A 56,961-nucleotide genomic window follows, 5' to 3' on the forward strand; every position below is an offset into this window, starting at 1 on the left:
TTGACTGTTCGACTGCGGCGCCCGGCGCGAACGCGCCGGGCAGCGGGTGGATTGGATGGCGGCGCGCGATGCGGGCGATGCACGCTACGCAGGCGCGCCGCCGCTTACATCGCGCACAGGCCGCCGTCGATCACCAGCTCGGCGCCGGTCACGTAGCGGCTCTCGTCCGAAGCCAGGTAGATCGCCGCGTAGGCGACGTCGTCGGGCTCGCCTAGGCGGCCCATCGGCACGCCGCGCACCAGCTTGCGGGTGGCCGCGCTCTCGCCGAGCTGCGCGAAGAAGGGCTCGACGATGCCGGTGCGGATGAACGAGGGATGCAGCGAATTGCAGCGCACGCCGGTCTGCCTGCGCGCGCAGTCGACCGCGATCGACTTGGTCAGCGAGGCCACCGCCGCCTTCGAGGCGTTGTAGGCGGTGTACTCGGGCTCGTGCTTGAAGGCTGCCACCGAGGACACGTTGATGATCGAGGCCGGCTGACTGTCGCGCAGGAACGGCAGCGCATGGCGCACGCCCAGCACGATACTCTCGACGTTGACGTCCATCACGCGGCGCCATTCCTTCTGCTCGATCTGCTCGACCGTGCCGAGCGAGCCGATCCCGGCATTGTTGACCAGCACCGACAGCGCGCCCATCGCGCCGTTGGCCTCGGCGGCCAGCGCCTGCCAGCGCGCGTCGTCGCGCACGTCCTGCTCGGCCGACCAGGCCACGCGCGCGCCGGCCGCCTCGTTGAGCTGCGCGGCCAGCGCCTCGAGCGCCTCACGCTGCGCGGCCACGTCGGTCAGGAACAGCTTCGCGCCGTGCTCGGCCATGCGCGTCGCAATCGCGCGTCCCAGCCCTCCCGTCGCGCCGGTGATCCAGGCGCACTTGCCCGCCAGCCGCGGGGTTCCGATCGTCGTCATGGGTTCTCTCCTCCTTGCTGTTGTCCGCATGCGGCGCCCTCGCGCCGCGCGTCGCCACTATACCGACAGATATCCGCCGTCCACGTTGAGCACCGCGCCGGTGGTGTAGCTCGACGCGCCCGAGGCCAGGAACAGGATCGCGCCGGCCATCTCGGAGGGCGCCGCGACGCGGCGCATCGGCACGTGGGCCAGCACCTGCTCGAGCACGGCCGGGTTCTTGGTCAGCGCCGAGGCGAACCTGGTGTCGGTCAGGCCCGGCAGCAGCGCGTTGCAGCGCACGCCGTCGGCCGCGCATTCGATCGCGAAGGCCTTGGTCATCGAGATCACCGCGGCCTTGGTGATCGAATAGATGCCCTGCTTGTCGCCGGGAATCACGCCGTTGACCGAGGCCACGTTGACGATCGCCCCGCCGCCATTTGCCGCCATCCGGCGCGCGCCGTGCGAGGACATGAAGAAGTAGCCGCGGATATTGACGTCGACGGTCTTCTGGAACGCATCGACGCCGGTGTCGACGATCGGGCCGTAATAGGGATTGGCGGCCGCGTTGTTGACCAGCACGTCGAGCCGGCCATGCTTCGCGTCGATCGCGGCGTAGAGCGCCTCGATCTGCTCGAGTTCGCCGATATGGCAGGCGGCGGCCTCGGCCGAGCCGCCGTCGGCGACGATCGCCTCGGCCACGCGCCGGCAGTCGTCGATACGGCGGCTGGCGACGATCACGTGCGCGCCGAAGGCGGCCAGCAGGCGCGCGGCCTCCTCGCCGATGCCGCGGCTCGCGCCGCTGACGACGGCGATCTTGCCGGACAGGTCGAACAGATTGGGTGCAGTCATCGTGGGATGTTCCGATGGAATTGACGGAAAAGGCGGCGGCACGCGCCGCGCGCACGAAGCGGCGGCGCGTTGCACGGCATGCAGCCGAGGGACGATCGCGTCGGCATCAGCGATGCGTCACCAGCGCGGCGTCGGCGGCGGTATCGAGATGCGGCCACGCGTTGTAGGTGACGAGCTGGGCGCCGCGCCGGCCGGTGCGGATCCGCGACACGCTGGTATTGACCAGCGGCCAGGCGAAATCGAAGCTCCGTTGCGGGTCGGCGCCGGCCAGCAGGGTGGCGATCACGGCGATCGGCCCGCCCGAGGACACCACCCAGACTTCCTCCGCGCTCTCCTTGGCGAGCGTGTCCCAGGCCGCCAGCACCGCGGCGCGGAAGGCCGGCCAGGCGAGCGTGTAGTCGCCGTCGGCCTGGCCCGAGGTCCAGCGCGCCACGGCCGCCGAGAACAGCGCCTGGAACGCGCGGCGCGGGTCGCCCGAGGCGGCCAGCTCGGCCAGCAGCGCCTCGCGCGAGGCCAGCTCGGGTCGCAGGCGCGCCACCAGTTCGTCGGAATCGAGCTCGTCGAGGCCGGGCAGCACGCGGATCGGCGGCTCGATGCCGGCCGCCCGCGCGGCCAGCGTCGCCGTCTGCGCGTGACGGCGCAGCGTGCCGGTGAAGATCGCGCCGGGCCGGCCGCCGCGCGCCGCCATCCAGGCGCCGAGCTTGCCGGCCTGGGCCTCGCCGCGCGAGGACAGGCAATCGTAGTCGGCCGCGTCGAAGCTGGCCTGCGCGTGGCGGATCAGGAAGATCTCGCTCATCGCCCGGCTCCCGCCGCCTCGATGCGCGCGCGGCAGCGCAGCGTCAGGTAGCGCACCGCGTCGCCGAAGCCCGCGAAGGCCGGGTTGGTGGTCTGGCCGAGCACGTAGCGGCGGTAGATCTGCTGGATGATGCCCATCAGCCGGAACAGGCCGAACACCTCGTAGAAGGCGAAACCGCCGATCTCGGTGCCGGTGCGCTCGCCGTAGTGCGCCACCAGCTCGGCGCGCGTCATCATGCCGGGCGCGTGGGTCGGCTGGCGGCGCATCGCGCGGAACGGCGCCTCGTCGTCGGCCTGCACCCAGTAGGCGAGCGAGCCGCCCAGGTCCATCAGCGGATCGCCGAGCGTGGCCATCTCCCAGTCGAGCACGCCGACGATGCGCAGCGGGTCCCGCGGATCGAGCACCACGTTGTCGAAGCGGTAGTCGTTGTGGATCACGCAGAGCCGCCCGTCGCGCGCCGGCCGGTTCGCCTCCAGCCAGCCCGTCACGTCCTCGGCGGGATCGGTGCCGTCGGTCAGCGCGCGCTGCCAGCGCTCGCGCCAGCCGCTCACCTGCCGCGCCACGTAGCCCTCGCCGCGGCCGAAGGCGGCGATCGCCGGCGCCGAGGCGTCCACCGCGTGCAGCTCCACCAGCCGCTCGACGAAGCTCTCGCAGAGACGCCGCGTGCCGACCGCGTCGAGCCCGAGCTCGGGCGGCAGGTCGCGCCGCAAAATCACCCCGGCCAGGCGCTCCATCACGTAGAACTCCGAACCGATCAGCGAGGCGTCGTCGCAACGCGCGACGATGCCGGGCACATGGGGATAGGCCGGCTTGAGCGCCGCCATCACGGCGGCCTCGCGCAGCATGTCGTGGGCCGAGCCGGCCTTCGCGCCGGCCGGCGGGCGACGCAGCACCAGCTCGCGATCGGGATAGCCGAGCAGGTAGGTCAGGTTCGAGGCGCCGCCATGGAACTGGCGGATCTCGGGCGTGCCCGCCAGGCCCGGCACCTGCGCCTTGAGGAATGCGTCGAGCCTTGCCGCGTCGAGCCGGTCCTCGTCGCGCACCTCGCGGGCGCCGTCGATCGGCGCGCTCATGCCGCGGCTCCCGCGCGACGGCTCGCCTGCTCGCCGGCCTGGCGCTTGAACTCGAGCTTGGCGACCACTCCGCGATGCACCTCGTCGGGCCCGTCGGCCAGACGCAGCACGCGCGCATAGGCATACAGGTGGGTCAGCGGCACGTCGTCGGACACGCCCGCGCCGCCGTGGATCTGGATCGCCGCGTCGGCGGCCTGCTGGGCCACCGCCGGCACCACCACCTTGATCTGCGAGATCAGGCTCAAGGCTGCCTTGACGCCCTGCGTGTCGATGGTCCAGGCGGCCTTCAGCGTCAGCAGGCGCGCCTGGTCGATCGCCATGCGCAGGTTCGCGACGATGTCGGCATTGCCGCCCAGCGCCGCCAGCGGCTTGCCGAACGCGGTGCGCGAGGCGGCCCGCTCGCAAAGCAGGCCCAGCGCGCGTTCGGCGGCGCCCAGCGCGCGCATGCAGTGATGGATGCGGCCAGGCCCGAGCCGGCCCTGGGCGATCTCGAAGCCGCGTCCGGGGCCGAGGATCACGTTCGCGGCCGGCACCCGCACCTGGTCGAACACCACCTCGCCGTGGCCCGAGGGCTCGTCGTAATGATGGAAGGCCGGCAGCATGCGCTCGATGCGCACGCCCTTCGCGTCGAGCGGGCAGATCACCATGGTGTGGCGGCGATGCGGCTCCGCCCCGGCATCGGTCAGGCCCATGAAGATCGCGACCCGCGCATGCGGATGGCCGATCCCGGTCGACCACCACTTGCGGCCGTTCAGCACGAACTCGTCGCCGTCGGGCGTCGCGGTGGCGCGCATGTTGGTGGCGTCCGACGAGGCCACCTCGGGCTCGGTCATGCAGAACGCCGAGCGGATCTCGCCGGCCAGCAGCGGCGCGAGCCAGCGCGCCTGCTGCCCGGGCGTGCCGTAGCGCGCCAGCACCTCCATGTTGCCGGTGTCGGGCGCGTTGCAGTTGAACACCTCGGGCGCGATGAAGGAGTGGCCCATGATCTCGGCGAGCGGCGCGTACTCGGCATTGGACAGCCCCGCGCCGCCGTGCTCGACCTCGGGCAGGAACAGGTTCCAGAGGCCCGCGGCGCGCGCCTTCTGCTTGAGCGCCTCCATCACGGGCGGCTGGCGCCATTGCCGCCAGTCGGCGCCGCCGGTCAGTTCGGCGGCATAGTGCGCCTCGGCGGGCGCGATCTCGTCGCGCATGAAGCGGCTCAGTCGATCGGCGAAATCCTGGCTGCGAGCGGTCGGCGTGAAGTCCATGGCATCGTTCCGGTTGAAGTGGCACTCAATCTACGCCGATCCCGCCGATCGATGAAATGAATGTTCTTCATGTCAGGTCATCAAAGGGATTAATATGCTGGCTTCCCTTTCACCCGCTGCGGCCCGTCGCCGGCCGCCCGCCCCGTGAGCTCCGACCTGCGCCTCGACCTCAACCTGTTCCGCGTGCTCGACGCGATCCATAGCCATGGCGGGATCAGCGCGGCCGCGCGCACCCTGCACCTGACCCAGCCCGCCGTCACGCATGCGCTGAACCGGCTGCGCGCGCATTTCGACGATCCGCTGTTCGTGCGCCAGGGCAATCGCATGACGCCCACCGAGCGCACCCGCGCCATGATCGGCGAGGTGCAGCGGCACCTGAAGGGCCTGCAGGCGGCCGCGCAGGCGCAGGCGAGGTTCGAGCCCGCCACGCTCGAGCAGCGCTTCGTGGTGGGCATCCGCGACGTGCTGGAGTCGATCGCGCTGCCGCAATTGGTGGAGCGGCTCGCGCGCGAGGCGCCGCGCATCACCGTGGTCAGCCGGCGCATCGTGCTGGCCGAGGTGGGCCGCGAAATCGCCGGCGGCCAGCTCGACCTGGCAATCGACCGGCGCGTGCCGACCGGGCCGCAGATCGTGCGCGAGCCGCTGGTCGACGACGCGCTCGCCGTGGTGCTGCGCCGCGATCATCCGCTCGCGCAGAGCCCGCTGCGCCGCGCCGAGTATTTCGCGGCGCGCCATGTGACGGTCTCGCCGCTCGGCGAGCCGAATTCGCTCGACGTCCTGCTGGCCGCCGACGGGCGCTTTCGCCGCATCCAGCTGGTCTGCCAGCACTATTTCGCGGCCTGCCAGATCGCGGCGGCGGGCGACCTGCTGCTGACCCTGCCGCGCTCCTACGCGCGGCGCATGGCGGCGTTGCTGCCGATCGTCGTCAGGCCGCTGCCGCTGCGCGTGAAGCCCTATGCGATCCAGGCCTACTGGCACGAGTCGCGCGACGGCGACGGCGCGCATCGCTGGTTTCGCGAGCGGGTGGCGCAGATCGTGCGCGAGGCGGCCACCGGCGAGGCCGGTGCCGTTGGCGAGGGCGAGGGCGAGGACGAAGGCGGCTGAGGCGGCTGAGGCGGCGGCAACTGGAACGGCCGCCGCCGCGCCATGGCCCGCGCCGACACGACAACTGGGCGGCAAGACGTTTATGCTTCGAGGGCGCGAGCACGCATCGCGGGCTGCGAATCCGGCCGACCGCGATGCGCCGCTCGCCGAAGCCAGCACCGAACCCATCGCCGCATCACCGCATCACGACGAACCGAGGAATGCCATGCCCCTGATCCACGCCGCAGCCGAGCTGGCTGCCGATGCCCCGAACTATCTCGTCGACATCCAGGCCGGCGCCCATCGTTTCCAGGGCGACGAGGCCGAGCGCGAAGGCGGCCGCGGCGCCGGCCCCGCGCCCTACGAGCTGCTGCTGGCGAGCCTCTGCCAATGCACCGTCGCGACGCTGCGCATGTACATGCAGCGCAAGGAATGGCCGGCCGTGAAGCTGCACGCGCATGCCGAGCTGCACGCGGACCGCGACGGCGCGCAATACGTGCGTCGCACCATCACGGTCGACGGCGAGCTGGAGGAGGCGCAGCGCGCGAGGCTCGGCGAGATCGCCGAGAAGACGCCGCTCACGCTGTTCATCAAGCGCGGCACGCGCATCGAAACCACCTTGCGCTGAAGCACCGGCATGAAAAAACCGCGCGACCAGGCATGCAAGCTGGTCGCGCGGTGTGTCCCTGGCACGGGGCGACGCCGCCCCGCCCGCCTCGTCAGATGCCGAGCGCCGACAGATCGGGCTTGCCGTCCTCACCCGCCGGCGGGCACCAGAAGAACGCGCCCGTGATCGGCTGGGTGAAGCGGAACAGCCCGTCGAGCACGCCGTCGGTGGCCCCCACCATGCGCCGCATCTGCACCTCGAAGGCCCGCAACGAGTGGCCGAAGGCGACGAAATAGAGGCCCGCGCGGCGCTCGTCGGCCCACGGCGCCGAGCGGCGCAGCACCTTGGCCTCGGGCGTGAAGCTCTCCTGCTCGGTGCGCTTGACGTGCGCATAGGCCGGCGCATCCTCCAGCTCCTCGTTGTCCGACTTGCGGCGGCCGACGATACGATCCATCTCCTCGCCGGGAATCGCCTCCATCGACGGGAAATCGTGCACCCATTGCTGCACGGCCACGAAGCTCGCGCCGTCCAGGCCCGGGCCCTTGCCGCTCACGAAGGCGGTTTCCACGGCTTCCTCGTCCTCGGGATTCTCGGTGCCGTCCTCGTAGCCGGACAGGTCTCGATCGTCGGCATAGCGGAACGCATTGGCGGCGCTGTCGAGCACGAAGGCCGGCGTCAGCAGCTTCTCGATCGTGCGCGAACGCAGCGTGATCTCGCCATGATCCTCGCCGCGCAGCCAGATCCACAGCGCCGCCTGGGTGGACGGCACCGGCGCGCCCGGCTTCGACATATCCGGGAACGGCTTGAGCCCATCGATCTTGCGGTCGAGCCCCTGCGCGAGCGAGGGGCCGAAGCCGACCACCGTGTGCGCCGTGTCGATCGCCTCGCGCAGCGCGCCGAGCGCGCGCACGACGTCCTCGGCGCGGGCGGTCTGGAACGAGAGATAGCGGTTGGCCGACGGAAGCGGCGCCAGGATGCCTTGCTGGAAGGTGCTCATCGTGATGTGGGTCTTTTCGGTGGATGCGGGGATGCGGGAATTCGAGGGCCGGATTGTCCCATACCTCGCACGCAGCGCCCAAGGCAGGCGAACGGCGGCGCGGCGACGCCGCGTGTCGCATCGGCAACACAAGCCCCAGCCGACGCTTGGCAGCGCCTCCCGCCTGTGTTTACAATCGCGGTCATGGGGCAAAATGTCGCCCCAAGGAAGTCGTAGTCCAGCGCGAGCGGCGCCTGCCCCGCGCGTTTTCCCATCCACGCTCCATCCATTCACGTTCAAGGGAGGTCAGAGATGATGCATCGCATGCCATCCACGAGTGGCTTCCCGAACGCCGTCCGACAAGGCACCTGCTAGGTCCCTTGCACGCGACGGGCTTCCGAGGCCCGTCCGTCCGCAGTTCTCCCGGTCGTCCGTTCCTGTATCGCCCCGCGCGAGCGTCGTGCCTTTGCCTTCGCGCCGCCGCCTGGCTTCGTTGCCTCGACGAGCCCGGCGGCATCGACGACCCGTTCGTTACCGACAATTGACAAGTCCTGGCGCACACAATGCGACCAGGCCACGACACATGATCCAACACACCGATCGTCACGGCAGCCGGCCGTTCAACGACGTGCTCGGCTTCACGTTCCGCCACTGGCGCCGCCAACCCTCGCGCGCCCTCGCGGTCGCCCTGTTCGCCCTGCTCGCCGCGCTCGGCGACGTCCTCACCCCGCTGTTCGCCGGCAAGCTGGTGGACGCGGTCTCGCTCGGCCTGACCGACCGCGCGGCGGCCTGGAGCGCCGCCCTGCACGCGTTCACGATCCTGATCGCGCTGGGCATCGCCGCCACCCTGCTGCGCCAGGCGATGTTCATGAACATCATCGTGCTGACGCTGCGCATGATGAGCGAGATCTCGGCGGGCGCCTTCCATCGCGTGCAGCGCTTCTCCACCGACTGGCACGCCAACAGCTTCGCCGGCTCCACGGTGCGCAAGATCACGCGCGGCATGTGGGCGCTCGACCTGCTCAACGACACGCTGCTGGTGGCGCTGCTGCCCTCGGTGGTGATGCTCGGCGGCGCCACCCTGCTGCTCGGCTGGCACTGGCCCGTGATGGGGCTGGTGGTGGGCGCGGGCTCGCTGCTGTTCATCGCCATCACGGTGGGGCTCTCGCTGGGCGTGATCGCGCCGGCCGCGCGCCTGGGCAATGCCTGGGACACGCGGCTGGGCGGCGCGCTGGCCGATTCGGTCAGCTGCAACGCGGTGGTCAAGGCCTTCGGCGCCGAGACGCGCGAGGAGGCGCGCATCGGCCGGGTGATCGGCAAGTGGCGGCTGCGCACGCGCCGCACCTGGATCCGCGGCACCCTCAGCGGCGGCCTGCAGGGCACCCTGCTGGTGCTGATGCAGGCGGCCATCCTGGGCTCGGCGCTGTGGCTCTGGTCGCATGATCGCGCCAGCGTGGGCGACATCGCCTTCGCGCTGACCATGTTCTTCATGCTGCAGGGTTACCTGCGCGACATCGGCATGCATATCCGCAACCTGCAGCGCTCGGTCAACGACATGGAGGAACTGGTGGCGCTGGAACGCCAGCCGCTCGGCATCGACGATGCGCCCGACGCGCGGCCGATCGCGATCACGCGCGGCGAGATCCGCTTCGATCGCGTGACCTTCCGCTACGGGCCGCGCAGCGCGCCGCTGTACTCGGACTTCTCGCTGCGCATCGCGCCGGGCGAGCGGATCGGGCTGGTGGGCCACTCGGGCTCGGGCAAGACCTCGTTCATCAAGCTGATCCAGCGGCTCTACGACATCGACGGCGGCCGGATCCTGATCGACGGGCAGGACATCGCGAAGGTCACGCAGGAATCGCTGCGCAACCATATCGCGATCGTCCAGCAGGAGCCGGTGCTGTTCCACCGCTCGCTGGCGGACAACATCGCCTATGCGCGCCCCGAGGCGACGCGCGACGAGATCATCCGCGCCGCGACGCTGGCCAGCGCGCACGGCTTCATCTCGGAGCTGCCGGAAGGCTATGACACGCTGGTCGGCGAGCGCGGTGTGAAGCTGTCGGGCGGCGAGCGCCAGCGCGTGGCGATCGCGCGCGCGTTCCTCGCCAACGCGCCGATCCTGATCCTCGACGAGGCCACCTCGAGCCTGGACAGCGAAAGCGAGCTGCTGATCCAGCAGGCCATGGAGCGGCTGATGGTGGGGCGCACCACCATCGTGGTGGCGCACCGGCTGTCGACCGTGCGTTCGCTGGACCGCCTGCTGGTGCTCGATCGCGGCCGCGTGATCGAGGAAGGCGACCACGACGCGCTGATCCGCATCGAGGGCGGCGTCTACCGGCGCCTGTTCGAGCGTCAGGCGCTCGAGCTCGCCAAGGGGCTGATCGAGCAGACCGGCGGTTACGGCATCGACCGGCTCGGCTCCCGCCTGGCCGCCGGCGCCGACGGCCACGCGCAGCCGCTGGTACGCGATACGGTCGCGAAGTAGGCGCGGGTTCGCATCACCGCGCGCCCGTCACGGGGCGGCAGCCGAAAGCTGCCGCCCCGTTTTTCATGGCCGTCGATGCTTCGCAGTCCTCGCTGCCTCGCACATTGATTCGGTATTTTCGCGAGTCGCCGACTTTCGACTCGCTTTCCATCTCTTTTCGAATTCAATCGAATCGTCCACCGTTTCGCCGGGAAATCGTCATGCGATTTTTTCAAGTGGCTTTCACTGCTTCAAAATCCGCGCCAAGCGCTTCATGGCGACACGCTCTCGACAATACTCCCGGCCTTTCCCGAAATATTTTTTTGTGTCGTTTTGTCGGTCGGCCAAATCTCACCGACAATCTCGCGACACCTTGCCGGCCAGTCCCATCATGGCTTCGAGCGATACGCCGCGCACTCGACCGGCATCCGGAACCGGCAGTAAGACAGAGCGGCGCATTGACGATTTTCACATGCCTATACCATTCATCGCGGATGATCCACATAATCACGGTAACTCGCGGACAGGCATAAAGTGCCTTCAAAAAGCCTACAAGGCTTATCCATTACCGTTTTCGACATCCATTCAAAGACGAGGACATGACCCGGTGAAAGACGTGATGACCACCGACCGATCCCGCCCCCCGACGTTCGCGCGTTTCAGCCGTCTGTGGTTCGGCCCCGTCGGGCTGCGCACGGGGTGGGCCGCGCTGCTGTATGCCGCGATCGTCGCCGTGCTGATGGCCGGCGCGGACTGGCTCGCGCGCCGCCTCGGCCTGCCGTTCCGCCTGCAGGGCGAAGTGAGCGCCGCGCACCAGGTAGTGTTCGAACTGGCGATGTGCGGCGCGGTGCTGGTCGCCACCCGCGTGATGAGCCGCATCGATCGCCGCGCCTGGCTCGATTTCGGCCTGCGCGCGCCGCGCCGCCTGCAGCACCTGCTGCTCGGCGGCGCCTGCGGGCTGGCCGCGGTATCGGCCATCATGGCGCTGCTGGTGGCCACCGGCGGCGCCACGCTCGCCTATTCCGGCATGAGCCTGGCCGCGGCCCTGGAAGCGGGCCTGATGTGGGCCTTCGCCTTCGCGCTGGTGGCCGCCGCCGAGGAACTCGCGTTCCGCGGCTACCTGTTCTTCCGCCTCGCGCAGGGCATCCCGCCGACCGCGGCCGCCGTGCTGACCTCGCTCGCCTTCGGGCTCGCGCACATGTCCAACCACGGCGAGAACATGGCCGGCATCGTGCCGGTGGTGATCTACGGTTTTGTCGCCTGCCTGGCGATCTGGCGCACCGGCTCGCTGTGGTGGGTGTTCGGCGTGCACGCCACCTGGGACTGGTCGGAATCCTTCCTGTTCGGCGCGCCCAACAGCGGGCTGGTACCCGGCAGCAGCCTGCTGGAAAGCCATGCGATCGGCCCGGTCTGGCTGAGCGGCGGCACGGTCGGCCCGGAGGGCAGCGTGCTGGTGTTCCCGGCGCTCGGCGCGCTGGCGTGGGTGGCCTGGCGCGCCCTGCCCGCCACCGGCGACGCCGCGCGCGCGGCGGCCGGCACGCGGCCGGGCCGGGGTCGCGCGGGTCGCGCCGGCTGACGCCTCGAAGGCGCCGGCGGCAGCCGCAGGCCCGGCTCCGGCGTCGATGCGCTCGCGCCGGCTGCCTCGCGCGAACTTCGCCGCCGGTGCCGCCGGTGCCGATTTACCCTGCAGTCCTCAGCATCGAACGGCATGGCCCCGCCTCAGGCCGGCTCACGCTCGCTCTCCCGCTTGGGCTCCGTCGCCGGCCGCCGCAGCGCCGCGTCGGCGAGCCGCCCGCCCGCGCTGAGCCAGGGATGCTTGGCATGGCCGATGCGCTGCGCGCGATAGATGCCGGTGTGCCCCGAGAACAGGTAGGCGATCACGCAGGCCAGCGCGGCGAACATCCCGATCGGCGCGCCGAACAGCTCGATCGCCATGATCGTCGAGGCGATCGGCGTATTGGCCGCGCCCGCGAACACCGCGACGAAACCGAGCGCCGCCAGCACCGGCAAGGGCAGCGCGAGCAGGTGCGAGAGCGCGTTGCCGAGCGTCGCGCCGATGTAGAACAGCGGCGTCACCTCGCCGCCCTTGAAGCCGGCCGCGAGCGTGAGCACCGTGAAGCCGAACTTGCCGGCGAAGTCGTAGACCGGCAAGGGCCCGCGAAAGGCCGCCTCGATGGTGGGAATGCCGAGTCCGAGATATTGCGGCACGGCCAGCACGCTGCCGGCCAGCGCCACCAGCGCGCCGCCTGCCATCGGCCGCAGCGGCCCGTAGGGAATCCAGCGCTTGAAGCGCGCGCCGAGCGCGTGCGTGGCATCGGCGAACAGCATGCCCACCACGCCGAAGGCGACACCCGCGACGATCGCCGAGCCGGCCGTGGCCAGGCCCATCGGCGGCACGTAGGGCACCGGGTAGACGGGATGGTGGATGCCCCACAGCCGGCACACCACGTCGGCGACGATCGCCGCCGCCAAGCAGGGAAACAGCGCGTCGTAGCGCAGGCGGCCGATCGCCAGCACCTCCAGCCCGAACACCGCGCCCGCCAGCGGCGTGCCGAACACCGAGGAAAAACCCGCGGCGATGCCGACCATCAGCAGGATGCGCCGCGTCTCGGCATCGACGCGCAGGATTCGCGCGACGCGATCGGCCAGCGCCCCGCCCATCTGCACGGCGGTGCCCTCGCGCCCCGCCGAGCCGCCGAACAGGTGCGTGACCACGGTGGCGATCATCACCAGCGGCGCCATGCGGGTGGGCACCGCGCGCGCCGGATCGTGGATCTCGTCGATCAGCAGGTTGTTGCCGCCCTCCACCGAGCTGCCGATGCGCAGGTAGACCCAGCCCATGGCGAAACCGCCCAGCGGCAGCAGCCACAGCAGCCAGGGATGCGCCAGGCGCGTGCCGGTGGCGAGATCGAGCAGGTAGAGGAACAGGGCGGAAGCAGAGCCGGCCAACGCGCCGACCAGGCTCGACAGCACGAGCCAGCGGCCGAGCGCGCGCAGCATCGCGACTTGCTCGACGGATTCGAAAGCTTTCATGGTTTCCAGATTCGACGGGACATCAAACCTGGGCGGCAGGACGCCGCTTGTCGTCAAGACGGCCTACGACCTCCTGTACCCAGGATGCGTAGGCATCATCAGCCGGCTGACCGGCGGTTGTGTACGGAGGAATGCCATCTCCGGCAAGCACGGATTGTACGCGAAGTGCAGGCGAAAAAAATGCGGCGGCATCGAAATCGCCGCCGCGACGCGGACCGCATCGGCTCGCGCGGCCTGCCTTTCGCAATGCTTGGCCGTTGCCGCCGGCGGCCCCAGCCGCGCGGCATGCGCGGCGGGGGCCGGGCGCTCGGACCTCAGTGCAGGTCCGAATGCTTGCGGATCGCGTCGGCGGTCTGGCCCGCCTTCTCCTGCAGCTTGCCCTGGGTCTTCTCGGCGACACCTTCCGCCTCGGTCTTGCGGTCGCCCGTCACCTTGCCGAGCGCCTCCTTCATCGAACCCTTCACCTGCTTGAGCTTGCCGTCAATACGATTCTTGTCCATGGTCGACTCCTTGAGGGATTCATCGGGGCCGGCCGCGCGGGCCAGGGCCGCGCGCCGGGGGAGTCACCATCTTCGCAACGCGCGGCCGCCGCGAGCAGATGCAGATGGGCCAGCGCTTTTAGTGCATTCGCACCGGCCCGATGTTCAGCGCGCGGCCCGTCCGCGCGGCGTGCGCGCCGCGCCGGTGGCCTTGGCGGCAGGTTTGGCGGCCGGTTGCTGCACCGCGGCAGGCGCCCCGGTCGGGGCGGGCGCCGCGGCCTCCACCGCGCCGACGATACCCCGCTCGCGCGCCCACACGATCGCCTCGCCGCGGCTATGCACGTCGAGCTTGTTGTAGATGGTCGAGACGTGGTTGCGCACCGTGTTCGGCGCGAGCCCGAGCCGGTTGGCGATCTCCTTGTCGGGCAGGCCGTGGCAGAGCAGGTCGAACACGTCGCGCTCGCGCGCGGTCAGGTCGGCGAGCTGGGCGCCGGCATCGGGTGCCTTGTCACGGCGCACGTTGGCCAGCTTCTCGATCAGGGTGCGGCTGAACCAGGAGGCGTCCTGCATCGCCGTCTCGATGGCCTGGATCAATTCCATCTCGGTGCGCTTGCGCTCGCTGATGTCGAGCAGCGCGAGCAGCAGGCAGTCCTGTCCGTGGATCGCCACCATGTCGGCCGACACCAGGCAGTCGCGCGGCTCGCCGTCATGCCGGAGCACGCGCGCATCGCGCATCCGCACCGCACCCTCGCGGCCGATCGCGTCGACGATCTCGCGCTGCATGCCCGGCTCGGCCCACAAGCCGATCTCCTCGACCGAGCGGCCCAGCACCTCGTGCTGCGCATGGCCGGTCATGGCGGCGAAGGCCTCGTTGCAGTCGAGGATCTCGCAGCCGCCGGCGGTCAGTATCGCCATCGCCACCGGCGCCATCCGGAACGCCTTGGCGAAGCGCTCCTCGCTCTGGCGCAGCGCGGTCTCGGCCAGCCGGCGCGGCTGCAGGTCGGTGAACGTGAACAGCATGCAGGCGTGCTCGCCCATGTCGATCGGCTGGCCCGACACGATCACCGCGTGGTCGCCGCCGTCGGCGCGGCGCAGCAGCGCCTCCATCGGCGGGATCGACATGCCGTCGCCGAGCCGCTCGATCGCCAGCTCGCGCCGCTCGGCGCGATCGAACACGTCGAGTTCGTAGACCGAGCGGCCGATCACCGCCGCCTCGCTGGCCTGGCCGGTGATGTCGAGGAAACCCTGGTTGACCTTCACGTAGCGGAAGTCGTCGAGCCGGCAGATCGCGGCGGGCGCCGGGTTGGCGTTGAAGGTGCGCTCGAAGCGCTGCTCGGCGCTGGCCCAGTCGGTGGCGTCATGCAGCACCAGCGCCAGGCAGTCGGGCTCGCCCGCCGCGTTGGTCAGCACCAGGCTGCGGATCCGGTGGACCCAGCGCAGCCGGTCGTCGGTGGCCGATTCGACCTCCACCGTCACGTCGCTGAACTGCTCGCCGCTGATCACGCGGTCGATCGGATACTGGCCCTGCCGGACCGGGTCGTGGTTGGTGTCGCGCAGCCGGAAGCGCTCGCGATACTCGGTCACGTCGGCGCCCAGTTCGGCCAGGCTGGCCGCGCCGTGCATGGCCAGCGCCGCCTCGTTGGCCCACACGATGCGCTGGTCCGGCTCGACCAGGATCACGCCCTCGGTCAGCCCGGCGATGATCTGGTGCAGTTGGCGGCGGTCGGTATGTGTCTTCAGCGCCTGCTCGTCGGGCGGCGCTGGCTGGAATTCGGCGGCGGGTCGGTTCATCGATGACAGAAGCATGGCTGGCGCGGTCGGGTAAATCGGCAAGAATCGGCCGCGCCGGCACTGTAAAAATTGCACGCCCCGGCGCGGCCCGGCCGCCGCGCGGGCTTGCGGGAACGTCCGGCAAGCCGCCGCGAGGCGGGCTGTCGCAAGGATCGAGCAAGTTTCGTGCAAGGCTGCGGCGAGCACCACGCAGACACCGCGCGAGCGTCGCGCGCAAGCCGGGCAAGCGGCCCGGCCGCCTCCCGCAAGCGGCGTTCAGCGCGAGCGAGCGAAGCGCTGCAACTGCAGGGTGACGCGCTCGGCGATCTGGTCGAGCGGCAGGATCGCCGAGGCCGCGTCGATCGCGGCGGCCGCCTTGGGCATGCCGTACACGGCGCTGGTGGCCGCGTCCTGGGCGATCGTGTAGAAGCCCTTGGCGCGCATCGCCTTCAGGCCGAGCGCGCCGTCGCGGCCCATGCCGGTCAGCAGCACGCCGAGCGCGTCGCCGCGCCAATGCTCGACCACGCTGTGAAAGAACACGTCGACCGAGGGCCGATACGGCGTTTCCTCGGGATGGCGCGTGTAACCGAGCTGGCCGCGCGCGGTGAGATGGAGGTGATCGTTGGTGGCGGCCAGCAGCACCTCGCCGCGCTGAGGCGCCCCACCCTGTTTGGCCACGCGCACCGGCAAGCGCGTGAAGCCGTCGAGCCATTCGGCCATGCCGATCGCGAAGGCCGCGTCGACATGCTGGACGATCACGATGGCGGCCGGGAAATCCTCGGGCAAGGGCTTGAGCAGGGCGGCCAGCGCGGTGGGGCCGCCCGCCGAGGCGCCGATCGCCACCAGCGGCGGCAGCGCCGTGGCGGGCGCCGCCGCCGGCTGCGCCGGCACCGGTCCGCGCGTGGCCAGCAGCCGGCCGATCTGGTCGATCTTGGCCAGCAGCGGCTGCGAGGCATCGGCCAGCATGCCCTGCGCGAGGGTCGGCGTATCCACCGCGTCGAGCGCGCCGGCGCCCATCGCCTCGTAGATGGTGGCCTTGTTGGCATCCACGCTGGCGGTCACGATCAGGATCGCGCAGGGCGAGCGGGCCATGATCTGGCGGGTCGCCTCGACGCCGTCGACGCGCGGCATGATCAGGTCCATCAGCACCAGGTCGGGCGGGTTGGCGACGCAGAAATCGACCGCCTGCTCGCCGTCGGCGGCCACCCACAGCACACGGTGCTCGGGCCGGTGCGACACCGCCCGGCGCAGCGCGGCCACCGCGAGCGGCAGGTCGTTGACGATGCCGATGTTCATGCGCTGGCCTCCCCGATCAGGTCGTGGACGGCGTCGAGCAGGGCCTCGTCGTGGAAGCTGCCCTTGGCCAGGTAGTAGTCGGCGCCGGCTTCCAGGCCGCGCCGCCGATCCTCGTCGCGATCCTTGTACGAGACGATCATCACCGGCACCGCCTTGAGCAGCGGATCGCCCTTGATCAGCGTGACCAGCTCGATGCCGTCCATGCGCGGCATGTCGATGTCGGTCACCACCAGGTCGAAGCGCTCGCCGCGGATCGCGTTCCAGCCGTCCATGCCGTCCACCGCGATGGTCACCGCGTAGCCGCGCTTCTCCAGCAGCTTGCGCTCGAGCTCGCGCACCGTCAACGAATCGTCGACCACCAGCACCTGCTTGCGGCGCTGCGCGAGCGCGCCGCCCGCGTCGCGACGGATCTTGGTGAGCTGGCCGCCGCGGATCAGCTTGTCGATCGAGCGCACCAGGTCCTCGACGTCGACGATCAGCACCGGATCGCCGTTCTCGAGCAGGGCGCCGGCGGCGATGTTGCGGATCTTCTGCAGGCGCGCGTCGAGCGGCTGCACCACCAGCATGCGCTCGCCGAGGAAGCGGTCGACCGCCACGCCGTAGGTTTCCGGCTCGGCGCCGATCACCACCACCGACGTGCCGGGCCCCGCGCCGTCGGGCTCGCCGGCGTCGAACAACTGGTGCGCGGTGACCAGGCCGACGCGGCGCTCGTCGAGCGAGAAGTGCTGCTGCCCCTCGAGCACGTCGATGCCGGCGCGGTCGATCTCGAGCGCGCGCCGCACGTGCACCAGCGGGAACGCATAGGGCTCGCCGCCGACCTCGACCAGCAGGCTGCGGATCACCGACAGCGTGAGCGGCAGTTGCAGCACGAAGCGCATGCCCTGCCCCGGCTCGTTGAAGATCCGCACCGCGCCGCGCACGCGCTTGACCATCTCGTGCACGGCATCGAGCCCGACGCCGCGCCCCGACACGTCGGTGACCTGCTCGCGCATCGAGAACCCCGGCAGCAGCAGGAATTCCAGCACCTCGGCATCGGTCAGGCGGGCGGCCGTCCCGGCATCGGTCAGGCGCTGCCGCACGATCGCCGCGCGCACCGCCGACAGGTCGGCGCCGGGCCCGTCGTCGGCCACGCTGATCAGGAGCGAGCCGGCGCTGTGGCGCGCCTCCAGCGTGATGCTCGCCTCGGGCGGCTTGCCGCGCGCCACGCGCAGCTCGGGGGCCTCGACGCCGTGGTCGAGCGCGTTGCGCAGCAGGTGGCCGAGCGGCGCGTCGAGCATGTCGAGCAGGTCGCGATCGACCTGGGTGGATTCGCCGACGATCGAGAAGCGCACCCGCTTGCCCAGCGAACGCGCCAGGTCGCGCACCACGCGCGGATAGGCGCGGGTGGCGTCGCCGAACGGCCGCATCCGGCATTGCAGCGCCTCGTCGTAGAGCTGCTCGGCGATATGGCTGCTGCGCCGCTCGAAGCGGTCGAGCTCGTCGATGCGGGCCGTGAACGCGCGCTGCAGGTCGTTCATCATCTGCCGCACCTCGTTGAGCGCGGCCTCGCGCCCGGGGTCGAGATCGTCGGCCAGGCTTTCGTAGAGCGTGTCGAGCGCGCGCGCCGCGTCGCGCTGCGTGCGCCGGATGCGCAGCATCGAATCGGCGAAGGGCTTGAGCCAGCGCGATTCGACCAGCGATTCGCCCGACAGGCTCAGCAGCCGGTTCAGGCTGTCGGCGCGCACGCGGCGCATCTGGCCGGCGTCGCCGGCGCTGTCGTGGCTGTCGCGCGCGGCAGGCTCGATGCTTGCGGGCGCAACGGCGCCGGCCGGGTTCGCGGGGTCGCCGCGCGCGGCGCCGGCCGATCCACCGACCGATTCGCCGGCCGCGCCACCATCGGCCGCCGGGGGCGGCGCCGAGGCGGGTTCGCCGAGCCGCAGCTGCGCGGCCAGCTCGGGCGGCACGGTCGATTCGAACGGCATGGCCGCCTCGTCGAGCCCGCGCGGCAGCGGCGCGAGCGACGGCTCCAGCGGCAGCCTGACGTCGTGCTTGGCGAGTGCCTCGTCGGGCAGCGGCTCGGACAATCGCAACTGCGCGGCCAGCTCGTCGAGCGAGAGCGGCGCGGCCGGCGCCGGCGCCGACACGGCAGCGTGACCCGCCTCACCGCCCTCGCCTGCCTCGCCGGCATTCGCCAGCGCGACCGCGAAGGCGTCGATCTCGATCGGTGTCACGGAAGCGGCCGAGCCCGGGTCGCCGACGCGCACCAGCAGGTCCACGCCGGTCAGCAGCGCATCGATATGGCTGGCGCCCAGCACCTGCTCGCCGCGCTGCGCGGCGACGAAGCAGTCCTCCATGCGTCCCGCGATCTCGACGCCCTGCGGCACGCCGACGATGCGCGCGGCGCCCTTGAGCGAATGCGCGGCGCGCATGCAGGCCTCGAACGCGGCGGCATCCTGGGCGCCTTGCTCCAGCGCGAGCAGGTGCCGCGACAGCGCCTCGGTCTGGGTCTGGGTTTCCTCGCGGAACAGGTCGAGCAGCGACTGCCGGCTCAGGTCGTCGTCATGGCTCATCTGAGGCTCCGCAACAGCGAATCGAACAGCCGGTCCTCGTCGAGCAGGCCGACCACGCGCTCGCGCCAGCCGAACACGCAGCGCGTATGCGTCACGCCGGCGCGCGAGACGGTGGCCGGCGGCGGCACGCGATCGGCTGCAGCGAAGCGCAGCACGCCCTCCACCTCGTCGACCGGGAACACCACCGGCTCGCCGCGATGGGCCACCACCAGCATGCGCGTGAAGGCCGCGCGCGGGCCCTCGGCGGCACGCCCGGCGGCAGCGTCGAGATCGAGCAGGCGGGCCAGCGAGACCGCGATGCGCAGCGTGCCGCGCACGTTGACCACGCCCAGCACGGCGCGGCTGCGCCGGTCGGGCAGCGAATGGATCGGCCGGTCGTCGACGATCTGCCGGACCGTCGAGGTGGGCAGCGCGAGCCATTCGTCGGCCACGCGAAACGCCAGCACCGACTGGCCCTCACCGTGCTCGCCGGGCGTCGCGGCGGCGGGCGAGGCGGCCACCCGCCGCGCGGCCTGCGCGAGATCCTCGCCCGACAGCGGCCGGTCCAGCAGGTGCGCCGCGTGGCGCGCGAACACCGGGCAGTTGAGGCAGCGCTGCACCTCGGCCAGCCGCTCGCAGGACTGGTCGCCGCGCACGCCGATGCGGTTCCAGCAATCGTCGATCGCGTCGATGTCGACCACGCCGTCAGCGACGTCGCGCATGATCGCGTCCTCCCGTGTCCTTGCCGCCGGCCTGGGCCGCGGCGCGGCGCGCGCGCTCCTTCAGCCAGCGCGCGCCGTCGTGGTCGCCGGCGATGTCGAGCAGCGTCGCCAGGTGGGTCAGCGCCTCGCGGTGGGTGGGCGCCAGGTAGAGCGCCTTGCGGTAGTGCTCGGCGGCCACCGGCAGCCCCTGCGCGTCGGCGATCAGGCCGAGCAGGTAGTAGGCCTCGGCGCTCGGGCCCGCCGCGCTCATCGCCTCGAGCACGGCGCGCTCGGCGGCCGCGAAATCGCCGGCATCGGCGCGGGCGCGGGCCGTCTCGAGCGCCTCGGCGCCGGTGACGGCGGGGGCGACGGCGGGGGCCGCGTGCACCGTGCCGCCAGCGGCGGGCGCGGCGGGCGCGGCGGAAGCGGCCTTCGCGCCGGCGGATCCGGCGCGGCCCGGCATCGTCGTCACGGTGGCGGTGGCGGTGGCGGTGGTGGCGGTGGTGGCACTGCGCGGCGCGGACTGGGCCGTCGAGGAAAGTCCCGCACCACCCGGCGCGATCCGGTCGCGGCGCCAAGGCGTCGCGCCCTCGCCGCCGGCGACGCTCGCCGTCGGCGCCTCGGCACCCGGGCCGCCGGCCCAGGCGGGCCTGCCCGGCTCGGCCGTCGGCAAGGGCCAGGCGATATCGGCGAACCATTCGTGCGCCGCCGATTCAGCCGGCGCGGTCAAGGTCGCGCGCACGCCGACCGGCGGCAGGCCCGGGCCCGACTCGACGGCGTGACGGCGCCCCGCCCCCGAACCGGGGGCGGTAGCAACAACGGGCATTGCGACCGCGGCACGCGGCCACGCGGCCGGCGCCTCGGCTTCGCGCGTGCGGCGGAACGCGAAGGCCAGCGGAATCTTCGCCGAGCTCATCGCCTGGCGCATCACCACGCCGGTCTCGGCCGGCCCGACGAACAGCAGGCCGTCCTCGGCGAGTCGCGCGTCGAGCGCGCGCAGCGCGCGCTCCTGGGCCTGGCGGTCGAAATAGATCAGCACGTTGCGGCAGAAGATGAAGTCGTAGCGCCCCTCGTCGGCCGCCTGGCCGGGGCCGCCCAGTTCGAGCAGGTTGGCGCGGCGGAAACGCACGCAGTCGCGGATCCGCGCATCGAGCCGCCAGCCGTGGGCGGTCGGCGTGAAATGGCGGGCGCGAAACTCGAGCGCGTGGCCGCGAAACGAATTGCGGCCATACTCGGCGCGCTGCGCCTGCGCGATCGCGCGTGCGCTGATGTCGAGCGCGTCGATCTGCAGGCGCGCCGGATCGATGCCGGCGTCGACCAGGGCCATCGCGGCCGAATAGGGTTCCTCGCCGGTCGAGCATGGCGCGCTCAGCACGCGCAGCGGCAGCGCAGGCTCGGCGCGCAGCCGCTCGAGCGCGCGCGCGGCCAGCGCGACAAAGGCCTCGCGTTCGCGGAAGAACCAGGTCTCGGGCACCACGCACTGCTCGATCAAGGCGCGCTGCTCGTCGGCCGAGGCCAGCAGCAGGCGCCAGTGGGCATCGAGATCCTCATCGTTCAATTGCCGCGCGCGCTGCATCATGGCCGGCGACGCGGCGGCGGCCTCGCCGGCCAGCATCGCGGCGATCCGCTCGGCCAGCACGCGCGCCACGAAATCGGCGCCGAGCGAATCGGCATCGATGCCGGTCTCGCGCGCCAGCCAGTCGTGGATGCGCATCAGGTTGGCACGCGTCATCGGCGTTCTCCGGCCCGGGCGTCGAGGCTGTCGGCGGCGCCCTGGCCGTCGCACGCATCCGCGGCCTCGCGCGCCGCGGCGGCATACAGCAGCGCGCGCGCCTCCTCGCCCAGCAGATGACGCACCGTCACCCACTGCAGCACGCCATGCGCGTCGTGCGCGACCGGCCCGAGCCAGCGCGCGTGCGGCGTATCGATGCCGCCGTCGCTGAACGCCGCCGGGTCGAGCCGCGCGGTCTGCGTGGCATGCTCGACGATCAGCCCCAGCAGGCGCTCGCCCTCGGCCGCGGCCGGCTCGGCATCGCCGTCCAGCGGCAGGCGCACGCGCACGATCACCAGGCGCGTGGAGCGCAGCGGCGCGGCGGCGCGACCCAGCGCGAGCCGCGACACGTCGATCACCGGCACCGGCACGCCGCGATGGATCACGATCCCGGCCACCCAGGCGGGCGCGCCCGGGATCGGCTTGGCGGCGGCCAGCGGCAGCACCTCGGCGATGTCGGCGGCATCGAGCGCATACCGCGCGCCCTCGAGTTCGAACAGCAGGAACAGCATGGTGGGGCGGGTCGCGGCGCTCACGCCTCGACCTTGAAGCGCGAGACGCTGGTGCGCAGCCCGTTGGCGACCAGGGTCAGGTCGTCGATCGCCTGCGAGGACTGGCGCAGCGATTCGGCCGTCTGCTGGGCCGCCTCGGACAGTTGCGAGAGCGCCTGGGTGATCTGCTCGGCGCCGCTGGCCTGGGTCTGCATGCCCTCGTTGACGAGCTGGAAGCGCGGCGCGAGGGTCTGCACCTCGGTGATGATCTGCGAGAGCTGCGAGCCGACCTGCTGCACGTCGAGCATGCCGCGCCGCACTTCCTCGGAGAACTTGTCCATGCCCATCACGCCGGCCGACACGGCCGACTGGATCTCCTTGACGGTCTGCTCGATATCGTAGGTCGCCACCGCGGTCTGGTCGGCCAGGCGGCGGATCTCGGTGGCCACCACGGCGAAGCCGCGGCCGTATTCGCCCGCCTTCTCGGCCTCGATCGCCGCGTTCAGCGACAGCAGGTTGGTCTGGTCGGCGACCTTGGTGATGGTGGCCACCACCTGGTTGATGTTGAGCGCCTTCTCGTTGAGGATCGCCAGCTTGGCGTTGACCGAGCCGGCCGCGTCCATCACGCTGCGCATGGTCTCGCCCATCTGGGTCAGGCCGTTGCGGCTCATGCCGGCCAGCGTGGCCGACTGCTCGGCCACGTTCGACACCTCGTTCATGGTGTGCAGCAGGTCGCGCGAGGTGGCGAAGATCTCGCGCGAGGTGGCGCCGATCTCGGTGGTGGTGGCGGCCGTTTCGTTGGCGGTGGCCTGCTGCTCGCGCGAGGTGGCGGCAATCTCGGCCACCGAGGTGGTGACCTGCAGCGAGGACTGCTGGGCCTGCGCGACCAACGAGGTGATCTCGTCGGCCATGCGGTTGAAGCCGGTCTCGAGCGTGCCGAACTCGTCGCGCCGGCCGAGCTGCAGGCGCCGGGTCAGGTCGCCGGTGCGCATCACGTCGTGCACGCCGACCAGTTCCGCCATCGGCCGCATCACCGCGCGGTACAGCAGCCAGCCCATCACCAGCGCGGCCACCAGTTCGACGGCCACTACCGTGGCCAGCGTGATCTGCGTGCTCGACACCGATTCGCGGATCGACTGCGCCGACTGATCGGCGAAGCTGCGATTCTCGGTAACCAGGATATTGGCATTGCGGATCACGTCCTCCCACACCGGCGTGCAGCGCGCGTAGGCGCTCACCGCGTCGGCATGCGAGCCGCTGCGTGCCTTCTGCACGGCATCGGCCAGCAGCGGCAGGTAACGCTCGTAGACGCCGCGGAAGGTCGCGAAACGCTGGCGATCGTCCTCGCGGAAGGTCGATTTCTGGTAGGTGGCCGACAGCTTCTCGAACGCATCGAGCATGCCGGGGATCTTGTCGAGTTCGCGCGCCGAGGCGGCCGCGTCGGCATCCACGAAGATGGCGCGCTGCATCGCCGTGTAGGACTCGTTGGCCGAGGCGCGCAGCGAGGTGGCCAGGTACACGCCAGGCAGCGAATCGCGCTGGATGCTGTTGGTTTCCTCGTCGATCAGGCGCAGCTTGGTGTAGGAGAAGCCGGCCATCACCAGCATCAGCACGAACAGCGCGCCGAAGCTGAGCAGGATCCGGTTGCCGAGCGTGATCCGCGCGCCGGCGGACTTGGAGGGATGCTCGATGCTTGCGCGAGGCGACACGTTGGCCATGTTTTCGATGTGGGTAGTCAGCGGATGCGTTCGGGAGCCGTCGCGGCACGGACGGCATGGCGCCCGGCGGGGCGCGAGCCAGCACGAGTGTACTGTCTTTACGGCCGCCTAGACAGCCCGGGCAGGCCCGGCGTGGCGGGCGCGCAGCGGCGGCGCGCGGCTCGCGCCGGCGGCGGTCCCCCGAAACAGGGACGGAAGGATGCGCGGCAGGTTCGAGGCGGAAGAAAACGGCACGGGAGAGGCGGCCGGGAACCGCTCGCGCCGGGTGCGGGTGCGCCCGCTCAGACGCGCGGCGAGGCCTTGGGCAGCGCGAGGCCGGTCATGAAGCCGCGCGCGGTGTAGCGCATCAGGATCTCGCCGCGATGCTTGCCGGCGGCGGCCCGCACGAAGGCCAGGCCGAGCCCGAAGCCGCCGCGCTGGGTGCCGGGCCCGTGGGTCAGGCGCACGAAGGATTCGGTGGCGCTGGCGCGCAGCTCGGGCGCGATGCCCTGCCCTTCGTCCTCGACGCCGACCAGCCAGTCCTCGCCGTCGTCGGCGATCAGGCAGCGCACCTCGGCACCGGCCGGCCCGTACTTGAGCGCGTTGTCGATCAGGTTGGCGACCGCGCGCGTGAGCATCATCCGGTCGCCGATGCAGAGGCACTCCAGCTCGGGCACCCCCACGCTGATCCGGCTGCCCATGTTGCCGGCCTTCTCCCAGAGCTGGTCGGCCGCGTCGAGCAGCACCTCGTTGAGGCTGACCAGCTCGGTCGGCTGCTTCTCCGATTGCGCGCGGGTCAGCTGGATGAAGCCGTCGGCCAGCGCCAGCGCGCGGCGCGCGTGCAGCTCGATGCGCTCCAGCAGCAGGGGCATCTCGCCGTGGGTGGCGCGGTAGGTGTCGAGCAGCGAGAGGATCGAGCTCTGCGGCGCGCGCATGTCGTGCGAGAGGAAGTCGAGCACCTCGTCGCGCTGGCGCAGCGTGCGATAGGAATTCGAGTGATAGCGGATCCGCGCGATCATCTCGATCGGATCCGGCAGCTTGACCAGGTAATCGTTCGCGCCGGCGACGAAGGCTTCGCGTTTGGCCAGCGGATCGTCGTTGACCGAGAGTACGATGATCGGCACCAAGGCCGTGAAGGCCTCCGCGCGCCAGGCGCGCACCATCTCGAGCCCGTCGATGTCCGGCATCACCAGATCCTGCAGGATCACGCTCGGGCGCACCTCGCGCGCCATCTCGAGCGCGGCGTGCGCATCGGCGCAGACATGCAGCGCGATATCGGATTCGGCGGCGAGCAGACGACGCACCACCTCGCCGACGAACGCCTGGTCGTCGACGAGCAGCACCGAAATGCCGGATTCATGCGAATCCGGCGCGTAGTCCGTATTGGTTGTTCCGTTCATGGAGTCGTCGCGTGTGCCGTCGCCCGCCGCCAGGGACGGACAGCGCCTGGGTCCATGCGGGGGCGGCTCCGCCTGCGCCCTCTCTGGCGCACTTCCGGTTGTGAATGCCCGGTTTTCGGCGGCATTGCTTCTTTTGGAGAAATATAACTTAATGATTCTAAACGATTTTTATATTTCACGCTGGGGAATCCGACGCACTGGGCATGCGCCATGCTCGTTTGCGACGCAATCGCGGACGACATCCTGAGCGAGCCCCCGGGGCGCCCGCCGCGGGCGAAAAAACCGGCCGCGCCGGGCTTGCGCCACGACGCGGCCGGATTCGCCGCGAGCCACCTCGGCAAAGGCGGTCAGCCGGGTTGGCGGACCACCATCAGGCGCGGCTCGGTCATGTCCTCGATCGCGTAGCGGATGCCCTCGCGACCGAGCCCCGAATCCTTGACGCCGCCATAGGGCATGTTGTCGACGCGGAACGAGGGCACGTCGTTGATCACCACCCCGCCCACCTCGAGCGCGTCCCAGGCGCGATGCGCATGCGACAGCGAATCGGTGAACACGCCGGCCTGCAGGCCGAAATCGCTGTCGTTGACGCGCGCCAGCGCATCCTCGAAGCGCTCGAAGGATTCGAGCAGCGCGACCGGCCCGAAGGCTTCCTTGCGATAGAGATCCTGATCGCGGCCGACCTTCTCCAGCAGGGTGGCCTCGAACATCGCGCCGTCCACCTTGCCGCCGGCCACGATCTTCGCGCCGGCCTGCACCGCCGCCTCCATCCAGCCGGCCAGGCGGCGCGATTCCGATTCGGAGATCATCGGCCCGACGAAGGTTTGCGGATCCTTCGGGTCTCCCATCTTCAGCGCGCGGGTCTTGGCGACCAGCTTCTCGCGCAGCGCCTCGTAAAGGCTTGCGTGCACCAGGATCCGCTGCACCCCGATGCAGCTCTGCCCCGATTGATAGAAGGCGCCGAACACCAGCCGCTCGACCACGTAGTCGAGCCGCTCGCGCTGGTCGGCGTCGACGATCGCGGCCGCGTTGCCGCCCAGTTCGAGCACCACCTTCTTCTTGCCGGCCTTCTGCTTGAGGTCCCAGCCCACCGCCGGCGAGCCGGTGAAGGAGAGCAGCTTGAAGCGCGCGTCGGTGGTGAACAGGTCGGCGCCGTCGCGATGCGCGGGCAGGATCGAGAAGGCGCCCTTGGGCAGGTCGGTCTCGGCCAGCACCTCGCCGATGATGAGCGCGCCGATCGGCGTGCGGCTGGCCGGCTTGAGCACGAACGGGCAGCCCGCCGCGATGGCCGGCGCGACCTTGTGGGCGGCCAGGTTCAGCGGGAAGTTGAACGGCGAGATGAACGAGCAGGCGCCGATCGGCACGCGCTTCACGTAACCCGAATAACCCTGGGCGCGCTTGGAGATCTCCAGGTCGACCAGCTCGCCGCCGATGCGCACCGATTCCTCGGCGGCCACCCGGAAGGTGTCGATCAGGCGCGTGACCTCGCCCTTCGAATCGTTGATCGGCTTGCCGGCCTCGATGCACAGCGCGTCGGCCAGCTCGTCGAAGCGCTCGCGAAAGCGCGTCACGCAGTGATCGAGCACGGCCTGGCGGCGGAACGACGGCCAGGCGGCGAACGGCTTCTCGGCCTCGACGGCCGCCGCGATGGCCGCGTCGATCGCCTTCGCGTCGGCCAGCGCGACGCGCGTGGCGACCTTGCCGCTGTACTTGTCGGTGACTTCGAGATCGGTGTTGGCCTGCACGGCCTGGTTGGCGAGGTAGTACGGGTAGCTTTCCTTCAGCATGGCTTGCCTCCGGTCGGGGGATGCGGGAATCGGCGGCGCCGCGCGCGAGGCACGGCGCCGCGAGGGGGAAACACTCAGAGCTGCGCGGACAGGCGCGGGATCTCGCGGTTCAGGATCCGTTCGTTGTCCGAGTAATCGATCGGCACGTCGACCAGGTGCACGCCCGGCGTGGCGAAGCAGTGTTCGAGCAGCGGCCCGAGCGCGTCGGCCGATTCGGCGCGATGGCCCTGCGCACCATAGCTCTTCGCGTAGGCGACGAAGTCGGGGTTGTCGAGCGTCATCGCGTAGTCGGGGAAGTTCATGTTCTCCTGCTTCCAGCGGATCATGCCGAAGGCATCGTCGCGCAGCAGCACCACCACCAGGTCGAGCTTCAGGCGCACGGCGGTCTCGAGTTCCTGCGAATTCATCATGAAGCCGCCGTCGCCGCAGATCGCCACCACCTTCTTCTGCGGATGCACGATCTTGGTGGCGATCGCCGAGGGCAGGCCCGCGCCCATCGAGGCCAGCGCGTTGTCGAGCAGCAGCGAATTCGGCTCGTGGGCACGCCAGTAGCGCGCGAACCAGATCTTGTACATGCCGTTGTCGAGGCAGGCGATGCCGTCCGCGGGCAGCGCGCGCGACAGGTCGTGCACCACGCGCACCGGGTGCAGCGGGAAGCGCGGATCGTCCTCGCCCTTCTTCAGGTGCTCGTCGAAGCGCTCCTTGATCAGCATGAAGCGCGAGAAGTCCCAGCTCTGCTTCGGCGCCAGCGCCTCCTTCATCTGCCAGACCGCGTTGGCGATGTCGCCCACCACCTCGATCTGCGGGAAGTAGACCGGATCGACCTGGGCGCCCAGGAAGTTCACGTGGATCACGGTCTTGTCGTTGCTGCGCATGAAGAACGGCGGCTTCTCGATCACGTCGTGGCCGACGTTGATGATGCAGTCGGCATGGTCGATCGCGCGGTGCACGAAGTCGCCGTCCGAGAGCGTCGCGTTGCCGAGCCAGAGCGGATGCGTCTCGTCGATCACACCCTTGCCCATCTGGGTGGTGAAGAACGGGATGCCGGTGGCGTCGACGAACTCACGCAGCATGCGCGCGCTGGTCTTGCGGTTGCCGCCCGCGCCGATCATCAGCAGCGGATGGCGCGCCTGGTGGATCGCCTCCACCGCGCGCGCCACGGCCTTCTCCTCGGCCACCGGGCGGCGGCTGTAGCTGGCCGGGATCGGCTTGCCGTCGCCCTCCTCGTGCGCGATGTCCTCGGGCAGCTCGAGGTGGGCGGCGCCGGGGCGCTCGTCCTCGGCGCGCCGGAACGCCTCGCGCACCGCCGAGGGGATATGCCCGATCGAGACGATCTGGCGCGTCAGCTTGGTGAGCGGCTGCATCATGTCGACCACGTCGACGATCTGGAAGTGGCCCTGCTTGCTGGTCTTGATCGGCTTCTGGCCGGTGATCATCAGCATCGGCATGCCGCCGAGCTGCGCGTAGGCGGCGGCCGTGACGAAGTTGGTGGCGCCGGGGCCGAGCGTGGACAGGCACACGCCCGCCTTGCCGGTCAGCCGCCCGTAGGTGGCGGCCATGAAACCGGCGGCCTGCTCGTGGCGCGTGAGCACCAGCTTGATCCGCGAATGGCGGATCGATTCGAGCAGGTCGAGGTTTTCCTCGCCGGGAATGCCGAACACGTATTCGACGCCTTCGGCTTCCAGCGCCTTGACGAACAGATCGGATGCTTTCATGGGGACTCTCGGTGGATACCGCCCGACCGGCTTACGGCGCGGGCGGTGTGGCAAACGCCCGGGTCGGCCTACGACCCGGGCGGCTCGTTACCTGCAGATGGACCAGATTGAAAGGCATGCCGCGCGCGGCCGGTGCCGGACTTCGGCGCCAGCGTCCGCGGCGGACGACGGGTTTGATTGTAGGAGATCGCGCCGGGCGCTGCAGCGATGGCGGGCGCCGTGCAGCGCCAGCGGAAACGAAAGGAATTCGTCAGGAGAAAGCGGGCATCACCACTGGCAGGCGGTGCTGTCCGAGGTGAAGCTCCCGGCATCGTCGACGAAGCCGACGCTGCGCCGCGGCGAGGCTTTCGTGTAGCTCATCGACTCGACGATCGCGCCCTGGCTGAGCATCCGGTACTCGCCGCCGAGCCGGCCGTCGATCACCTCCACCCAGGTGCGATCGAATTCGTCGGGGCGGCCCGGAGCAAGCTCGGTGCCGTGCTCGGACTTCAGCACGATCGGGATCACCGTCTTCGATCCCTTGTAGCGCACGTAGCCGCCCGACCAATTCGTGTCGCTGTCGTAGAACATGCGGAACTCGAAGCGGATCGGCGCGGCGCCCTCGCTGCTCCGGAAGCAGCGCACGTCCTGCTCGATCCTCGCCTGCGCCGCGCCGGCGGCCAGGCCGAGCAAGAGCACGGCGGGCAACAGGGACCTCGGGCCGAGGCGAGGCCTCGCCATGCTTCGCTTCATGATCGCGCTCCGTATCGATGCGCCGGTGTCGATGGCTTCATGGGCAGGCGTGACAAGCGCCTCATTCCATCGCCAGGCGCGCCGTCACTTCCTGCTGGTCCAGCTCGCGCTCGAGCTGGTGCAGCACCTCGTCGTGGATCTCGCCGGCGCGATGCATGCGCAGCATCTCGGCGCGCCCGGCCGCCACCGCGGCCAGCACCACGTCGTAATGGGCGTGGACGTCCTCGGTCGGGAAGGCCGGCTCGTGCTCGAAGCGCTCGGCGATCGACATCCGGTAGCTGTACTGCTCGAGCAGGCGCGGATGGATCACCTTGCCCTCGGCGTCGCGCACCAGCGGCTGGATCGCGGCCAGCTGGGCGCGGCTCATGCGTGCCCAGGCACGCGGCTCGGTGAGATGCCGCGAGTTCGGCACATGGCCGTCGTGCGGCGACACCAGCCGGATCAGCGGGCCGATGGTGGTGCCCTGCAGCAGCACCGTGACCAGGATCACCGCAAAGGCGGCCACCAGGATCATGTCGCGGCCGGGCATCGCCTCGGGCAGCGACAGCGCGATCGCCAGCGTGACCACGCCGCGCATGCCGGCCCAGCTCATCACGGTGGCGGCGCGCCAGTCCGCATGCGGGCCGGCGCGGCCGAACCAGCGGCGCGGCAGCTTGAGGAACTCGACCGCGAAGATCCACAGGAAGCGCGAGCCGATCACGGCCGCCAGCACCGCCAGCAGCATCGGCGTCATGCTCGCGAACACCTCGCCGAAGCCGCCCAGGCGCACCAGCACGCCGCGCAGCGACAGCCCGATCAGCACGAACACCAGGGCCTCGAGCAGGAACACCATGATCTTCCAGAAGGCGGTGGAGCGCACCCGCACCATCGCGCTGAAGATCTCGTGCTGGTGCCAGCCCAGCATCATGCCCATGGTCACCGTCGAGATCACGCCCGACACTTCCAGGGTCTCGCCGGCGATATAGCTGACCCAGCCGCCCAGCACCGCCGAGATCGTGATCAGGTAGTCGTCGGAGAGCAGCTTGATGAAGCGGATCAACGCCCAGCCGACGATGAAGCCGACCGCCACGCCGCCCAGCCCCAGCTCGGCGAAGCGCAGCACCGCGCCCTGGAAGCTGAACACGCCGGTCAGCGCGGCGGCCGCCGCGAAGCGGTACAGCACCAGGCCGGCCGCGTCGTTGAGCAGGCTCTCGCCTTCGAGCAGCACCATCAGCCGGCGCGGCAGCGCGACCCGTTCGAGCACCGCCTTGGCGGCCACCGCATCGGGCGGCGAGACGATCGCGCCGAGCGTGAAGCAGGCCGCCCAGGGCAGCGAGGGCACCGCCCAGTGCACGGCCAGGCCGACCGCCAGGGTGGTGAACACCACCGCGCCGATCGCCAGCATCATGATGCCGCCGAGGTTGCGCTTGAACTCCTCCCAGACCGAGAAATAGGCGCCGTCCACCAGCAGCGGCGGCAGGAACACGATCAGCACCAGGTCGGGATCGAGGTTGATGGGCGGCAGGCCCGGCACGAAGGCGATGCCGGCGCCGCCGACCAGCAGCGCCGCGGCGGGCGGCAGCCTCAGGCGTTTGGCGACCAGTTCGAGCACGACGATCGCGGCGATCGACAAGAGGATCAGCTTGAAGGCCGACACGGGAGACATGGAAGCTCCTTCTCCTTGGAAGAAAACGGGTTGCGGATGGGCTTGCGAAAGGCTTGTGAGGGGCCTGCAAACGGTCGCGCGATTACACCATGAGGGCTCGCGCCGCGTCGAGCGGAGAAATGTCAAACGGGAGTGAACAACGCTGCCCGCGCGACATGGGGCGGTCAGCTTGGCGGGCGATGCGGGCGCGACAAGGGGATGTCATGCGGGCCGGCTGGGGCCGACCCGTGCCCCCGGGAACTGCTAGGGAGCTGCTAGGCAGGGCTAAGTACCGGGCGAGCCGGCATGCTCGCCGGCGCTTCAGTGCAGCGGCAGCCCGGCGCCGGCCCAGCGCGCCGCGTAGCTCACCAGGTACAGCACCAGCCCGATCAGGCCGCCCACCACCGTGCCGTTGATGCGGATGCTCTGCAGGTCCTTGCCGATATTGAGCTCGACCTGCCGCGACATCTCCTCGCTGTCCCAGTTGCGCACCGTGTCGCTGATGTGCCGCGTGAGGAAGGCCGCGAACTCGGGCGCCATCTCGGCGGCCGCCTTCTCGACGTGCTCGTTCATCGATTCGCGCAGCGCCGGGCTGGCCGCCAGCCGCTCGCCGAGCCAGCCGCCCAGCGCGGCGGCCTGCCGGTGCAGCAGCGAATCCTCGCGCGCCAGATCGGCCCTGAGCCAGTCGCGCAACTGGCTCCAGAGCTCGGCCACGTAGCCGTTGAAGGCCTCGCCGTCGCGCAGGTAGCGCTTGAGCTCCTCGCCCTTCTCGATGAACGCGGGATCGGCCTTGAGCCGCTCGACCAGGCGCGCGGCCGTGGCGTCGAAGCTGCGCCGCAGCCGGTGCTCCGGATCCTCGCCGATCTGGATCAGCACGCGCGTCACCGCGTTGGCGATCAGCTCCGCGCCGTGCTCGCCGAGCCAGGCGGTCGGCATCACGCGCTCCATCTTCGGATATTCGCCCTTGAGCCAGTCGACGATGTAGGAGGCGATCGCGCCGCGCTGCTCGGGCTCGCGCAGCAGCGCGACCAACTGGGCGATGCCGTCGTCGAGCAGTTGCTGGTGGCGGCCGTCGCGCGTGAGCGTGTCGAGGATCGCGCCGGCCGAACGCGACAGGTCCACCTTGTCGAAGGCGGCGTGCAGCGCGTCCTTGACGAAGCGCTGGATCCGCGCGTCGTCGGTCATCTCCAGCGCGAAGCCGATCAGCCGCGTCGCGTAGCCGCCGAGCACCCGGGTATTGGCGGGCTCCACCAGCCATTGGGCGAGACGCGCGGCCGGGTCGTGGCGCTGGATCAGCGCGACGATCGAGGCCGGATCGAGGAAGCGCTCGCGCACGAACTGCGCGAGATTGTCGGCGATGCGTTCCTTGTTGCGCGGCACGATCTCGGTATGGCGCGACACGATCGGGATCGGCACGCGCCGGAACAGCGCGGCGACCGCGAACCAGTCGGCCAGCGCGCCCACCATGGCGGCCTCGGCCACCGCCTTCACGCCGTCGATCCAGGGCCCGCCCGGCACCGCCAGGGTGAGCGCGAACACCGCCGTGACGGCGACCAGCAGCGCCAGCGTCCGGCGCTTGCTGGCCTTCAGTTCGGCTGACTTGTCGCGCATCGTCGCGTATCGGGTTGCGTATTGGTATCGCCGGGCCAATCGGCCGGGGTGAGGAAGCGGACCATCAGCACGCTGTCGACGAAGCCGCCCGGCACGCTCAGCGCGCGCGGCTCGACGCCGTAGACCTCGAAGCCCGCGCGGACGTACCAGTCGCGCACGCGCTGGTCGGCGCCGGCAACCGCCAGGGTGAGTTGCGCGAGTTCCTCGGCCGCCTCGGCGAGCACCGCGTCGAGCAAGGCGCGGCCGACGCCGAGGCCGCGCACGCGCGCCTCGACGAACACGCCCCACAGCACGCCCTTGTGGCGCTCGCGCGGGCCCGGCTCGCGCCGCAGGCCGGCCATGCCGACGATCTCGCCGTCGCGATAGGCGCCGAACACCGCCATGCCCGCCAGGCGCGCCACGAAGTGATCGAGGCCACGCGCGGCCTCGACCTCGTAGGTCGAGCCGAACGCGCCGGGATCGGCTTGCAGGGCGGCGAGCCGGATGGCCCGGTAATCCTCCGCCCGCGACGGGCCGAGACGGACGATTTCGAAGGCGGCGGGAAGCTCGGGAGCAGACGGCAAGGACATGCGTCGATCAGGGCGGATGAGGAATCGTTCGATGGTACACCGGCGATTGGCGGGCGGCCTTGGCGGTTCTGGTGGTTTCAGCGGCATGGGCATCGCAGCATCGGCGGTCAGCGCGCCGGCCGGTTGCCGCATCGCAAGCGCCCCCGTAGAATCGATCCGCACATTCCAGGCCCGGCCCCCCGCCCGCCGGCGCCCCTCGTCCCGTTTCGAAGGAGTCCGCAGCGTGCCGGCCATTTCCGCTCGACGCGAATCCCGTGCCCGCCATCCGGCGCGCGCGGCTCGACGCCTCGCCGTCGCCGGCCTGGCCGCGCTTGCCCTGGTCCTGAGCGGCTGCGCGACCCACCCGCCCGCCACCTCGCTGCCGCGCCCGGTCACGCACGCGCTGCCGCAGGATACGCCCACCCCGCTGCGCGACGCGCTGGCCGCCCCCGAGCGCGCGCATCCGGGCGAATCGGGCTTCCGCGTGCTGTCGGTCGGCACCGACGCGCTGCAGATGCGCATCGCGCTGGCCCGCGCGGCCACCCGGACGCTGGACATGCAGTACTACATCGCCACCGAGGACACCACCGGCAAGCTGCTGCTGGCCGCCGCGCTCCACGCGGCCGATCGTGGGGTGCGCGTGCGGATGCTGGTGGACGACCTGAACTTCAAGGACATCGGCCAGATCATGGCCTCGCTGAACGCGCACCCGAACATCGAGATCCGCGTGTTCAACCCGTTCGGCGCGACCCAGCGCGGCATGTTCGCGCGCACCGCCGACCTCGTCACCAAGATCGACCGCTTCACGCGGCGCATGCACAACAAGGCGATGATCGCCGACAACCAGCTCGCGATCGTGGGCGGCCGCAATCTCGGCGACGAGTATTTCAGCGCCAGCCCGACCCTGCAGTTCCGCGATCTCGACGTGCTGGCGGCCGGCCCGGTGACGGCCGACATCTCGTCGAGCTTCGACGCCTACTGGGCCAGCGCGAGCGCCTATCCGCTGCGCGCGCTCAACCACCAGCGCTTCTCGCCGCAGGACCTGGACCAGGCGCGCGACGCGCTGCGCGAGCACTGGCGCGAGTACGCCACGCCCTACGACGCCAAGCCGCTCAACGCCACCCCGCTGGCCGCGCAGATCGCCGGAGAGCAGCTCGGCCTGGTGTGGGCCCCAGCCGAGTTCAAGGCGGACTCGCCCGAGAAGATCACGATGGCGAGCGGCACCTACCAGAGCCCGCCGATGCAGACGCTCGCCAAGCTCGCCAAGGAGGCGCGCAGCGAGTTCCTGGTGTTCTCGCCGTATTTCGTGCCGCACGATGCCGGCGTGGAGGCGCTCGGCGCGCTGAGCGCGCGCGGCGTGCGCGTCGCGATCCTGACCAATTCGCTGGCGGCCACCGATGCGGTGGCGGTGCAGGCCGGCTACGCGCCCTATCGCGTGCCGCTGCTGCGGCGCGGCGTCGAGCTCTACGAGTTCCGCGCCGAGCAGCCGCCCACCGCCAGCTTGCGGCTGTTCGGCTCGCGCTCGCGCGCGAGCCTGCATGCCAAGGCCTATGTGATCGACCGCTCGACCCTGGTGATCGGCTCGCTCAACCTCGATCCGCGCTCGGCCTACCTCAATACCGAGCTGGCCCTGGTGATCCGCAGCCCGCAACTCGCGGGCGAAGTGGCCGGGCTGTTCGACCACGTCACGCAGCCGACCGAAAGCTATCGCGTGACGCTGGCCGAGCCGGCCTCGTCCGCGGCGGGCGGGCCGGCCGCGCAATCGCCGCTGCTCTGGACCGATGTCGAGCATGGCCAGGTGCGCACCTACAGCGTCGATCCCGGCGCGGGTTTCGTGCGCAATGCGCTGACGGGCCTGTTCCGCATGCTGCCGGTCGACGGCCAGCTCTGAGGCAGATCGTGACGGCGACGTGACGGCCGGGCGCGTGCCCGGCGGACACGCGCTCATCGGCTGCGCCTGGTTCAGGCAGACTTGCTTACTTCAGCGCCGCGCGGATCCGCTCGGCCATCGCCTCGAGTTCCTTCGGATCGGCCACGTCGCGCGAGTGCGCGCCGAGCGGCTGGGTGGCCCAGCGCGGAATCAGGTGGAAGTGCACGTGCGGCACGGTCTGGCCGGCCGCCGCGCCGTTGAACTGGCCGATGAACAGGCCGTCCGGGCGCAGCGCCTCGCGGATCGCCAGCGCGATGCGCTTAGTGACGCGGATGCATTCGGCGGCGGCCTCGTCGGACAGCTCGTAGAGCATCTCGGCCGCTTCCTTCGGCACCACCAGGGTGTGGCCCGGCGACTGGGGCATGATGTCCATGAACGCGATGGTGCTGTCGCTCTCGTATACGCGCGTGCAGGGCAGCTCGCCGCGCAGGATTTTCGCGAAGATGTTCTTGTCGTCGTAGGCCATGATCTCGGTCGTCGTCGGGGTTGGGGTGAACGGGAACGACGATTCTCGACGCTCGCGCGCGAACGCGCAAGCGCGGCCCCAACTGTGCTTCGCGCCCTTACAGCAGGCTGCGCAGCGCCACCGCCGGATCGGCCAGCCGCGCCGCGTCGAGCGGCGCGCGCGCAGCCGCCAGCCGGCGGCACACGGCCATCTCGCGCCCCGCGTCGATCACGGCCGCCGCCGCGAGCCGCCCTTCCCCGTCCAGCCCGAACACCGCGAACGGCCCGCGGCCCGGCTCGCCGCGCAGCACGCGCCGCTGCCCCGGCTCGAACCAGCCGAGCGTCTGCAGGTTGCTGTCGTACTGATCCGACCAGAGCCAGGGCAGCTCCGCGTAAGCGTCCTCGCCGCCGAGCAGGTTGGCCGCCGCCACGGCCGGCTGGCGCTCGGCGATCTGCCAGGATTCGGTGCGCACGTGGCGCCCCGCCAGCGGATGGAAATGCGAGCTCACCTCGCCGGCCGCGAAGATCGCCGGATCGAGCGTGCGGCAGCCGGCATCGACGCGGATCCCGTCCGCCACCTCCAGCCCCGCCGCCTGCGCCAGTTCCACATTGGGCACCACGCCGATCCCGACCACCACCACGTCGGCCGGCACCTCGCCTTCGCTGGTTTCCACCAGCAGCGCGCCGCCGGAATCGCGGGAATCGCGCCGCACGCGCTCGGGCAGCACGCCGAGCCGGACCTCGACGCCATGCCGCCGATGCAGGGCCAGCGCATGCTCGCCCACCTCGGGCGGCATCGCACGGCCGAGCAGGCGCGCGGCCGGGTCGATCACGCTGACCCGGCAGCCGAGCCGCACCGCGCTGGCCGCCACCTCCAGGCCGATGAAGCCGCCGCCGAGCACGGCCACGCGCAGGCCCGGCCGCAAGGCCTCGCGTAGCGCGCGCGTATCGGCCAGCGTGCGCACGTAGTGCAGCGGCACGCCGGGCTCCAGCGCGCCGCCGAACGGCCGCACGCGCGAGCCGGTGGCCAGCAGCAGCCGCGCATAGGGCAGGCTGGCGCCGTCTGCCAGGCGCACCCGCTGCGCGGCGCGGTCGATCGCCTCGACGCGCGCGGCGAGCCGCAGCTCGATGCGCTGTTGCGCGTACCAGCCCGGCTCGCGCACGAACAGGCGCGGCTCCTCGGCCGCCGCGAGCAGCGCGTCCTTCGACAGCAGCGGCCGGTCGTAAGGCGCCTCGGGCTCCTCGCCCAGCATCACGATCGGCAGCGCGGCGTCACGCTCGCGCAAGGCCTCGGCCGCGCGCCGGGCCGCGTGGCCGGCGCCGACGATCACCACCGGATCAGCCGACATGGACCTGCGCCTGCCCGTCGACCATGCGGATCGGATAGCTGCGCACCGCCTCGGTGATCGGCGCGCAGCGCGGCGCGCCGCTGCGGATGTCGACCAGCCCCTGGTGCAGCGGGCACTCCACGCAGCCGTCCTCGACGAAACCCTCCGACAGCCGCGCGTGGCCATGCGTGCAGAGATCGTGCAGCGCGAACAGTTCGTCGCCGAGCCGGAAGATCGCGATCGGCTTGCCGCCGACCACGCGCGCGGCCGGTTCGTCCTCGCTGAATTCGTCGAGCGCGCCGAGCGCGTGCCAGGTATCGAGCGTGTCCTCGGTCATGATGATGTCCTTCCTCCAGCGGTTCAGATCGGCGTCGCGAGCAGGGTCTGCACGCGCGAGGTGTCGTAGATCACGCGCTTGGCGCGATAGCGCAGCCCCTCGGGCGTGCGCACCACGGTGTCGAAGTAGCGGCCCGCCTGGTAGACGTGCGATTCGCCGTCGCTCTTGGTCTGCACCACCACGTAGTTGCTCTCGGTGTCGATCTCCTCGCCGCGCACCGCGAGGATGGTCAGGCCCGAGGTCATGTGGCGATAGGTATGCGCGTCGTAGATGTTGGCGTGGCGCAGCGACACCACGCGATCGCGCAGCATGCGCCGGTTGCTGCAGTGGATGATGCCGATCGGCAGGCCGAGATCGGCGTTCTCCTTCGGCACGATTTCATACAGGCATTCCTCGGTGAACATCTCCGGCCAGCTTTCCAGCCGGTTGTTGTCGAGGTGGCCGAGATAGCGGTTCTGCAGCATCGTCAGTTCGAGCCACAGCGAAATGTCGTCGGTCATGGGTGTGCTCCGCGGGGTTCTCAATAGCCCATCAGCTTCTGGTAGCCGACCCAGAAACGCCGGATCAGGCTTTCGGTGATCACCGTGTCCTGCTGGTCGGGATTGCTGCGCGACATCTCGATCACCGAGCTCGCGTCGGGATCGCGGAAGGTGCCGCGCTGCACCAGCTCGGTGGCCTCGGTGTCCTCCATCGAGATGTAGCCGGCCGGCCCCACCAGGTTGGCCTGCTTGATGCGCAGCGCGCGCAGCTCGGGCGTGTCGTCGGCATAACCGAAGAAGTGGAACACCAGCTCGAAGTTGCCCGGCCCCTTGGGCAGCAACTGGCGCGCCACCAGCGTGTTGTGGATCTGCTGGATCACCAGTTGCGGGAAGATCGGCTGGATATGGTTGGTGGTGTCCTCGTCGTATTCGGACACCAGCCCCAGGATCGAATCGTCCTCCAGCGCGAAGCCCTCGTCGAAGGAGCGGATGTTCTGCTGCTTGTAGGCCGCCGAGGTGTCCTCGCCGGTCTTGGTGACGGTGATGATGCTGTGCAGGCCGTGCGTCGCGTCGGGGATCGAGCGCGCCTTCATGCCGACCCGGAAGATATTGAAGGTGGTATGGAACAGGTGCAGCATGCTCGCGTGATAGGGGTCCTTCACGTTCTCGAAGTAGAGTTTCCAGTTCGACTTCGAGTATTGCCGCGTGCAGCCGAGGTACTCGATCGGCTTGTGGAAGATGCGGTCGATCCAGGGCCGCATTTCCGCGCCCAGGTACTCGGGCAGCGGCGCGACTTCCTCGCTGAAGCTCGCGAACACCAGGCCGCGATAGCTCTCGACGCGCAGCTGGCGCAGGCCGTGCTGCTTCGGATCGAAATCGGGCGGCATGCCGGTCATGCCCTTCTGCCCGCGCCGGAACGGCACGCCGAGCAGGTTGCCGGCATTGTCGAAGCTCCATTGGTGGTAGACGCAGGTGTGCGAGCTGGCGTTGCCGCGTGCCTGGCGGCACACCTGTGCGCCGCGATGCGCGCAGCGGTTGACCCAGGCCGAGAGCGTGCCGTCCTCGCCGCGCGTGACCACCACCGGCGTGTCGCCCACGAAGCTGCTCTTGAAATCGCCCGGCTTGGGCAGCTCGGCCTCGAGCGCCACGAAGTTCCAGGTAGGACCCCGAAAGATCCGCTCCTGTTCGCGCTCGTAGACGGCCTGCGAGCTGAACACCTTGTAGGGCACGCGCGAGCCGTCCTCGCGCGGAAAACGCAGTTCGGCCGTGTCGTGACGGTCGGCGAGCCGCACCGGCGTTTCGGTCAGTTCCATGGTGGTCTCCTGGGGACGAGGGTGGCTATCACCCGACAGGACCCGATTCTTGAAACGCTAATATTCGGCGTCTATCCGGAAACGGCGGGCGGCCCCCGCTTGCGGCGCTGCACTATCCAGTTCCGGCGGCTTTCTGCCGATCGCCGATTATTTTTGCGATAGGATCGCGAAAACGACGACGGCGGCGCCGACGCGCCGCCCACCGACACGATCATGCCCCCGACCCTGTTCGATCCGCTCGCGCTGCGCGCGCACCGGCTGTTCGAATCGCGCGATCTCGACGAGACGCGCGAGCGCATCTCGCGCGTGATGCAGCCGCACGCGCTGGTGCCGGGCGGCCGCCGGCACGGCGGCGCGGCCCATATGGATTTCGTGCGGCTCGGGCGGCTCGGGCTGGGGGCGATCGCCTTCGGCGAGGCGATGCAGGTGCGCGTGGATGCCGTCGACGGCTACCACCTGCTGATGTTCTGCGTGGCCGGCCATGCGCGGGTGCGCGCCGGCGGGCGGCTGCTCGCGGTGGACGGGCGCACCGGCGTGATCTGCGCGCCCGGCGAGACCTTCGACGCCGAGTTGTCGGCCGACTGCGAGCAGTTCGTGATGCGCATCGACGCGGCCGCGCTGGCGGCGCTGACGGATGGCGCGCCGGGCCTCGACCCGGTGGTGGGCGTGGGCGGCGCCTCGCTGGCGCCGTGGTTCCAGCAGCTGATGCTGGTGGCACGCTCGCCGGACCTGCTGGAGGCGGCCTGCGCCAACCCGCGCGTGGCCGATCGCATCGAGCAGTTGCTGCTAGACCTGCTGGTAGACGGCCATCCGGCGCGCGCGGCGGGCCGGCTCGGGCTTTCCGCCCGCGCCCATGCCGCGCTTCCCGTTCCGGCCGGCAATCCCGCCGCCCTCGCCATCGCGCCCCGCCGCCACGATCCGGCGCCCGCCTTCGTGCGCCGCGCCCAGGAATTCGTCGAGGCCGCCTATGCGCAGCCGCTGCAGCTGGCCGATATCGTGACCGCGGCCGGCGTGCCGGAACGCACGCTGCGCGAGGGTTTCCTGCAGTTTCGCGGGCTCAGCCCAACGCAGTTCCTGCGCGCCACGCGGCTCGAGCACGCGCGCGAGCGGCTGCGCGCGGCGGCGCCGGGCCGGCGTATCGCCGATATCGCGCTCGATTGCGGGTTTGCGCATCTGGGTCGTTTCGCGATCGCCTATCGCGAGCGCTTCGGCGAATCGCCCTCGGACACGCTGGAGCGGCGCTAGGGAGCGTCTCGGCCGCCCCACCACCTGAGGCCGTAGCGGCTGCATCAGGCCGCCTCGGCCGCATCTGCCGCCTCGGCCAGCTCCGGCACTTCGATACTTCAGCCGTCTCGGCTAGCCCGGCTATCTGGGCCACCTCCGCCACGCAGCCTGCCTTGCCAGGCGCCTGACCACGTCAGCGCCGCTGCCCCGGCGTAACTCAGGCGACCGCTGGCCCCTGCGCCAGCGCGAACAGCTCGCGCGCCAGCCGGCAGAACAATGCGGTGGCCGAACCCTCGTCGTGCAAGCGCCGGCTCATGATGATCGGCGAGGTGGCGACCGGCTCGGGCAGCCGCCGGTAGACGATGCCGCGCACGCGCACGCCCTCCACGCCCTCCGGCACCAGCGACACGCCCACCTGGGCCGCCACCAGCCCGAGCGCGGTCTGCAGCTCGCGCACCTCGTGCACGGCGGCCGGCGTGAGCCCGCCGTCACGCAGCGCCGAGAGCTGCTGGTCGGCGAAGCTCGGCCGCGGCGTGCTGGGATAGACGATCAGCGTGTCGGCCGCCAGCTCGGCCAGCGTGATCGGCACCGCGGGATCGGCGCAGCGATGCCCGGCCGGCAAGGCCGCGATCAGCTTCTCCTCGATCAGGGCCTCGCGCACCAGTTGGTCGTCGTCGAAGCGCAGCCGGCCGAAACCGACGTCGATGCGCCCCCCTTTCAGCGCGCCCAGTTGCTCCAGCGTGAACATCTCGATCAGCGACAGCTCGACGTTCGGCGCGCGCTCGCGGAAGGCGCGGATCACGTCGGGCAGCGCGCCGTACATCGACGAGGGCACGAAACCGATCACGATCCGCTCCGACAACTGCGCGAGCCGCCGCGTGAGCGGCGCCAGCTCGTCGGCCTGCTCGACCAGGCGCCGCGCCTGCGCGTAGAACACGCGCCCGGCCTCGGTCAGCCGCAGCGGCCGGGCGCCGCGCTCGAACAGCGGCAGGCCGATTTCCTCCTCGATCATCTGCAACTGGCGCGACAGCGGCGGCTGGGTCATGTGCAGCCGCTCGGCCGCCCGCGTGATGTTCATCTCTTCGGCGACGGCGATGAAGTAGCGGAGCTGCCGCAATTCCATGCATACCTCGAAAGTATGGAAGTAGTCGGAAACGGTGTTGGACGGCCGCCGGGCTTTTGACCGACCATGAGCGCCAACCGGAGGAACCGCATGATAGCAACTGGCGTGAGCATCGAGCGGGTCGAGACCCTGCTGGTCGACGTCCCCACCATTCGCCCGCACCGCCTGTCGGTGGCGACCATGAACTGCCAGACCCTGGTGCTGGTGCGCGTGCGTTGCAGCGACGGGGTCGAGGGGGTGGGCGAAGGCACCACCATCGGCGGCCTGGCCTATGGCGAGGAAAGCCCGGAAAGCATCCGCGCCAATATCGACACCTACTTCGCTCCATTGCTTCAGGGTATGGACGCCACGCGCCCGGCCGCCGCCATGGCGCGCCTGCGCAAGCTGTTCCAGGGCAACCGCTTCGCCAAGTGCGCGGTGGAGACCGCCCTTTACGACGCCCAGGCGCGCCGTCTCGGCGTGCCCTTGTCGGAGCTGTTCGGCGGGCGCACCGCCGATTCGGTCGAGGTGGCCTGGACGCTGGCCAGCGGCGACACCGCGCGCGACATCGCCGAAGCCGAGCAGATGCTGGAGGCGCGCCGCCATCGCGTGTTCAAGCTCAAGATCGGGCTGCGCCCGGTGGAGCAGGATCTCGCCCACGTGGCCGCGATCGCCGCCGCGCTCGGCCCGCGCGGCGAGGTGCGCGTCGACGTCAACCAGGCCTGGAGCGAGACCGAGGCCCTGCGCGCCCTGCCGCGCCTGGCCGAGGCCGGCGTCAGCCTGGTCGAGCAGCCGATCTCGGCGGCCAACCGCGCCGGCCTGGCCCGCCTCACGGCGCTGGCCGCCGTGCCGGTGATGGCCGACGAGGCGCTGCACGGCGCCTTCGACGCCTACGAGATCGCGCGCTCTCGCGCCGCCGACGTGTTCGCCATCAAGATCGCCCAGTCGGGCGGCCTGGCCGGCGCGGCGCAAGTGGCCGCGATCGCGAAGGCCGCGCAGCTCGGGCTGTACGGCGGCACCATGCTGGAAGGCGCGATCGGCACCCTCGCCTCGGCGCAGTTGTTCAGCACCTTCGGGCCGCTGGACTGGGGCACCGAGCTGTTCGGCCCGCTGCTGCTGACCGAGGAGATCCTGGTCGAGCCGCTGCGCTATCACGACTTCGCGCTGCACCTGCCGGACGGCCCGGGGCTCGGCATCGAACCCGACTGGCCACGCATCGAACGGATGCGGCGGACCTGAACCGCCGCGCCACCCGCCTCGCCCCCACATTCACACATCGGAGACATACATGGACAAGCCCGCCATCGACGCCCTGCTGAAATCCTTCGACGACACCGCCATCAAGCCCGGCAATCCGCGCGTGCGCGCGCTCGTCAACCGGATCACGCGCGACCTGTTCTACACCATCGAGGAACTCGACGTCAGCCCGAGCGAGTTCTGGACCGCGCTGAACTACCTCGGCGAGGCGGGCAAGAGCGGCGAACTGGGGCTGCTGGCGGCCGGCTTCGGCTTCGAGCACTTCCTCGACGTGCGGCTCGACGAGGCCGAGGCCCGCGCGGGCATCGAGGGCGGCACGCCGCGCACCATCGAGGGCCCGCTCTATGTGGCCGGTGCGCCGGAGTCGGCCGGCTTCGCGCGACTGGACGAGGACGGCGAGCCGGGCGAGGCGCTGGTGATGCGCGGCCAGGTGCTCGACGACACGGGCAAGCCGTTGGCCAATGCGCTGGTCGAGGTCTGGCACGCCAACCATCTCGGCAACTATTCCTACTTCGATCCGTCGCAGCAGCCCTTCAACCTGCGCCGCTCGATCCGCACCGATGCCGAGGGCCGGTATGCCTTCCGCAGCGTGGTGCCGGTCGGCTACAGCGTGCCGCCGGGCGGCAAGACCGAGCAACTGCTCGACCTGGTCGGCCGCCATGGCCATCGCCCCGCCCATATCCACTTCTTCGTGACCGCCGACGGCATGCGCCGCCTGACCACGCAGATCAATATCGACGGCGATCCGTATCTGTGGGACGACTTCGCCTTCGCCACCCGCGACGGCCTGGTGCCGGAGCTGAAGAAGGCCGAGGGCGCCGAGGGCAAGCCCTATGGCCTGAGCGGCCAGTTCACGCTGATCGACTTCGACTTCCGCATGACGCGCGAACGTGCCGCCCTGCCGAGCGCCGAGGTCGATCGCGCGCGCGCCTCGGCCTGAGCCCGGAGGACGAGCATGCTGTTCCATGTGGAAATGACCGTGAACCTGCCGGCCGAGATGGACCCGGTCAAGGCGGCGAGCCTCAAGGCCGAGGAAAAGGCGATGTCGCAGAAGCTGCAGCAGGAAGGCATCTGGCGGCATCTGTGGCGCATCGCCGGGCGTTACGCGAACATCAGCGTGTTCGACGTGGAGAGCCCGGCGCATCTGCACGACCTGCTGAGCCAGTTGCCGCTGTTCCCGTACATGCAGGTGGAAGTGCGCGCGCTGTGCCGCCATCCCTCGTCGATCCGCGAGGACGACAGCTGATCGACGGCGGCATCGGCGCGATGCCGAGATGTCGGCGATGTCGGAAAGCACGAGGCCCGATCGTTTCGATCGGGCCTCGTCGTTTGGCTCAGGCGAACGGGAAGGTCATGGTCACCACGAAACCGCCGTCGTCGGCATTCGAGGCGACGAAGCTGCCGCGATGCTGGCGCACCAGCCGCTTGACGATCGCCAGCCCCAACCCGCAATGCGCGTCGCCGCCGCGCGCCGCGTCGAGCCGCACGAAGGGCCGCAGCGCGCGTTCGAGCTCGGCCTCGGGAATCCCCGGCCCGTGGTCGCGAACGATCAGGCGATAACCCTGCGCGGCCGCCTCGGTGGAAATCTCCACCGGCGGCTCGCCGTAGGTCATGGCGTTCTCGATCAGGTTGGTGAGGATCCGGTCGAGATCGACCAGCGGCAGTTGGAAACCCTCGCCGGCGCGCAGGTCGATGCTGACCAAGCCGTCGTCGAGTTCGCCGCCGTAATGCTGGCGGCAATGCAGGTCGACGCTCGCGGCCGACGAAGGCTCGCTGCCCTCGCGCGCGAAATCGAGAAACTGCGTGACGATGCGCGACAGCGCTTCCGAATCGCGCAGGAAACCGGCGCGCGTGGCCGCGTCGGGAAGCAGGTCGGCGCGCACCTGCATGCGCGTGATCGGCGCGCGCAGGTCGTGCGCCAGCCCGGCCAGCATCACGGCACGCTCCTGCTCGCCCTGCGAGAGCTCGCTGACCATCTCGTTGAAATTGGCGATCACCTCCTTGACCTCGCGCGGCCCGCCGATCGGCACGGCCGGCTGGCGGTTGCCGGGCCGGAAGTCGCGCGCGGCCTGCGCGAGCCGCCGCAGCGGGCGCTGGATGCGCCAGGCGCCGAAGATCGCCAGCCCGATGCCGACCAGCATGGTCAGCGAGGACGCGCCGATGAAGCGCGTCACCGAGGGCATGGTCGAGGGCAGCGTGATCCAGTATTTCGCGCCGGGGTAGCGCGCCCACAGCGTGCGCGTGTGACCGTCGGCCACCACGTGGGTGCCGGGCGGCATCGCCTCGCGCAGGTGGCGTTCGAAGGGGCCGTAGGTGTCGGTGCAGGGTTTCGGGCAGCCGAAGGCGACCGCGTCGCGCGTGTCGACGAACGAGGTGCCGAGCATCGCGCTCACCGCCAGGCCCAGCGCGCTGCCGCTGGCCTGCGCCTGGGTCGACAGGGCGATCACGCGGCGCGTCTGCTCGACCTCGAGGCGCAGCCGCTCGCGATCGAGCAGCACCAGGCCGATGGCATGGACCACCAGCACCAGTCCGATCGCCATCAGCGCCAGCCGCGCGAACAGGGTGTCAAACGTGCGCTTCATCACCCTCGCCGCCGGGCACGAACATGTAGCCGACGCCGCGCATGGTCTGCACGTAGCGCGGCTGGGCCGGATCGTCCTCGAGCAGGCGGCGCAGGCGCCAGACCGGCACGTCGATGCCGCGCTCGGTCAGGTTCGAATACGGGCCGTGCAGCAGGTCGAGCAGGCGCGTGCGCGACAGGGTTTCCATCGGATGCAGGGCGAACACCTCGAGCAGCGCGTATTCGCCGCCGGTCAGCTTGAGCGCCTCGGTCTCGCGGTACAGCGTGCGGGTGGCGAAGTCGAGCCGGAACGGGCCGAAGCGCAGCGGCTCGCGCCGCTCGGGCGCGGGCCGCGTGCCGAGCGCACCGGCCGGCGCGTGGCGGCGCAGCACGGCGTGGATCCGCGCCAGCAGTTCCTGCGGCATGAAGGGCTTGCCGAGATAGTCGTCGGCGCCGAGTTCGAGGCCGATCACGCGATCGACGCCGTCGGCGCGCGCGGTCAGCATGATCACCGGGATCGGGTCGCCGCTCGCGCGCAGTTGCTTGAGCACGGTCAGGCCGTCGACCCCGGGCAGCATCAGGTCGAGCACGATCACCGAGGGACGCTCGCGTTCGAGCCGACGCTCGAGCGTGGTGGCGTCGTGCAGCACCGAGATCTCGATGCCGCGTTGCTGGAAGAAGGTTCGCAGCAGATCGCGCAGCGCGGCATCGTCGTCGATCAGCAGGACCTGGATAGGCGTGTCGGTCATGGTCGCGAGACTGGACGGTCGAGAAGGAACAAGGAAACCGGCAAGCGGCCGGTAAGGATCGGAAACCGGGGGACGGAACGCTCCTCCCCTGCCGGCTTGCAATCCGGTGACTATAAGCGAAGCCGGGCCGGCATGGCTTGCATGATCTTGATTTGCCTTACGGAGTCTTACCGGGCGGCGGCTCGTTCGTCGGCCGCCGGCCAGGCCGCGAATGCCGGGCACTGGAATGGAAAAAGCCGCCTTGCGGCGGCTTTTTTCGAGGCTGCTTGCGGACCCGCCGAAACGGGCCGGTGCATCAACGCGACATCATGTTCATGCTGACGTTGTGCATGATCCACAGCGAGCCGACGATCACGATACCGACCGTCAGCACGGTGTAGACGAACGCGGTCAGGTTCCAGCGCTGGCCCGACGACGTGTTCATGTGCAGGAAGAAAATCAGGTGGACGACGATCTGCACGGCGGCCAGCACGGCCAGCGCGATGACCATCGTGGTGGTCGACGCGAACCAGCCGCCGAGCACCACGCCGAACGAGGCGGCCGTCAGGATCACCGACAGCACGAAGCCGACCAGGTAGCTGCTTACGGTGCCGTGCGAGGCGTCGTCGTGGCCGTCATGGGCAGGAGAATGAGCCATTTAGATCACACTCACGAGGTAGACAAAGGTAAACACGCAGATCCAGACGATGTCCAAGAAGTGCCAGAACAGCGACAGGCACGTCAGGCGACGGATGTCCTGCTCCGACAGCTGCGGGTTGCGCGCGATCTGGAACAGCAGCACGACCATCCAGATCATGCCCATCGTCACGTGCAGGCCGTGGGTCGCGACCAGCGTGAAGAACGACGACAGGAACGCGCTGCGGCCCGGGCCGGCGCCCTCTTCGATCAGGTGCGCGAACTCGCGGATTTCCATGAACAGGAACGAGGCGCCCAGGATGAAGGTGACGGCCAGCCAGCCGAACACCGCGCCGCGGTTGTTGCGGTGCGCGCCGATCATCGCGAAGCCGTAGGTGATCGAGCTCAGCAGCAGGGCCGCCGTTTCGAGCGCCACGCCCGGGATGTCGAACAGGTCCTTGGCGGTCGGGCCGCCGGCGAACTGGTGCTGCATCACCGCGAACACCGCGAACAGCGAGCCGAACAGGATACAGTCGGTCATCAGGTACAGCCAGAAGCCGAATACCGAGTGCGACGGCGGGTGGTGATGCTCTGCCGCGTGGTGATGACCGGCAGTCAGGGTGGTTTGTGCCATCAGTTGGCCTCCAGTTCCGCTTCAGCAGGCCGTGCCGCGACACGTGCGCCGCCACGCTGCTCTTCGATCTTCCGAACCGTATCGGCCGGAATGTAATAGCCCTCGTTCTTCTGCGAGCTGTAGATGATCGCGGTCGCAACGATGCCGACGAAGCCGAGGATCGCCAGCCACCAGATGTGCCAGACACCGGCGAAGCCCAGCACCAGCGCGAACATGCCGATGAAGAAACCCGCGCTCGTGTTCGAGGGCATGTGGATGTCCTCGTACTGCTGGCCCTTCTCCAGACCGAAGCCCAGGCCGCGCTCCTTGCGGTACGCGACTTCGTCGAGCTCGTGGATGGTCGGGATGATGGCGAAGTTGTAGGAGGCCGGCGGCGACGAGGTCGCCCACTCCAGCGTGCGGCCGTTCCACGGATCGCCCGACACGTCACGGTTGCCCGGCAGGTCGCGGTCGCGGATCGACACGTACAGTTGCAGCAGCTGGTGGACGATGCCGATCAGCACCAGCACCGCGCCGAACAGCGCGACCAGCATCCACGGATGCCAGGCCGGGTTGTCGTAGTGGTTCAGACGACGCGTCACACCCATGAAGCCCAGCACGTACAGCGGCGTGAAGGCGAAGATGAAGCCCATCTGCCAGAACCAGAAGGCGCGCTTGCCGAGCTTCTCGTTGAGCTTGAAGCCGAAGGCCTTCGGGAACCAGTAGTTGAAGCCCGCCAGGTAGCCGAACAGCACGCCGCCGATGATCACGTTGTGGAAGTGAGCGATCAGGAACAGGCTGTTGTGCAGCACGAAGTCGGCGCCCGGGATCGCCATCATCACGCCGGTCATGCCGCCGACCGTGAAGGTGATCATGAAGCCCAGCGTCCAGAGGATCGGCGCGGTGAATTCCAGGCGGCCGCGGTAGATCGTGAACAGCCAGTTGAAGATCTTCACGCCGGTCGGGATCGCGATGATCATCGTGGCGATGCCGAAGAAGGCGTTGACGTCGGCGCCCGAACCCATCGTGAAGAAGTGGTGCAGCCACACGAGGAAGGACAGGACCATGATCGCGCAGGTAGCGTAGACCATCGTCTTGTAGCCGAACAGCGGCTTCTTGGCGTAGGTCGCCACGACTTCCGAGAACACGCCGAACGCCGGCAGGATCAGGATGTACACCTCGGGGTGACCCCAGGCCCAGATCAGGTTCAGGTACAGCATGGCGTTGCCGCCGCCGTCATTCGTGAAGAAGTGCATCCCGAGGTAACGGTCCAGGCCGAGCAGCGCCAGCGTGACGGTCAGGATCGGGAACGCGGCCATGATCAGCACGTTGGTGCAGAGCGCGGTCCAGGTGAACACCGGCATCTTCATCAGCGTCATGCCGGGCGCGCGCATCTTGATGATGGTCACGAAGAAGTTCACACCGGTCAGCAGCGTGCCGACCCCGGAGATCTGCAAGGCCCACAGGTAGTAGTCGACCCCCACGCCTGGACTGAACTGCAGTTCCGAGAGCGGCGGATAGGCCAGCCAGCCGGTCTGCGCGAACTCGCCGATGAACAGCGAGATCATCAGCAGCACCGCGCCGACCGCCGTCATCCAGAACGACAGCGAGTTCAGGAACGGGAAGGCCACGTCGCGCGCGCCGATCTGCAGCGGCACCACCAGGTTCATCAGGCCCACCATGAAGGTCATCGCCATGAAGAAGATCATGATGACGCCGTGCGCGGTGAAGATCTGGTCGTAGTGGTGCGGCGGGAGATAACCCGGCGCGTCGTACGCGATGGCCAGCTGGGTACGCATCATGATCGCGTCGGCGAAGCCGCGCAGCAGCATGACCAGGGCAACCACGATGTACATCACGCCCAGACGCTTGTGGTCGACGCTCGTCAGCCACTCGGTCCAGAGATATTTCCACTTACCGAAGTAAGTCACGAGGCCGAACACCAGCGCCCCGATGATGCCGACGCCGAGCGCCGTGATCACGAGGATCGGCTCGTGATACGGAATCGCGTCGAGTGTAAGTTTTCCGAACATGCTTACCCCTTCGTCGTACTGCACGACGCGTCATTGAATTCCATGACGTGACCGTTGTTGTACTTGCCAACGATGTTATTGAACAGGCGCGGATCGATGGTCGAGAAGAAGCGGACCGGATCCTTTTCGCTCGGCTTGGCGACGCTCGCGTACTCCGTCATGTCCAGGCGCTGCGGCGTGGCCTTGACCTTCTGGACCCACGCGTCGAAGTCCGACTGCGAGGTGGCCAGCGTGCGGAACTTCATGTCCGAGAAGCCCTTGCCGCTGTAGTTGGCGGACAGGCCGGCGTAGTCGCCTGCGTGGTCGGCGATCAGGTGCAGACGCGTCTGCATGCCGGCCATCGCGTACACCTGGGTGCCGAGCTGCGGGATGAAGAACGAGTTCATCACCGAATCCGACGTGATGCGGAAGTTGACCGGCGTACCGACGGGAATCGCGAGCTGGTTCACCGAGGCAATACCCAGATCCGGGTAGATGAACAGCCACTTCCAGTCGAGCGCGACGACTTCGACGTTGATCGGCTTCACATTCGACTCGAGCGGCTTGTACGGATCCAGCTCGTGCGTCGAAGTCCAGGTGAGGATGCCAAGATACAGAATGATCAGCGTCGGAACCGTCCAGATAACGACTTCGATCGCGTTCGAATGCGCCCATTTCGGTGCATACGTCGCGCTGCGGTTCGACGCGCGATAGTGCCACGCGAACACCAGCGTGAGCACGATCACCGGAATCACGACGATCAGCATGACCCACGTCGAAGTCCAGATCAGCGACTTCTCTGCGGCCCCGACGCTGCCCTTCGGGTCCAGTACGTCAAAGTTGCAACCGGATAGACAGACAAGCAATCCGGCGCCCAATAAAAGCAATATGCTTCTAAATGCCTTTCTATTCATCACATTTGCCTGATTTTGCGCGTGGTCGATTGGTGCGAACCGGCTATGCCCCGATTCGCGCAAGCGCACGCATCATAAAGCCGTTGGAGTGGGAAAAAGCGGTGAATCTTAGCAAATGATCCTTACCAAAACTCACCGTGCGACACGTTGCCACATCAAGCAACTTTGTCGGCCGTCGCCCGTGGCAGCCCGCGGACGATAGCACACCGCACCCGCCCCCCTGAGAGCCGGGTCCGGCATCGGCGATCAGGTCGGCGTGCGCGGCGTGCGCGACTCCGTCTGAACGCTGATGGTGGAAGCCGCCGGCGTGCCCGAACCGTCCTGGGCCGCATTGGCGCGCTGCTCGAGCTGCGCGACGATGCTGGCGGCGGCCGGGTCGATCACGTCGGTGAACGGCTTCGGATAAATCCCGATCGCGAGCACGATCACGGCCAGCGCCGCGAACACCACCGACTCGCGGCGGCTCAGGTCGATCAGCTTGCCGACGCGCTCGTGCTTGATCGCGCCGAAAATCACCCGCTTGAGCATCCAGAGCGTGTAGGCCGCGCTCAGGATCAGGGTCAGCGCGGCGATCGCGCCGATCCAGAAGTTCACGCGCACCGCGCCCATGATCACCAGGAATTCGCCGACGAAGCCCGAGGTGCCCGGCAGGCCGACGTTGGCCATCGCGAACAGCACGGCGAACAGCGCCAGGCGCGGCATGGTGTTGACCACCCCGCTGTATTCGGCGATCGCGCGGGTCTTGGTGCGATCGTAGAGCGCGCCCACGCAGAGGAACATCGCGCCGGCCACGAAGCCGTAGGAAATCATCTGCACGATCGCGCCGGTGATGCTCATCTGGTCGAACAGGAACACGCCGAGCGTGACCAGGCCCATGTGGGCGACCGCCGAGTAGGCCAGCATCTTGGCCATGTCCTTCTGCGCCAGCGCCAGCAGGCTGGCATAGACCACCGCGATCAGCGACAGGCCGATCATCACGGGCGCCAGGTAGTGGGCGGCATCGGGCGTGATCGGCAGGGCAAAGCGCAGGAAGCCGTAGCCGCCGATCTTGATCATGCCCAGCGACACCGCGGCGCCGGTCGGGCCGTCGGTGTAGACGTCCTGCAGCCAGGTATGCACCGGCCACATCGGCACCTTCACCGCGAAGGCCGCGAAGAAGCCAAGGAACACCAGCAACTGCGGCGTGAAGCCGAGGTGGGTCTTCTGCCAGACCGCCATGTCGAACGTGTGGGTCACGCCGAACAGGTAGAGCATCGCGGCCAGCATCAGCAGCGAGCCGGCAAACGAGATGAAGAAGAACTTGATGGCCGCGTAGGCGCGGTTGGCGTGGCCCCAGGTGCCGATCAGCACGAACAGCGGGATCAGCGTGGCCTCGAAGAAGATGAAGAACAGCATGCCGTCGAGCGACGTGAACACGCCGATCATCAGCCCCGACAGGATCAGGAAGGAGCCGTGGTACTGGGCCACGCGGGTGGTGACCGATTCCCAGGAGGCGATCACGATCACCAGGGTGGTGAAGGCCGACAGCACCACCAGCCAGAGCGACAGACCGTCCACGCCCATCCTCCATGCCGAACCGAACGCCGACAGCCAGGGCTTGTATTCGGTGAACTGAGCCGCGGTGTTGTGCGCGTCGAAACCGGCGACCAGCGGCACGGTCACCAGCAGGCCGACGATCGCGCCCACCAGCGCGAGCCACCGAGCCCGATGCGGATAACGATCCGATCCGATGCGCAGGATGGCCACGCCGAACACGATCGGTGTCCAGATCGCGAGGCTCAGGAATGGTACAGATTGCATGGCGGCAAAACCCTATGAAAACCCGGTCAGAGAGTCGTTCGACTGAGACGAAAGAAACGTAAGATTTGTAATTTTCGCCCGCTCAAAATGGCGAAGCGCCCGCAGTGTAATGCAATCGAAAGTTGTGTAACAAGAGCGACCACACTGCGCCGGGTTAACGAGGATAAAGGTAAGTGCGACGTTTTGCATCGCAACATTCTGTTGCATTTTTCTCGACGAATCGAAGCATTGATTTTATTGCATTTTTTTTTGCTTCAGAAACGGGGCGAGATCATCTAAACGGCGCTAAACAGGGGCTTGACAAATCGAAATTTGCTTCAATTTGACGTTTCGAACACGATTCCGGAGTGTTCCGGCGCCTCGCTGAAACTTTCTAAAAGCTTTCATTCTTGCTTTCCGAATGCTTTCCATCCGATCAAAAGAGGTGTCGAAACCACACTCTTGCGCGAAACGAAAATGAAAGCTTCGATTTCCTAAACCGTCAGCGCGATGCGACAGGATAGCGCCGTTCCGCCCGGTCTCAAAGCCTCGCGGCCAGCCTCGTGCCCTGGTCGATCGCGCGCTTCGCATCGAGTTCGGCCGCCACGTCCGCGCCGCCGATCAGGTGCACCGCCAGGCCCGCCTCCAGCAACGCGGCCTGCAGGTCGCGGCGCGGCTCCTGGCCGGCGCACAGCACGATCGTGTCGGCCTCGATCAGGCTCGGCCGCTCGCGCTTCTCGCCGAAGCTCACGTGCAGCCCGCGCGCGTCGATCCGCTCGTAGTTCACGCCGCCGATCATCTCCACCGCCTTCATCTTCAGCGTGGCGCGGTGGATCCAGCCGGTGGTCTTGCCGAGCCCCTTGCCGAGCGGCGCCGGCTTGCGCTGCAGCAGGGTGACGCGCCGCGCGGGCGGCGCGACCTGGGCCGGCACGATGCCGCCGCGGGCGCGCGCCGGATCGGTCACGCCCCACTCGGCCTGCCAGGCGGCCAGGTCGAGCGAAGGCGAGACGCCCTCCTGCACCAGGAACTCGGCGACGTCGAAGCCGATGCCGCCGGCGCCGACCACCGCCACGCGCTGGCCGACCGGCTTGCCCAGCGCCAGCACGTCGACGTAGCTCAGCACGTTCGGGCCGTCGCCACCCGGGATGCGCGGATCGCGCGGCGTCACGCCGGTGGCCAGCACCACCTCGTCGTAGCCGCCAGCGATCAGCTCGGCCGCCTCGACGCGCCGCGACAGGTGCAGCGTCACGCCGCCCAGCTCGAGCTGCCGCCCGAAGTAGCGCAGCGTCTCGTGGAACTCCTCCTTGCCCGGGATCCGCTTGGCCAGGTTGAACTGGCCGCCGATCTGCGCGGCCGCTTCGAACAGCTCGACCCGGTGGCCGCGCCGGGCCAGCGTGGTGGCGCAGGCGAGCCCGGCCGGGCCCGCGCCCACCACCGCGATGCGCTTGGCCTGCGCGGCGGGACAGATCTCGAGCAGGGTTTCGTGGCAGGCGCGCGGATTGACCAGGCAGGAGGCGATGCGGTTCTTGAAGGCGTGATCGAGACAGGCCTGGTTGCAGCCGATGCAGACGTTGATCTCGTCGACACGCCCGCTGGCGGCCTTGGCGACGAATTCCGGATCGGCCAGGAATGGCCGCGCCATCGATACCATGTCGGCGCAACCCTCGGCCAGGATCCGCTCGGCCACTTCGGGCCGGTTGATGCGGTTGGTCGTCACCAGCGGGATGCCCACCTCCCCCTTCATCTTCCGCGTGACCCAGGCGAAGGCGCCGCGCGGCACCGAGGTGGCGATGGTCGGCACGCGCGCCTCGTGCCAGCCGATGCCGGTATTGATCAGGGTCGCGCCGGCGCGCTCGACCGCGCGCGCGAGCCGAACCGTCTCGTCCCAGTCGCTGCCATTGGGGATCAGGTCCAGCATCGACAGCCGGTAGATCAGGATGAAGTCGGGGCCGACCGCCTCGCGCGTGCGCTCGACGATCTCGACCGGAAAGCGCATGCGGTTCTCGTAGCTGCCGCCCCAGGCGTCGTCGCGATGATTGGTGTGGCGCGAGATGAACTGGTTGATCAGGTAACCCTCGGAGCCCATGATCTCGACGCCGTCGTAGCCGGCCTCGCGCGCCAGCACCGCGCAGCGCACGAAGGCGCGGATCTGACGCTCGACGCCGGCCGCCGACAGCGCGCGCGGCGCGAACGGCGAAATCGGCGACTTGATGCGCGAGGGCGCGACCGCCAGCGGGTGGTAGCCGTAGCGGCCGGTATGAAGGATCTGCAGCGCGATCCTGCCGCCTTCGGCATGCACCGCCCCGGGAATCAGCCGGTGCCGGCGCGCCGCGCCCGAGCTGGCCAGCCTCCCGCCGAAGGGCTTGGTCCAGCCGGCCAGGTTCGGCGCGAAACCGCCGGTAACGATCAGGCCGACGCCGCCGCGCGCGCGCTCGGCGAAATACTCGGCCAGGCGCGGCAGGGTCTTGCGACTGTCCTCCAGGCCGGTATGCATCGAGCCCATCAGGACGCGGTTGCGCAAGGTGGTGAAGCCGAGGTCGAGCGGCGCGAGCAGGTGCGGGAACGGGGTCGTCATGGCGGGGAGCAGGTTCTGGTATGCCCTCGATGCTAGGCGGCGCCTCGCTTGAGCGTGAGGGGTCAAACAGCCATAATGCTTGTCATTTGTGGCCAAATCGACGCGATGACACGCTCCCCGTCCAAGGACAGCCTGGGCTTGCGGCGCCCGACCATCCCGGTCGCCTACCCACGCCTGCTCATGCAGTTGTTCGCCGAGCGCGGCCTCGACCAGCGCGCGCTGCGTGCCGGCACGGGGCTGCGCGACGAGGTGCTGGCCCAGCCCGACGCGCGCGTATCGCCCTCGCAATGGGCGCGGCTGGTGCTCAACGCGATCGCGCTGACCGGCGACGAGGGTTTCGGCTTCGAGCTCGGCCTGCGGCTGCGGCCCTCGGTGCACGGCTTCCTCGGTTATGCCGCGATGACCGCGCCGGACCTGCGCACCGCGCTCGAGGTCAATGCCCGCTACTTCCGCACCCGCAACCGGCAATACACGCTCGCCTACGCCGAGCACGGCGACGGCGCCACGCTGACCCTGGCCGGCGTGCAGTCGAGCCCGGTGCTGCGTCATCACACCCTGTTCGAGTTCGTGCTGGCCGGGCTCGCGCAATCGCTGCCGGCGCTGACCGGCCGCGGCGCGCCGCCGCTCGAACTGCGCTTCGCCTGGCCCGAGCCGCCCTACTTCGCGCCGTATCGCGAGCAACTGCCGCCGGTGCGCTTCGATTGCGAGGCCCATGCGCTGTGGATCGCGCGCGAGGCGCTGGGCTGGCCGCTGGCGCTGGCCGACGAGGTCGCGCACCGGCAGGCGCTGGCGCAGGTCGAGCGCGAGTACGCGGCGGTGCGGCAGGACGAGGGGGATTGGGTGGAACGCGTGCGCGCCGAGCTGGTGGCGGGCGCCGACGGTTATCCGGATCCGGATGCGCTGGCGCGGCGCCTGCATGTCTCGACGCGCACCTTGCGGCGGCGGCTCGACGAAGCCGGCGCCGGCTATCGCGCGCTGCTCGACGAGGCGCGCTATCGCGACGCGCGGCAGTTGTTGCGCGCCTCCGATCTCGACCTGAAGACGATCGCCGAGCAGTTGCGCTTCAGCGACCCGGCGAACTTCACGCGCGCCTTCCGCAAATGGGCCGGCGTGACGCCGAGCGCCTACCGGCGCGACGCTTGAGATGCAGCGGCTCGCGCCGGCATCCGCGCAAAATCCGCGCAAAAAAAGCCGCCCGAAGGCGGCGCCAATAACGATACACGACGGGGGATCGCGCATCGCCAATGCAGAGACACGGAGATGCCGGGCAAGCAGGAATCACATTGCCCGACAGCGAACAGTCTCGGCGATCACGCGCCCACGCTCCATCTGAAAAGTCTGATCTTCGGGGCGGCATGGGCGGATTAGGATAAAAATCAGATCATTCCCATAGTCTTTTATCGGCACGCAACCGACACTCCGGATCTCGTGCCGCCGGCAGCCGCATCGCAAGGCCGGCGGCCCACCTCGATGCATTCCGTGAGGCAACGCCGATGTCCAGCCAAGATCAGCCATCCCGACAAACCGCCCTGCATATACTCAGGCAGGCACCCGGCTGGGTCGACTGGAACGCGGCCCGCAACGCGCCGAACTGGGTCGGCGGCCGCATCACGCTCGACGGCCGCTTCAGCGTCGACGAATTGCTCGCCCTGCTCGCGCTCTCGCGCATTCCACGCTGATTTCTCCCGTCCCTCTCGACCGCGCCGGGCCGCGATGGCCCGGCATCCCGCCTCAGGTCCGCGCGGCCGGCGCCTCGACAATCCGCGGCGGCTGGCCGGTCTGCTGGCGCGAGCGCCCCGAGCTCAGATAGTCGGCGATCGAATCCTGCGTGATCTCGCCGACATAGGCGCCATCCGCGTCCAGCACCGGCATCCACGACGAACGGTACTGGTACATCTTCGACAGCACGATGCGCAGGTTGTCCTCGGCGGAAACGGTGGCCGGGAACTCGCTGAGCCGCTCGCCGCAACTGCCGTCCGCGCCGCGCGCGGCACGGCGCGCGACGAAACCCAGCGCGCGCCGCGCCTCGTCGACCACGGTCAGGTAGCGGCTGTCGTTCTCGTCCATCACCGTGAAGGCCTCGGCCAGCGAGGTGCCGGCGCGCGCGGTCGGCGGCTGGGTGGCAGCATCGCCCGCCTTCACCAGCAACAGGCGCTTGAGCGTGCTGTCCTGGCCGACGAACTGCCCGACGAATTCGTCGCGTGGATGCGCGAGCAGCGTATCGGGATGGTCGTACTGCACCAGCTTGCCGCGCCGGAACACCGCCACGCGATCGCCCAGCTTGATCGCCTCGTCGATGTCGTGGCTGACCATGATCACGGTCTTCTTCAACTGCCGCTGCATCTGGAAGAACTCGTTCTGGATCGACTCGCGATTGATCGGGTCGACCGCGCCGAACGGCTCGTCCATCAGCAGCACCGGCGGATCGGCCGCCAGCGCGCGCACCACGCCGATGCGCTGCTGCTGGCCGCCCGACAGCTCGCGCGGATAGCGCTTCAGGTAGAGCTTCGGGTCCAGCGCGACCATCGACATCAGCTCGGTGGCGCGCTCCTTGCAGCGCTTCTTGTCCCAGCCCAG

General features: G+C 69.6%; 48 protein-coding genes and 1 riboswitch (1 of these 49 cut by a window edge). Of the genes, 11 read left to right on the plus strand and 37 right to left on the minus strand.

Features of this window, described 5'->3' with window-relative positions:
* Nucleotides 1-104: 104 nt before the first annotated feature.
* The 5 genes from FB600_RS31210 to FB600_RS31230 form a co-directional block, all read right to left on the minus strand.
* Nucleotides 105-899 (minus strand): SDR family oxidoreductase, encoded by a 795-nt coding sequence (locus FB600_RS31210; RefSeq protein ID WP_096751536.1) that lies wholly within the window; start codon nt 897-899, stop codon nt 105-107.
* 57 nt (nt 900-956) lie between these two features.
* A complete protein-coding gene (locus FB600_RS31215) occupies nt 957-1,727 on the minus strand; it encodes an SDR family oxidoreductase (RefSeq protein ID WP_013690963.1) in 771 nt (256 codons plus the stop codon).
* A gap of 106 nt (nt 1,728-1,833) precedes the next feature.
* Nucleotides 1,834-2,523, minus strand: a complete 690-nt coding sequence (locus FB600_RS31220; RefSeq protein ID WP_103692673.1) for a histidine phosphatase family protein — start codon at nt 2,521-2,523, stop codon at nt 1,834-1,836.
* A complete protein-coding gene (locus tag FB600_RS31225; protein WP_036036871.1) occupies nt 2,520-3,596 on the minus strand; it encodes a phosphotransferase family protein in 1,077 nt (358 codons plus the stop codon). Before FB600_RS31225 ends, FB600_RS31220 begins: the two co-directional genes overlap by 4 nt.
* Nucleotides 3,593-4,843, minus strand: coding sequence for an acyl-CoA dehydrogenase family protein (locus FB600_RS31230; protein WP_145757936.1), 1,251 nt, complete (start codon nt 4,841-4,843; stop codon nt 3,593-3,595). Before FB600_RS31230 ends, FB600_RS31225 begins: the two co-directional genes overlap by 4 nt.
* A 144-nt stretch (nt 4,844-4,987) precedes the next feature.
* Between FB600_RS31230 and FB600_RS31235 the strand changes: the two genes are divergently transcribed.
* Complete coding sequence (locus FB600_RS31235) at nt 4,988-5,947, plus strand: LysR family transcriptional regulator (RefSeq protein WP_145757937.1); 960 nt, start codon at nt 4,988-4,990, stop codon at nt 5,945-5,947.
* A gap of 205 nt (nt 5,948-6,152) precedes the next feature.
* On the plus strand, nt 6,153-6,554 hold the full coding sequence (locus FB600_RS31240) for an OsmC family protein (protein WP_013690968.1): 402 nt from the start codon (nt 6,153-6,155) through the stop codon (nt 6,552-6,554).
* Nucleotides 6,555-6,645: 91 nt separating this feature from the next.
* On the opposite strand, the gene FB600_RS31245 is transcribed toward FB600_RS31240, so the two are convergent.
* Nucleotides 6,646-7,530, minus strand: a complete 885-nt coding sequence (locus tag FB600_RS31245; RefSeq protein ID WP_145757938.1) for a Dyp-type peroxidase — start codon at nt 7,528-7,530, stop codon at nt 6,646-6,648.
* A 562-nt stretch (nt 7,531-8,092) separates the two neighbouring features.
* Here FB600_RS31245 and FB600_RS31250 point away from each other — a divergent pair.
* Together FB600_RS31250 and FB600_RS31255 are read left to right on the plus strand one after the other, a co-directional pair.
* Nucleotides 8,093-9,994, plus strand: coding sequence for an ABC transporter ATP-binding protein (locus FB600_RS31250; RefSeq protein WP_096751542.1), 1,902 nt, complete (start codon nt 8,093-8,095; stop codon nt 9,992-9,994).
* Nucleotides 9,995-10,592: 598 nt separating this feature from the next.
* Nucleotides 10,593-11,549 carry a CPBP family intramembrane glutamic endopeptidase gene (locus FB600_RS31255; RefSeq protein WP_045577447.1) on the plus strand — a complete coding sequence of 319 codons (957 nt, stop codon included), beginning with the start codon at nt 10,593-10,595 and terminating at the stop codon, nt 11,547-11,549.
* 143 nt (nt 11,550-11,692) lie between these two features.
* On the opposite strand, the gene FB600_RS31260 is transcribed toward FB600_RS31255, so the two are convergent.
* The 16 genes from FB600_RS31260 to FB600_RS31335 all read right to left on the minus strand — a co-directional run bounded on the left by FB600_RS31260 (nt 11,693) and on the right by FB600_RS31335 (nt 33,408).
* On the minus strand, nt 11,693-13,006 hold the full coding sequence (locus tag FB600_RS31260) for a voltage-gated chloride channel family protein (RefSeq protein WP_145757939.1): 1,314 nt from the start codon (nt 13,004-13,006) through the stop codon (nt 11,693-11,695).
* An 82-nt stretch (nt 13,007-13,088) separates the two neighbouring features.
* Nucleotides 13,089-13,157: riboswitch (Fluoride riboswitch) on the minus strand.
* Between the two features lie 163 nt (nt 13,158-13,320).
* Nucleotides 13,321-13,506, minus strand: a complete 186-nt coding sequence (locus FB600_RS31265) for a CsbD family protein (RefSeq protein WP_013690973.1) — start codon at nt 13,504-13,506, stop codon at nt 13,321-13,323.
* A gap of 144 nt (nt 13,507-13,650) precedes the next feature.
* A complete protein-coding gene (locus FB600_RS31270; protein ID WP_124076650.1) occupies nt 13,651-15,276 on the minus strand; it encodes a PAS domain S-box protein in 1,626 nt (541 codons plus the stop codon).
* A 255-nt stretch (nt 15,277-15,531) separates the two neighbouring features.
* Nucleotides 15,532-16,551 (minus strand): chemotaxis response regulator protein-glutamate methylesterase, encoded by a 1,020-nt coding sequence (locus FB600_RS31275; RefSeq protein ID WP_096751545.1) that lies wholly within the window; start codon nt 16,549-16,551, stop codon nt 15,532-15,534.
* Nucleotides 16,548-19,100 carry a hybrid sensor histidine kinase/response regulator gene (locus FB600_RS31280; protein ID WP_145757940.1) on the minus strand — a complete coding sequence of 851 codons (2,553 nt, stop codon included), beginning with the start codon at nt 19,098-19,100 and terminating at the stop codon, nt 16,548-16,550. The genes FB600_RS31275 and FB600_RS31280 overlap by 4 nt, the downstream gene beginning before the upstream one ends.
* Nucleotides 19,097-19,804: a chemotaxis protein CheW gene (locus FB600_RS31285; RefSeq protein ID WP_373421831.1), complete on the minus strand. Its 708-nt coding sequence runs from the start codon at nt 19,802-19,804 to the stop codon at nt 19,097-19,099. Before FB600_RS31285 ends, FB600_RS31280 begins: the two co-directional genes overlap by 4 nt.
* Complete coding sequence (locus tag FB600_RS31290) at nt 19,785-21,512, minus strand: CheR family methyltransferase (RefSeq protein ID WP_145757941.1); 1,728 nt, start codon at nt 21,510-21,512, stop codon at nt 19,785-19,787. Before FB600_RS31290 ends, FB600_RS31285 begins: the two co-directional genes overlap by 20 nt.
* The gene (locus FB600_RS31295) at nt 21,509-22,063 is read right to left on the minus strand and encodes a chemotaxis protein CheW (protein WP_096751548.1); all 555 of its coding nucleotides are present in this window, start codon (nt 22,061-22,063) and stop codon (nt 21,509-21,511) included. The genes FB600_RS31290 and FB600_RS31295 overlap by 4 nt, the downstream gene beginning before the upstream one ends.
* Before the next feature lie 20 nt (nt 22,064-22,083).
* Nucleotides 22,084-23,760, minus strand: coding sequence for a methyl-accepting chemotaxis protein (locus tag FB600_RS31300; RefSeq protein ID WP_105820414.1), 1,677 nt, complete (start codon nt 23,758-23,760; stop codon nt 22,084-22,086).
* Nucleotides 23,761-24,041: 281 nt separating this feature from the next.
* Complete coding sequence (locus FB600_RS31305; RefSeq protein WP_096751550.1) at nt 24,042-25,139, minus strand: hybrid sensor histidine kinase/response regulator; 1,098 nt, start codon at nt 25,137-25,139, stop codon at nt 24,042-24,044.
* Between the two features lie 347 nt (nt 25,140-25,486).
* Complete coding sequence (locus tag FB600_RS31310; RefSeq protein WP_096751551.1) at nt 25,487-26,923, minus strand: aldehyde dehydrogenase family protein; 1,437 nt, start codon at nt 26,921-26,923, stop codon at nt 25,487-25,489.
* Between the two features lie 74 nt (nt 26,924-26,997).
* The gene (locus tag FB600_RS31315; protein ID WP_017920500.1) at nt 26,998-28,638 is read right to left on the minus strand and encodes an acetolactate synthase large subunit; all 1,641 of its coding nucleotides are present in this window, start codon (nt 28,636-28,638) and stop codon (nt 26,998-27,000) included.
* Nucleotides 28,639-28,905: 267 nt separating this feature from the next.
* Entirely contained in the window at nt 28,906-29,325 is a 420-nt protein-coding gene (locus tag FB600_RS31320; RefSeq protein WP_098182052.1) for a hypothetical protein, read from the minus strand.
* A 106-nt stretch (nt 29,326-29,431) separates the two neighbouring features.
* Nucleotides 29,432-31,015 carry a Na+/H+ antiporter gene (locus FB600_RS31325; RefSeq protein ID WP_096751553.1) on the minus strand — a complete coding sequence of 528 codons (1,584 nt, stop codon included), beginning with the start codon at nt 31,013-31,015 and terminating at the stop codon, nt 29,432-29,434.
* Nucleotides 31,016-31,315: 300 nt separating this feature from the next.
* Nucleotides 31,316-32,605, minus strand: coding sequence for a DUF445 domain-containing protein (locus FB600_RS31330; RefSeq protein ID WP_145757942.1), 1,290 nt, complete (start codon nt 32,603-32,605; stop codon nt 31,316-31,318).
* Complete coding sequence (locus tag FB600_RS31335; protein WP_233630358.1) at nt 32,581-33,408, minus strand: GNAT family N-acetyltransferase; 828 nt, start codon at nt 33,406-33,408, stop codon at nt 32,581-32,583. Before FB600_RS31335 ends, FB600_RS31330 begins: the two co-directional genes overlap by 25 nt.
* On the opposite strand from FB600_RS31335, the gene FB600_RS31340 reads away from it, so the two are divergent.
* Entirely contained in the window at nt 33,398-35,044 is a 1,647-nt protein-coding gene (locus tag FB600_RS31340; protein WP_145757943.1) for a phospholipase D family protein, read from the plus strand. The genes FB600_RS31335 and FB600_RS31340 overlap by 11 nt on opposite strands.
* Nucleotides 35,045-35,129: 85 nt before the next feature.
* Here FB600_RS31340 and FB600_RS31345 read toward each other — a convergent pair whose 3' ends face one another.
* The 5 genes from FB600_RS31345 to andAc all read right to left on the minus strand — a co-directional run bounded on the left by FB600_RS31345 (nt 35,130) and on the right by andAc (nt 38,984).
* Nucleotides 35,130-35,549 (minus strand): HIT family protein, encoded by a 420-nt coding sequence (locus FB600_RS31345; RefSeq protein ID WP_013690989.1) that lies wholly within the window; start codon nt 35,547-35,549, stop codon nt 35,130-35,132.
* 97 nt (nt 35,550-35,646) lie between these two features.
* Nucleotides 35,647-36,876 carry an NAD(P)/FAD-dependent oxidoreductase gene (locus FB600_RS31350; RefSeq protein ID WP_096751556.1) on the minus strand — a complete coding sequence of 410 codons (1,230 nt, stop codon included), beginning with the start codon at nt 36,874-36,876 and terminating at the stop codon, nt 35,647-35,649.
* Nucleotides 36,866-37,192, minus strand: coding sequence for an anthranilate 1,2-dioxygenase ferredoxin subunit AndAb (gene andAb / locus FB600_RS31355; protein ID WP_025100420.1), 327 nt, complete (start codon nt 37,190-37,192; stop codon nt 36,866-36,868). Before andAb ends, FB600_RS31350 begins: the two co-directional genes overlap by 11 nt.
* A gap of 23 nt (nt 37,193-37,215) precedes the next feature.
* On the minus strand, nt 37,216-37,692 hold the full coding sequence (gene andAd / locus FB600_RS31360) for an anthranilate 1,2-dioxygenase small subunit AndAd (protein WP_013690992.1): 477 nt from the start codon (nt 37,690-37,692) through the stop codon (nt 37,216-37,218).
* Between the two features lie 20 nt (nt 37,693-37,712).
* Nucleotides 37,713-38,984, minus strand: a complete 1,272-nt coding sequence (gene andAc, locus FB600_RS31365) for an anthranilate 1,2-dioxygenase large subunit AndAc (protein WP_013690993.1) — start codon at nt 38,982-38,984, stop codon at nt 37,713-37,715.
* Between the two features lie 213 nt (nt 38,985-39,197).
* On the opposite strand from andAc, the gene FB600_RS31370 reads away from it, so the two are divergent.
* Nucleotides 39,198-40,229, plus strand: coding sequence for a helix-turn-helix domain-containing protein (locus tag FB600_RS31370; RefSeq protein ID WP_098152952.1), 1,032 nt, complete (start codon nt 39,198-39,200; stop codon nt 40,227-40,229).
* 196 nt (nt 40,230-40,425) lie between these two features.
* Here FB600_RS31370 and FB600_RS31375 read toward each other — a convergent pair whose 3' ends face one another.
* Nucleotides 40,426-41,331 carry a LysR family transcriptional regulator gene (locus FB600_RS31375; RefSeq protein WP_096751558.1) on the minus strand — a complete coding sequence of 302 codons (906 nt, stop codon included), beginning with the start codon at nt 41,329-41,331 and terminating at the stop codon, nt 40,426-40,428.
* Nucleotides 41,332-41,421: 90 nt separating this feature from the next.
* On the opposite strand from FB600_RS31375, the gene FB600_RS31380 reads away from it, so the two are divergent.
* From FB600_RS31380 to catC, 3 genes are read left to right on the plus strand one after another with little or no spacing between them, the layout of a single operon-like run.
* Nucleotides 41,422-42,549: a muconate/chloromuconate family cycloisomerase gene (locus tag FB600_RS31380; RefSeq protein ID WP_145757944.1), complete on the plus strand. Its 1,128-nt coding sequence runs from the start codon at nt 41,422-41,424 to the stop codon at nt 42,547-42,549.
* Nucleotides 42,550-42,598: 49 nt separating this feature from the next.
* The gene (gene catA / locus FB600_RS31385) at nt 42,599-43,507 is read left to right on the plus strand and encodes a catechol 1,2-dioxygenase (protein ID WP_096751560.1); all 909 of its coding nucleotides are present in this window, start codon (nt 42,599-42,601) and stop codon (nt 43,505-43,507) included.
* A 15-nt stretch (nt 43,508-43,522) separates the two neighbouring features.
* Nucleotides 43,523-43,813 (plus strand): muconolactone Delta-isomerase, encoded by a 291-nt coding sequence (gene catC, locus FB600_RS31390; protein WP_013690998.1) that lies wholly within the window; start codon nt 43,523-43,525, stop codon nt 43,811-43,813.
* An 88-nt stretch (nt 43,814-43,901) separates the two neighbouring features.
* Here catC and FB600_RS31395 read toward each other — a convergent pair whose 3' ends face one another.
* From FB600_RS31395 to FB600_RS31430, 8 genes are all read right to left on the minus strand, one after another.
* Complete coding sequence (locus tag FB600_RS31395; protein ID WP_096751561.1) at nt 43,902-45,149, minus strand: ATP-binding protein; 1,248 nt, start codon at nt 45,147-45,149, stop codon at nt 43,902-43,904.
* On the minus strand, nt 45,133-45,876 hold the full coding sequence (locus FB600_RS31400) for a response regulator (protein ID WP_013691000.1): 744 nt from the start codon (nt 45,874-45,876) through the stop codon (nt 45,133-45,135). Before FB600_RS31400 ends, FB600_RS31395 begins: the two co-directional genes overlap by 17 nt.
* A gap of 295 nt (nt 45,877-46,171) precedes the next feature.
* Entirely contained in the window at nt 46,172-46,513 is a 342-nt protein-coding gene (gene cyoD, locus FB600_RS31405; RefSeq protein ID WP_013691001.1) for a cytochrome o ubiquinol oxidase subunit IV, read from the minus strand.
* Nucleotides 46,514-47,125: a cytochrome o ubiquinol oxidase subunit III gene (gene cyoC, locus FB600_RS31410; RefSeq protein WP_013691002.1), complete on the minus strand. Its 612-nt coding sequence runs from the start codon at nt 47,123-47,125 to the stop codon at nt 46,514-46,516.
* Nucleotides 47,125-49,137, minus strand: coding sequence for a cytochrome o ubiquinol oxidase subunit I (cyoB, locus tag FB600_RS31415; protein ID WP_013691003.1), 2,013 nt, complete (start codon nt 49,135-49,137; stop codon nt 47,125-47,127). Before cyoB ends, cyoC begins: the two co-directional genes overlap by 1 nt.
* Nucleotides 49,138-49,139: 2 nt before the next feature.
* Complete coding sequence (cyoA, locus tag FB600_RS31420; protein ID WP_013691004.1) at nt 49,140-50,030, minus strand: ubiquinol oxidase subunit II; 891 nt, start codon at nt 50,028-50,030, stop codon at nt 49,140-49,142.
* A gap of 246 nt (nt 50,031-50,276) precedes the next feature.
* Nucleotides 50,277-51,830, minus strand: coding sequence for a NuoM family protein (locus tag FB600_RS31425; RefSeq protein WP_036055678.1), 1,554 nt, complete (start codon nt 51,828-51,830; stop codon nt 50,277-50,279).
* A gap of 520 nt (nt 51,831-52,350) precedes the next feature.
* Nucleotides 52,351-54,384, minus strand: a complete 2,034-nt coding sequence (locus FB600_RS31430) for an NADPH-dependent 2,4-dienoyl-CoA reductase (protein WP_145757945.1) — start codon at nt 54,382-54,384, stop codon at nt 52,351-52,353.
* Nucleotides 54,385-54,489: 105 nt separating this feature from the next.
* On the opposite strand from FB600_RS31430, the gene FB600_RS31435 reads away from it, so the two are divergent.
* Nucleotides 54,490-55,527, plus strand: coding sequence for an AraC family transcriptional regulator (locus tag FB600_RS31435; RefSeq protein ID WP_096751563.1), 1,038 nt, complete (start codon nt 54,490-54,492; stop codon nt 55,525-55,527).
* Between the two features lie 350 nt (nt 55,528-55,877).
* A complete protein-coding gene (locus FB600_RS31440; protein WP_013691008.1) occupies nt 55,878-56,063 on the plus strand; it encodes a hypothetical protein in 186 nt (61 codons plus the stop codon).
* 52 nt (nt 56,064-56,115) lie between these two features.
* Here the strand turns inward: FB600_RS31440 and FB600_RS31445 are convergent, their stop codons facing one another.
* Nucleotides 56,116-56,961 carry the 3' portion of a betaine/proline/choline family ABC transporter ATP-binding protein gene (locus tag FB600_RS31445; RefSeq protein WP_096751564.1) on the minus strand. Its footprint extends 321 nt past the window's final position, so 846 of the gene's 1,167 nt are visible here — the last part of the coding sequence; the start codon falls outside the window, past its right edge; its stop codon occupies nt 56,116-56,118.

Source organism: Burkholderia sp. SJZ089, assembly GCF_007828315.1.
GTDB lineage: Bacteria > Pseudomonadota > Gammaproteobacteria > Burkholderiales > Burkholderiaceae > Burkholderia > Burkholderia gladioli.

What these genes read in the sequence shown, in the direction of transcription:
- FB600_RS31220 (WP_103692673.1), bottom strand. Translation starts at nt 2,523, where the DNA reads ATGAGCGAGATCTTCCTGATCCGCCACGCGCAGGCCAGCTTCGACGCG.
- FB600_RS31370 (WP_098152952.1), top strand. Translation starts at nt 39,198, where the DNA reads ATGCCCCCGACCCTGTTCGATCCGCTCGCGCTGCGCGCGCACCGGCTG.
- FB600_RS31225 (WP_036036871.1), bottom strand. Translation starts at nt 3,596, where the DNA reads ATGAGCGCGCCGATCGACGGCGCCCGCGAGGTGCGCGACGAGGACCGG.
- cyoB (WP_013691003.1), bottom strand. Translation starts at nt 49,137, where the DNA reads ATGTTCGGAAAACTTACACTCGACGCGATTCCGTATCACGAGCCGATC.
- FB600_RS31315 (WP_017920500.1), bottom strand. Translation starts at nt 28,638, where the DNA reads ATGAAAGCATCCGATCTGTTCGTCAAGGCGCTGGAAGCCGAAGGCGTC.
- FB600_RS31395 (WP_096751561.1), bottom strand. Translation starts at nt 45,149, where the DNA reads ATGAAGCGCACGTTTGACACCCTGTTCGCGCGGCTGGCGCTGATGGCG.
- andAd (WP_013690992.1), bottom strand. Translation starts at nt 37,692, where the DNA reads ATGACCGACGACATTTCGCTGTGGCTCGAACTGACGATGCTGCAGAAC.
- FB600_RS31425 (WP_036055678.1), bottom strand. Translation starts at nt 51,830, where the DNA reads ATGCAATCTGTACCATTCCTGAGCCTCGCGATCTGGACACCGATCGTG.
- FB600_RS31260 (WP_145757939.1), bottom strand. Translation starts at nt 13,006, where the DNA reads ATGAAAGCTTTCGAATCCGTCGAGCAAGTCGCGATGCTGCGCGCGCTC.
- FB600_RS31295 (WP_096751548.1), bottom strand. Translation starts at nt 22,063, where the DNA reads ATGCTGTTCCTGCTGTTCGAACTCGAGGGCGCGCGGTATGCGCTCGAT.
- FB600_RS31270 (WP_124076650.1), bottom strand. Translation starts at nt 15,276, where the DNA reads ATGAACCGACCCGCCGCCGAATTCCAGCCAGCGCCGCCCGACGAGCAG.
- FB600_RS31345 (WP_013690989.1), bottom strand. Translation starts at nt 35,549, where the DNA reads ATGGCCTACGACGACAAGAACATCTTCGCGAAAATCCTGCGCGGCGAG.
- FB600_RS31310 (WP_096751551.1), bottom strand. Translation starts at nt 26,923, where the DNA reads ATGCTGAAGGAAAGCTACCCGTACTACCTCGCCAACCAGGCCGTGCAG.
- FB600_RS31325 (WP_096751553.1), bottom strand. Translation starts at nt 31,015, where the DNA reads ATGTCTCCCGTGTCGGCCTTCAAGCTGATCCTCTTGTCGATCGCCGCG.
- FB600_RS31265 (WP_013690973.1), bottom strand. Translation starts at nt 13,506, where the DNA reads ATGGACAAGAATCGTATTGACGGCAAGCTCAAGCAGGTGAAGGGTTCG.
- FB600_RS31290 (WP_145757941.1), bottom strand. Translation starts at nt 21,512, where the DNA reads ATGACGCGTGCCAACCTGATGCGCATCCACGACTGGCTGGCGCGCGAG.
- cyoA (WP_013691004.1), bottom strand. Translation starts at nt 50,030, where the DNA reads ATGAATAGAAAGGCATTTAGAAGCATATTGCTTTTATTGGGCGCCGGA.
- FB600_RS31300 (WP_105820414.1), bottom strand. Translation starts at nt 23,760, where the DNA reads ATGGCCAACGTGTCGCCTCGCGCAAGCATCGAGCATCCCTCCAAGTCC.
- FB600_RS31400 (WP_013691000.1), bottom strand. Translation starts at nt 45,876, where the DNA reads ATGACCGACACGCCTATCCAGGTCCTGCTGATCGACGACGATGCCGCG.
- FB600_RS31255 (WP_045577447.1), top strand. Translation starts at nt 10,593, where the DNA reads ATGACCACCGACCGATCCCGCCCCCCGACGTTCGCGCGTTTCAGCCGT.
- FB600_RS31230 (WP_145757936.1), bottom strand. Translation starts at nt 4,843, where the DNA reads ATGGACTTCACGCCGACCGCTCGCAGCCAGGATTTCGCCGATCGACTG.
- catA (WP_096751560.1), top strand. Translation starts at nt 42,599, where the DNA reads ATGGACAAGCCCGCCATCGACGCCCTGCTGAAATCCTTCGACGACACC.
- andAb (WP_025100420.1), bottom strand. Translation starts at nt 37,192, where the DNA reads ATGACCGAGGACACGCTCGATACCTGGCACGCGCTCGGCGCGCTCGAC.
- cyoC (WP_013691002.1), bottom strand. Translation starts at nt 47,125, where the DNA reads ATGGCACAAACCACCCTGACTGCCGGTCATCACCACGCGGCAGAGCAT.
- andAc (WP_013690993.1), bottom strand. Translation starts at nt 38,984, where the DNA reads ATGGAACTGACCGAAACGCCGGTGCGGCTCGCCGACCGTCACGACACG.
- FB600_RS31330 (WP_145757942.1), bottom strand. Translation starts at nt 32,605, where the DNA reads ATGCGCGACAAGTCAGCCGAACTGAAGGCCAGCAAGCGCCGGACGCTG.
- catC (WP_013690998.1), top strand. Translation starts at nt 43,523, where the DNA reads ATGCTGTTCCATGTGGAAATGACCGTGAACCTGCCGGCCGAGATGGAC.
- FB600_RS31375 (WP_096751558.1), bottom strand. Translation starts at nt 41,331, where the DNA reads ATGGAATTGCGGCAGCTCCGCTACTTCATCGCCGTCGCCGAAGAGATG.
- FB600_RS31280 (WP_145757940.1), bottom strand. Translation starts at nt 19,100, where the DNA reads ATGAGCCATGACGACGACCTGAGCCGGCAGTCGCTGCTCGACCTGTTC.
- FB600_RS31210 (WP_096751536.1), bottom strand. Translation starts at nt 899, where the DNA reads ATGACGACGATCGGAACCCCGCGGCTGGCGGGCAAGTGCGCCTGGATC.
- FB600_RS31215 (WP_013690963.1), bottom strand. Translation starts at nt 1,727, where the DNA reads ATGACTGCACCCAATCTGTTCGACCTGTCCGGCAAGATCGCCGTCGTC.
- FB600_RS31440 (WP_013691008.1), top strand. Translation starts at nt 55,878, where the DNA reads ATGTCCAGCCAAGATCAGCCATCCCGACAAACCGCCCTGCATATACTC.
- FB600_RS31245 (WP_145757938.1), bottom strand. Translation starts at nt 7,530, where the DNA reads ATGAGCACCTTCCAGCAAGGCATCCTGGCGCCGCTTCCGTCGGCCAAC.
- FB600_RS31335 (WP_233630358.1), bottom strand. Translation starts at nt 33,408, where the DNA reads ATGGCCGGCACGCTGCGGACTCCTTCGAAACGGGACGAGGGGCGCCGG.
- FB600_RS31275 (WP_096751545.1), bottom strand. Translation starts at nt 16,551, where the DNA reads ATGAACATCGGCATCGTCAACGACCTGCCGCTCGCGGTGGCCGCGCTG.
- FB600_RS31435 (WP_096751563.1), top strand. Translation starts at nt 54,490, where the DNA reads ATGACACGCTCCCCGTCCAAGGACAGCCTGGGCTTGCGGCGCCCGACC.
- FB600_RS31350 (WP_096751556.1), bottom strand. Translation starts at nt 36,876, where the DNA reads ATGTCGGCTGATCCGGTGGTGATCGTCGGCGCCGGCCACGCGGCCCGG.
- cyoD (WP_013691001.1), bottom strand. Translation starts at nt 46,513, where the DNA reads ATGGCTCATTCTCCTGCCCATGACGGCCACGACGACGCCTCGCACGGC.
- FB600_RS31430 (WP_145757945.1), bottom strand. Translation starts at nt 54,384, where the DNA reads ATGACGACCCCGTTCCCGCACCTGCTCGCGCCGCTCGACCTCGGCTTC.
- FB600_RS31240 (WP_013690968.1), top strand. Translation starts at nt 6,153, where the DNA reads ATGCCCCTGATCCACGCCGCAGCCGAGCTGGCTGCCGATGCCCCGAAC.
- FB600_RS31305 (WP_096751550.1), bottom strand. Translation starts at nt 25,139, where the DNA reads ATGAACGGAACAACCAATACGGACTACGCGCCGGATTCGCATGAATCC.
- FB600_RS31380 (WP_145757944.1), top strand. Translation starts at nt 41,422, where the DNA reads ATGATAGCAACTGGCGTGAGCATCGAGCGGGTCGAGACCCTGCTGGTC.
- FB600_RS31250 (WP_096751542.1), top strand. Translation starts at nt 8,093, where the DNA reads ATGATCCAACACACCGATCGTCACGGCAGCCGGCCGTTCAACGACGTG.